The following is a 57,671-nucleotide window of genomic DNA, read 5'->3' as shown; positions in this document are numbered from 1 at the left end:
GGGATCAATTGCGCTTACCTATCAAGTGGATTCACAAGAGAATTGTGACATCCTAGTTGTTAGCGGTGAACGCAGAGGGGAAAGTACGAATCGATCACGTTATAACATGCTGGAGCTGCATAAAACACATGCCCCATCTCGTAAAAAACGAATCGTACATCACTTTCGTAATGTACTTGAATTTTCTGAACGCGATGTTTGGGAAGTACTAAAACGAAATCGTGTCGTGCCTCACCCTTGTTACACAATTGGTTGGGGAAGGGCAAGTTGTTGTGTGTGTATATTCTCGTCACCAGCTCACTTCAAAGGATTAAAAGAAATTTTACCCTCTTATTATGAGAATATACGAAATGCAGAGATTGAGTTGAACTTTACGCTTGATAATAATAAAAATATTGATGACTACATTGCGAATGCAACCAGCTGCCTTTACAGAGGTAATGACGTTGCTATCAATCAAGTCGTAACAGGGACATTTACTCCTGAAGATATTCTTTTATGTGATGGCGAAGAATGGGTCTATCCAGCAGGTGCGTTTAACCATGCAGGAACATCAGGACCATGTTAAGGGGGATAAGAGTATGAATCATTTTGTTATGCGATTAAATGGGTACTACTGGAATGATAATGTAGGTTGGGTATCTTGTATGGATCAAGCTAGCCTGTACAACATGAAACCATCTATCTCTTATCAGGATACGCAATGGGTACAAACTCTATATATTTCTGGAAATGGCAATCAGTATACTATTCCGGATTTAGTTGACAGGATATTAGCATCGGAAATTTATATGGAATATCTCATGTATTTTTCTCAACATATTGTTAAGGATGTTTTACTACAATATCTTTTGAATTTACTACAATGGCAAGAACCAAATACCATATTAGATGAAGCACATCGAGATATGGAAGAACGGTCAGCTATACTGAGAAATCTTCATAACTATCAATACGCGAGAACGAATAAATTAGCCATAACGGTATAATTTGATTCGTTTTTTTTTATTTGAAAAATTATGAAGTTAATTAATATGTTAACTTTATAAAAATTTGAGAGATAGCCAGATTGAAGATGTAAGAGAAAATCTAGCTACACTTAGGGAAATGGAGTGAATTGAATGACAGGTCAATGCGATGCATGTTATTCGGAAAATAGGGAAATAAAAAAATATTTATGATAGTTTTGGTATTGATATTGCAGCAGTCTGTAAAGATGGTGAGTATTGTTATAACAAACAAATTGATTATAAAAAAGGAATCGAGTGATTCCTTTTTATTCACTGGAGGGAAATAAATGAAAACTTATATGGTAACTACTGAGAATTTTGAAGGTATGGTTAGGCTGTATTGCTTGGCTATTCAGAAGACCACTTACAACTCTGTATGTTTTGGCTCGTCTGATGTTCGCAGACATTATTACTGCTATGATCGTTTACATGAATTAATGGACATGATCGAGACTATTGGATATGAGGCAAGAACAATCATTCAATGTTACGCCGTTGAATATGGGTTTGGTGAAGAAGGTTATACTCCTATTACAAAGGGCCTAAATGCTACCCTAGATGATAATTTTGAACTTGATGTATCTATTCATAGTGAGCATTTAGATCGCTGGCATGGGATACAACAATATCTCGACAAAGAGAAGGAGAATAATCATGAAAATAGATTTGTCGAAGTTTGATGGAGTTATTCATTCCAGTGAAAATACGAGTGAAGAACTCACCGAAGCAGAAAGTAAACTATATGTAATCGATAAAGTACTATATGGTGCAGATATCATTGATATTGATTTTGATATTTTTACACTTGAAACTGCAAAAGCTGCATTGGATGAAGTATTCTATCATGAATCTGAGGGCGAATCCTATGAGATACATCTCGGTGAAGTCCATGTATACGGACTCCATAACGATTTCAATGAAGTATTTAGAAAAGCACATCTGCAGCAAGTATGTCTAGATGTGAAAAAATACAAAAGAAAATTTATTTAAGGGAGAATAACGATGAGCCGTAGTTTCTATATTGATAGTCAAACCAGTTCAAATTATATTCAAACATGTGATCGTATCGTATCTGCTAAATTTTTATACGATAAAGGACACGACATCAGCACATTAAGTGTTCATTCAGACTTTTTGATCGATGCGCTTCAGATAGTCTTTAATAAGGATTGTGAGATTACTCGAAAAGATGGAGAATTTAATCTAGATGATGCGAACTTGCATGATGTAGAACAGTTAAAAGAAGATATGTATGATATTCAAGATTATGAATATCTACTAGAGATGAAAATCACTTCAAGCAAATGGATTGAAAAAAGTGAAGAGGAAAAAATAGAACTATTATCGACTTTTAATTATAAAAATGATGGATATTTTGAACAACATTTCTTTGCTTACTTAAAAGAGGATACGATTTCAGTGATAGGATGTAATTTTGGAGACGCTACAGTCAATGAATTTTTAGAGGCTGTATACGAACATCGTGAATCATTTATAGATACTTAAAATTATAAACCCTTACTCAGCTGTTGTAAGGGTTTATTTGCATTTAATAATATGCTATAATGTTTTCATTACTTATACTTATTACTTATTATCCACCCTTAGCAACGCTGCATACAGGGTCCTGTGCTTTAAGAAACACTCTTTGAGTGACTAAAACTATTCCTATGGATAGAGAACCGTCTTTTCGACGTTCCATTTTAGTCATTGAAAGAGTGTTTTTTTTTGCGTTTTTTTTGCAGAAATATCCATGCACTCAACAATGATAGAAAGGGGATTAAGATGTTAGTAGATTGGTCAAAGTTTGATCAAGCAGTGTTTAATACAATCGATGAAGAAAGCTTAGATTCACTAGAATTAACGTCATATTTAAGTACATTCATTTTTTATGAACGTTCATTTGATGAAATCGATTTTTCAAGCTTTTCTTTGAATGAAGCAGAAAATGCGTATTGGGCGACTTATTATTACTCTTGTGATGATGGGCAACAATATGACATTTTTGAATCATCTGAAGGAACTGAAGTTAGCATGTATAACATCGGTAATCCAATGGTTGAGTTCTTAAAGAAAAATGAACTTCAAAATGAGATTGTAAACCTAAAGAGGCACAAAAGAAAATTTATTTAAGGGAGTTATATTATGCGACATATTACTATCTTTAGCAGTGAACTCGATAATTTTTGGGTTCACGCTGATCGTTTGGTAATGGCAAAACTAATGTATGACAGAGGGTATGATATCACTACATTAGATCCCACTACAGAAGGATTTTTAACTGACAGTGTTCAATTGTTGTTTCAAGAGCGCGCTATAGTGACGGAATATTCCGATACACTTAGCGATGATTTGACACATAAGTTAGGTGTTGATGTAGAGTATTTTGAAACGATAATGAAAATTAAACCTTTAAGTCCGACTTGGTTAACAATGAATGAAGAACAGAAAATCGTTTCGATTAGTGATCTTCTTTATGTTTCATGTGATAACACAGAGAAAGAATATGTGTCATTCATTATTGGAGATGAGATTCTTATTGCTACTTCGCCATTCCCGGGTCCTGTATTCATTTTGTTTGATAGAATAATGGATTTCGAAAATGCGTTTCTAAAGGGAGAGATAAAAAATGACTGATTTGTTTAGTGGTAGAGTCATTCATATGCCAGAAGATGATTTCAAATTCTCAATGGTATCTGAAGTGAAGGATGGAGAAGTTATTCGTGAAAAGAAGGTAAGAGCCGACGATCTAATCGAAGGTATGCTTTCAATGGTAGAGTTTGGACATCTGCTCCAGATGATTCTAAAAGATAAAACTTTAGTCGAAGAGGTTATTGATGTTGTATTAGAGTATAGCGCTGAAGAAGCCATACCACGTTTACTAAAAAATTCGAGTAGAGTTTTGAAAAATGGAAATGAAAAAGAAATGATTAGCTTATTAAAGGCTTTAGTTTCGAACATCCATCTAAGTGACATTAACCGCGAGTTATTTCATTCCTTATTAGGAGTTACGTTATCTAATATACGTGATATGAAAGATACGAATGAAACAAGAGGGTTATTCCTAACCTTACTCGATAACATGAAGGTTTTCGATAGCGAGGATAAGGAATTACAACGCAAAATTATTGGTATGGTGATGGAATTGCCAGATGAAAAACCGAAGAAGGTAATGATGGAGATGTTAAGCAATTACCAGCCTGAAGTCACTATTTCTTCTACACCAATTTTGCCAAAAGGTACAGTATTGTATCAGGAAACGAATCACAGTGGTTATCATATTGTGATGGAAGTCGAGAAATCTTTAAGAGATGTTCAATTTATGGATACGCCGTTCACTAACGTAGGTCATCCCAAATTGCTATTCTTTTTCTCGGTGAAAAATAAAAGAATAACAACCGTAAAGTTAGTGGCTGTTAAAGATGTAAATATTAAGGGCAAAACTAAACTATACAGATTTCCATTTACGAATGTTTATAGTGGAAGTCAAAAGTGCTGTTGGCCTGAATTGAATAGTTTTCAAATATCGGATGTGTCGCAATTAAACAATCTGCCACATTTGTTTTTTAATAGTCCTGCAAATAATCATTTATTTGGCGGGAAAAATCTACGAGAAGTTTTCACGTTATTAAAAGGACAAGAGTTTGATGATTCTACTCTTAAACCTCTTAATATTACGTTTGAAAGCTTTTTTAATTTTCATATTCAAGCACCGAAAACAAAAAAAAATAAAGCGAATGCTTAAAGGAGACTATTAAAATGTCTAAAATTTATGAAGAGTTCTACGGAAATAACGAAGAAGATAATATTAATGACTTAGTTTGTGCGACGGGTTCTACGTTGAAGGAGTCAGAGGTACAATCACAAGATGAATCAAATCATGTTGAAACGTCATTAGTAGAGGACAACAAGCGTGAGGAAAGCCAAGAAACATCAAAAGTGGAGGATAACTCTACAACGTTAAAAAAAGCGGATGAACTTGGCATTGATGTAAGTGGTAGTGGACAATTGAGTTTATTTAATTTTGATGAGCCAGCTCCAGTTAAAGCAGCAGCTACAGCAGAAGTAAATAAACCAAAAAAAACGACAACAAATAAGAGTGTCGTAGAAACATCAGGCAACGCTCCGGTAAAGAGAGATTCTAAAGTGGCTGCTAAACCGAAGATTGATAAGATCACGATCGGTGCGGGTACAGACTGGCATATTCGATATGCAGGTGCTTCCTACATGGTTAATTTATTATTTGAAGAAGAACTTCTTGCTGGACAAACTGTGGTTACATTAGAGGAACTTCGAGAGAAGATGATTACTGCAGAAGGTTGCATCGAGCTATCTCCAAAGCGAACGCATTGGAGTGTTGATGAGACTAATCAACTCTTGGTATTGATATGTAAAGGTGAAGATAAAGGAGGTATGGTGTAATGCCAGGCTTCTTTTGGAAATTAAAAGATTTCATGAATGCGCCCAAAAAGCAGCCTAACAATTTAGTTGCTAGTTCCGATGGCAAGATTTATGAAATTCGCGACAGTGAATTAGGAAGAATTGTGATGCACCATGAGGAAATCTCTCATTTTGATCAAGTAAATGAAGGCTTCGCTTTTAGACTTCCTAAAATTCCCGCTTCAATTCTTCGTCAAGTGATGAGTTTCTTTCAAGCATATTGCACAGAAAGCGATCCTCACGAAGTATATTTGCGGATTTATTATGACAATGAAGAAAAACGTTATTTTCTACATTGTCCAAAACAATACATTACGAGAGTATCTGTAACAGTAGAAGATGATGAATTTATCGATGAAATGCGATATCTCCATGTCATGGATATTCACTCACATAATACGATGAGTGCATACTTTTCACCAAAAGATAATCGTGATGAATTAGCTTATCGTCTGTACGCTGTCATTGGTAGGCTAAATACCATTCCTCAAATAAAACTTAGGGTAGGAGCTAGAGGCAAACACCTTATGCTTGATCCTTTGGGCATATTTGAAAGTGTGGATTTAACACTGGAAATCGAATATCCCTCTGAATGGGATGAATCAGTAATCAAAATATCTTAATAAGACAAGCTGTTTAGGGGATATATACACCCTTAAACAGCTTGTACTACAAGGAGGTCATTGTAATGAGTGAACTATTATTTCAATTTCTATTTATAATAGTATATATGATAGTATCGGTTATATTAATTGTGATGCCAATAAGTTTACTGTATTGGGTTGTAATGTCTATGCTATTAACTGCAATCTATAAAAAGAAAAACATTCACTTGAACAAACATTTTTATTTTTCTAAAATTAAAAAGAAAGAAAACACGTATGAGTTACATCATTTGTCTGCATATGGGTTTTATAATTGTAGTCCAAGAAAATTTTTGAGATACAGTAAGGATGCCATTCATAAGTTTTATGAGATTCATCCGAATGCTACTTTAATCGCTCAAAGTATAACATTGAATTTGAGTGAGAAAATGGCGTCTAATGAAATCATTAACATTCAATGGTATAAAAAAATTATAGCCCTGATCGGAGGATACCTATTAGTTATAACTAATATATATCACTTCAAAAAAGGCAGTCACCTGAAAAAAATTAAAGAGATGCACCAACATTCGTATCGTAAATATACGTTTGTAAATCCTAATATAAAGAAATAACGTATTAGGATCATAAAACACAGTTTGCGTAGCTTAGGCTGCCGCAAGCTGTGTTTTATCTTTTTATAAATGAGTAGCTAGTTTTAGTTGAATTTGTTATAATACTAAGTATTATATTTTAATTTCTGCTCCAGCCTCAGACCACGCGGACTAACGAGGCCCTAAGTCTTAAAATCGCTTTTCTAAAAAGTGTCATTTCATGCCAATTTGGTGTGTTTAATGAATTTTTTAGAAAGGCGATTTTTTTTGTGCCTTTTATTAAATTATTGGAGGTATTAAGATGCAACAATTAAATTTACAAGAGCAGGATAAGGTGGTTTTTCAGCTAAGGTTATTCGGTTGCGGAGGTAATGGTGGATATTTTTTCAGAAATCTTACACAAATGATTCATGGTTATTCAAGAACTTCATCTTCTATGGCATACGACGTTTTAATTATTGACGGAGATAAAGTAGAGGCTAAGAACTTAAACAACCAATTGTATACTTCTGAAGATATTAACGATTACAAGGTTGTTTCGATGATCGAGAGATATGCGGAACATTATGAGTTGTCAGATGTAAAGTGTTTAACCAAGTATGTCACTTCAATGGATATGATGCATGATGTATTTAATCATGAGCATACCGAACAAGTTATACCCGTACTGGTAGGCATGGTTGATAATAACCGCACTAGACAATTGTTTCATCAATATTTTCACGATGAATCGGTAAAAAATTTGATATGGATTGACTTAGGTATTGAAGATACTGAAATCATAGCCAATCCTACAGAAGAAGAACGATATCGAATGATGCAGACGGGCTTTTCTGGTCAATGTGTCATTGGACTGAAATGGAAAGGTGAAGTGATCTTAAAGCCTGTAACGGATGTATATGAGAATATACTTCAAGATGATCATACATCGTTTCCAGGTCAAAGTTGTGGTGATTTACTGCCAAGTAACCCTCAACGTATGATGACGAATCAGACGGCAGCGCATGTAGCCTCGTCAATAATGAACACATTGTTACATAGTAAGGCTATCATCGTATCTGAAGTTAATTTTAACGCTCAATACGCTCATAGTAAGCCCAATTATGTGACAAAGGATATGGTTATGAAATTCGAATCGTTACAGGCTGCTGTTAAAGGAGATGAGATCCATGAAAGCTAATACTGTTTATGCTAACTTGCCTGATAGATGTTATGTCACACATCCCAAAGGACAAGCAGTAATAGTTATGAATGGGTTTCGTGGCTATGTAAGTATACGCCAACACGACCCTAAACAAAGCACAGCGATTGTTGAAGCGAAAAACAAAGAACTTGGTGTGAGCGAATCTGATGTAAAAATCATGCATAAGCTCGCAATAGAGGGTTGGGAATAAAAAATGAAGGAAGGGAGCGCCCTTTGCTTTTGCACAAGAAGCCAAGTGGCGTTGTCACTTTCTTTCCTTAAAATAAACGAGTGGAGCTGGTAAAAATGGAAGCAACGGAAAATGTAAGAACGATGGAATTTATGGGTGTAGACTTCTGGGACAGACCCGTATATAAGTGCATCGAAAAAGGTTACTTGTGGAAGGACGTATCGTTAGGCAAGAGCGATACACCTGAACTGTATAGCTCTTCCAACAACGAGTTCGATGGCGAGCCTAGTTCGCCTATCAATAGCAACTTGGTTGTGGGCTACAAGACGAAGTACGAAGAAAATCCAAATAGGTTCAACTACATGATGCTGAACAGGCTGCAAAGCGACTGTGAGTACTATCTTGGGTATGGGAATCGGAATACATCCCGTCTGTGCGGAGGGAGCGTAAAGGAGCATATTGAGAAGATGAAGGAGCTTCACAATTCGTTCCCTGAAGGGCAAAAACCGGAATGGCTGACGTACGAAGGTATCCTTGAATACGAAAAACAAATGAGCGAATAGGCTGGACTTAACAAAGAACTTGGTGTGAGCGAAGCAGATGTGAAAATCTTGCATAAACTCGCAATCGAGGGCCCTTTGCTTTTTAGCACAAGAAGCAAAGTGGCCATGTCACTTTCTTTCTTGTTGGGCTAATACCTATGGAAGTTACTTATCAATTTAAAGATACGACACATCGTATAACAATCACTAATGTAGTGAAGATGATGAATAACTTTTCTCGAAACATGTGGAGTTTTCTCAAAGCGAAAGCTTGGGGATTTCATGGCGTGGTTCGCGATTACAGCTCCGTATTCTCAATGGGATCGGATTACATGGTTATTCATCACTTCAATAAGGAAACACCTGTTGAAGCCTTAATGGGATTTCATACTGACCTGTTGTTTAATGATTTATTATCTAACCATCCAGCAGCCAGCTACTTCCGTTACATGGAAAAAGCAGGATACTCTTGCATCATTCCGTATCAATCCTGTTTGGAAACGATGACGAATGTATTGACAGCTGCCAGAGGTATAGGTGAACTTAACTACCATTTAATGAGTCCGAAACATAAGCTTCAGTTATGGTTTTCAGACGGTATTCATTATTATAACGTGGAATTCTTTTTTAATTATGCAATTCCCCCGTATGGCGTTCGTGAATTACTTGAATGGCCCGATCTTACGGAACATGGAGAATTTGCAGGAGATATTTTTTCAATGTTTGGTATGGCTATTGATCCGGTATCGGAATCACTACCAGTAACTAATGTACCTGCAGGTGAAGAATTTGAACTTGCAGAACATGTGGACCCCATTAAACTAGCTGAGACACTTTCGGTAGTTGACCATGCTATGCAGAAGTTTGATCATATAGGTCTGGCTTATAGTGGCGGTAAGGATTCGAGTACAATCTTACAATTATTTTTGAATTACAAGATTCAATACCCTAATTGTAAGACTAAAATTACGATCATTAGTGCGGATACTTTAATAGAAAACCCGCTTCTTATGGCGCATGTATATAAGGTAAAAGAGAGAGTAGAGTCTTTGAATTTAGGGATCGATTTTCATGTTGTGACCCCTAACTTAGACGATACTTTTTTTGTTTGCGTTTTTGGCAAAAGCTATCAGCTGCCGAGTGTATTAAATCGTTGGTGTGTGTCTCGATTAAAGACCAATCCAGCAGATTTAATCTTAAAGAATGCAGAGATGTTCCCTTCTAATCAATCTACGCTCCTGGTACTAGGTACAAGATCGTCTGAAAGTTCCAATCGTGCAAGAAGTGTTGAAAAGCACTTTGGTGATGAGTTTTATGGAGATCATCCGATGGAACACATTACGACTTGTTCACCTATTAAACATTGGACAGCTAAAGATGTCATTACGTATCTTGTTCGCGTTGAACCACCATGGAAAGATTACGGTAATTTTAACTTAATCAATCTCTATGGCAGCGCAATGAGTGGTCAATCTTACTCCGAATGTCCAATTGGTGCGGCTATGATTGATGTAAATGAGGGTATCTCTGCTTGTACAAGTGGGGGAGGTACTGCAAGAATGGGTTGTGCTTTTTGCTCTGTTATAAAGCATGATACAAGCCTTATTAATATGTCTAGGGATTATGAGGAATTAGTTCCTTATGTCGCCATGAGAAAGGTGTTCAAAGCCTCTCAGGACATTCGATACGGCTCATTAACAGGCTTCAAGAGAGTGAAACGTTTGAATCGTATTAATGATCATTCGTTTGCTGGAACACTAGAAAGCGGCTTGGGCGACCTTACGATAGACATACGCATCTTACTCCTAGAAGAAATGAAACGCTTGGATTTATCGATCTCCAAGAATGAAGTGTTTCGTATCTATGAAGAAGTAAGGAAGCGGGAATTTAGTGAGGGATTATCCTTATCACCACGATTCGTAGAACTACTCTTTTCCTTTTTATCTGTGCATCCTGGTAATTTCGATACGATGTACTCGCCAATATTTGATCCTTACGGTTGTGGCGTAGATAAATTTACGGAAGAAGATGTAAAAGCTATTGAACGTGTACAAGCCCGCCAATTTCGGAATTCGACTGTAGTAGGCGATCAGTTGGAATTGATCCTCTCATAAACAAATGGAAATAATGAAGGGAAAGATAACTATGTTACTAAATAATGATTGGTACAAAGAACTCGTTAAAGAGAGCAAGAAAAAGAAGTAAGCCAAATACACAGGTTGAACATTGTGACAACTATTCAAGAATCAAAAAAAATATCCTTTGAAGGAGCTAACTATAATGAACGTATTAAATAATGTAATTCTAAGTCTTGTACTATGGCTGGGAGCTATTATCTCAGGGAGTGTATATCTAGTAAATGGTCAAAACGAGGTTAAATTACTTGCTATCGTATTGATCATTGCAGCTGCAATCGTAGCAGTATTTCATTTGCTATATAAGACAGTAATGAAAAATAAAATATTGACAGGGTTGTTAATCGGTTATGCCTTGTTATTGGTTTTCGCTGAGATGTATCTATACATTCATAGTGCATTTGCGCTAATACTTTTGTCATTTCAATTTTTTAACCTTTCCGAAAAACCGTTTTTCCATAGTAGATGGAGAATTGCAAGGTTAATGTTGGAGGGTTTGGGGGTTGTTGTAGCTGTATCAGGAATTATATTACTACTAATTGCTATTCTCCCTGAAATGATTAATGACATTCCCTTTATTCAATTCGTAAACGCGATTATGGAATTAGTAGCGAACAACATTGGCGTGTTAATCGTGTCCTATTTGCTGTTGTTTACAGGAATGAAAATAAAAGATACACATTCATTAATAGTTTGGATACTAATACTTGTTATTAGTACGGTAGTAGATTTATTAAACATTGGAGATGTAAATTTTCAATTAGCATATGTTCTTTTATTGATAGCCTATAATGTTTTTATTGCTATTAGGAACTTGTCTAAGAAATTATCTCTTATAAAGACTGCATACTTATTATTTTTTATTGGATGTATGTATGGTTTGTTTAGTTTTATCACTCCAATACACAACTATTTTATGCCCGTTGATAGAGTATATAATTTAATACCTTTGGATATTGCATTTGGATTCTTTATTTTTAGTATTGATCTACAATATAGGAAAAATGCGTTGAAGCTTGAGGGGAATAATAAGTTTTCAAAAAAGAATTTTTTTTACAATACTGTTTCTATAGGAACATTCTTTTTATTTGTAATATTCTTAGCGAGGTTCGTTTTTTCAGGCGAACTAATAGAAGATCTAGCAGTTAATCAAGAATTAAGAGCATCTACTAATTTACTCGATATAATTGAGAATAAAGCTACATTCTGGATTTCATCAATTGCTATTTTTAATTTATTCAAGAATGCTAGGAAAGAAGCTAAAGCTAAAGCTAAAGAAGTGGAATATTATATTTAATTCTTTTCAAACTAATCAAGTGGGAGTGAGTTTATGTCATCTATATCTACTACTATAAAGTTTCTTCGAAAATCAAATAATTGGGTTCAAGAATATGTGGCTAATGAGCTGGGAACATCAAAACATGTTATTTCTGGTTGGGAGCGAGGTATTGCGAATCCTAGTTTGGACCAATTATTAGAACTAGCAACGAAATTATTCAATGTTTCAACAGATTACTTATTGGGAAATGTTGAGTGTAGTAGAAGTAATAAAGATACACCTACTGCTAGTCTACCTTCAGTAGACTTGATAAAGTTACTTAATTCCGGTACTGCAATAACATTCAAAAAGAATACTCTTACTACTGAGGATATAAGAACGATAACTGTCATTTCTAACACATTATTCGATAGAATTTATCCGAATAGTTGAATATTTCATTTGGATAAGAACAAAAACACAGCAGTTCGGTATATAACCGGCTGCTGTGTACTGTATAACTAGAATCAATCGATGTTCTTATCAATTTTAGTTTTCTTAGCATTAATTTTTTTATTCTTTTTCTTTAACTGAACAAGCAGTAGGGGATCTAGTTTCATAAATCCGTAAGCTTGCTTTTCTTCTTTAGATAACTGATGATATTCTTTCACCGTCCAGTACACTCCAATCCATTTCTAGTTGTCCTTTAGCGTTGGTGATCAAATAAGTAGTAATATCAATAATATCTTCAACATGAGGCTGCTTTTGCATGTTCAGCTTCTCTAATCGTTCATTTCTTTCTTCTAGAAATACCTTATTAGATTGTTCAATTCTTTCAATAGCTTGCATAGTAACGGAATTCATTTTACCAAATGGAGGATTAGAAACAATAATTTCAAAATTGAAGTTTCTAGACTGTGCTTTAACAATTTCAATTCTGTCAGACTTACTAAGCTCACTCCAATTAGCAGCCTGAACTTTTTCCTCTACTTGAATGGCCGTATTCTTACTTAAATCTAATGGCGTTACATAAATATCAGTATAAGTTGAATCCTCTTCAAAGATGGATGTAGGGACTCTATATTCTCCTATAAGACTATCTCCATGATATATACGTGTATCGGTATCGAACTCGAAATAGCGGAACATTCTTTGTTCTTCTTTATGAAAATGTATATTCGTAATCGCCTTTGGAACATAAAGCAACCAAGGTTGATACAGAAAGGCTTGTACACAACTAGCCTTAACCATAGTGATGTTATATTCTCCACCGATCAAGTTCAAACTCTTAGACTCCAGAAGTAACGCTGACGCTCCGAGCGTCGGTTCCCATGTGGAATCAGTAGTTATCATATTACCTGTTAGCATACGTTGCATCAATGAACTTAGTGAAGAAGGGGTTGGATAGTACGCTAAGACACCTGACTGTCCAGCATAATTAATCAAAAACATAGAGAAGTAGTCATTCGGATATAAGAGCAACAAGGATACATCAAATGTGTCATACCAATGCCGCCACGCTTCCTCTGATACATTTGGTTTACTAAAGTAGCTGATCCCAAGCGCATACCCTAACCATTCTAAGAAATCTGAACCTCTATAGCCAAGAGGATAAGTTTTACTCATACATTTATCAAGCATTTTGTTGACTACAGCTTGTCCGTTGTGATCTTTAATCATTTCACATTCAGGAATAATGTCAATGGCTTCATCATACTCATTACGGCTATTAACACCCAGCCATGCGTGCCAACGACCACGAATGTTTGTTTCTAATTCCAAAGCTTTACCTCTTAGCCAACCAAAGCGATAAGAATCCTCAACGCTGGCAGCATACTCCGTATAGAGTGACGAGTTCCTTACTTGATCGACCAGTATATTTCGGATCAACTTTTCAGTTGGTTCTAATGATTCCATGAATTCATCTATAGGAGCTGATACAGCCCGCTTCAATACTTTCTTTTTAGGTTTAGTCATTAATGTTTCCATGACGATCACGCCCCTTTTGTAGTGTTACATTAAGTTTAATATGATTAAGGGAAAGCATCGAATTTACAAAGGGTTCATTTTATTAATCTAATGCGTACAATTCTATTGATTTATTTGCAAAGGTAGCTTAAAATTAACTTATTCCTATTTTTTCTCATTGCTAGCTTCCTTCCACGCGGATCAGGAATGCATCTTTTATTTTTTTTAATACTTATATAGGGATACGTTTCATCAATTTGTATTTAACAGCCATAAACGGCGATTATTCACTTTAATTTTATTAAAGTAAATATCCCCTGTTTATGGCTTTTTTTGTTGCCTAAAAAAAGGAGGATCGACAATGAACGGGTAACAATACCACATTCAAAAAACAATATTGGGAGGTGAAAGGACTAACTCAATTGGGTTTAGTCCTATTATTATGTTCAAAATGAATTCAGAGGTATTAAAATTAGTGGTTTCGAGTCTTGTTAAATGCGCACGTCGTTTCAATGTGAAAGAACCGAGAGTTTTTATTTCTACGAAAGACGATCAAGTTTCTTTCTATTATTCCGACAAAGCTTTAAGCGTTGAGAGAATGGCACCAGCAGACATTTCATCAGAATTGAACGCTGTAACTGATCTCTTCAATTTGGAGAAGAAAGTACAAGCGTTACCGAAAGAAGAAATCAGAGCTGAGATTGTTGATAATGCGTTGCTGCTTCGTTGGGGTGGACGTAATTCAAAAATCAAAGTGGATTTATTTCCGGAAACAATGGTTATGCTAGAGCCTCCTACGCCAGATGAAGTGATTGATTGGAAGCCAGGCACGTTACATGGATTCACGAATATGATCGCTCCGTTCTGTTCGTCAGATAACAGCTTTGCTACATCGATGCCAGCATTATACGGTATAGAGTTAAGTAAATCAGACAATGACGTTTATCTTCGTGCTACTGATAGTCACAAATACATCAGAAGACGTGCAAACATGGAATGGTTTGACCATACTACTGTTCTTAGTAGTACGTGCTTACAATCCATTTCTGATGTTCTTCCGAATGATGTTAATGTGAAAGTTGGTCTTTCTAAGAGTGGTCTAGTCTCATTTCACTCTGGAAACGTAACATGTGTTACAACTCCACTAGAAGGGGTACTGCCAGCTAATACGATCAAAAATTTTGATCTTGCTATTCGTGAAAGACAATTAATGACCCTCAGTTTAGATAGAATGGAGGTCATTGAAATTGCGAAACGCGTACAAAGGCTTACCGGTACTAAGGCACATATCATTTTTGAATTCAAGGATGATAAAATCTTTATTACTTCAAATGATAAAAGCTTGATACAAGATATTGGAGGTACGTATGACGGTCCAGTGAGAGCCATTGCTATTAATGCAGGTTATCTTGAAACGATCGCTACAACTTTCAAAGTAAATAAAGGAACAGGGGAATTAAATCTAAGATTTAATGATTATAAATCTCCTATCTTCGTTAATTACGATGGAGAAGATAGAACGGATATTATGTTCTTGCCTATCGTTGTTTCTGAAGTTCAAGATATCGCTAGTAAAACTGCAGTTGCAGTAACTAACTAATACTCTAAATACAGAAAGAGGTGACTGCCTTTACGTTAGATTCAATAACGTAAAGGCTTTTTTAATGAAAATTAACTATTCTAATGATGCGATTAACTTAAATCCTTCTACTTTGAATGATGCAATGAATATCGGTGAGTTGTTTGAATTGTTTCAAATGACAGATCAAGAGCTAAGATGGCATGAGCTAGTAACTGGTGAACATGACTTATTAGCCGACAATCCTACATTCAAACATTTGAAAAATTGGGGATTAACTAACAATGAAGAACTTAAAGAGATGCAACATGTACTTAAAGGTAAACGGAAACGATACCTTCAGGATATGGAGACAATTCAAGAAGTTCGAGATAGTGAAGTATACAAACAGAAGTTGCTTGAAGTCGAAGCAAAGTTTGGTGGCATACTTAATGACGGTACATCATTTTATGATTATCAAAAACAAGATATTGCTATGATTTCACTGAAAAAGAGGTCCCTATTGGCTTTAGAGATGGGCCTCGGTAAGACGCGAACTAGTATTGCTGGTGTAACGCTTGATCCAACCAACAAGAAAATCATTATTATAACGATGTCTCGTAATCTTAATGATTGGATGGGGGAGCTAGAGAACTTAGGCTTCGGAAATGACTATATCCTACTTAATCACCCCAATGATCTTCATAGTGACAAGCGTATTCAACTTGTTTCTTATGAACGTTGGTCTAATGAAGCGGGTCGTACGATTTATCGAAACAAAGAAAGGCATAATTGTAGAGAGTGTAAGTCAGGATATCGTTCAGAGTTTTTCCGAAGAAAAGGACTATGCCATTGTTGTAAGGCTACGTCACTTGAAATTAAGGAACGCTGGTCCGATAAAGACAAGCCCGCTTTTTGTCCTTCATGTTCTAGCGACTGGACGAAAGGTGCTAATACTTGTAGATGCGGATATTCACTTATTGAATCGTCAAGGCATTCGCTTAGTGACTTCTACCATAATGGCTATGATGCGTGCATCATAGATGAAGCTCACTTAATCAAGAATGGTGAATCTGCTCGTTCTCAGGCAGTTCGGAAAGTTCGTACACCTATTAAGGTCGCATTATCCGGTACTCCTGCTGAAAATGGCACAGAAGATTTATACTTTATTCTTGGTTGGTTAACGGGGTTTTCTTCAAGATATGAAGATCCGATTCTTGCGAAACAAGGTGTAGCAGAACCGTTTGCGGGATTTGGTAAAGCAGGCTTAAAACGATTCACCGAATATTATGGTGGGGGATCAAAGAGAGCTGTTTTAGATATCGACTCCATCAAAGAGCGTGTATCAAACCATACGAAGCTATGGGGGGTACTAGACACATTGATGATTCGCCGTAAAAAAACTGATGAAGACGTTAAACGTGATGCTTACGTTCCGGAACCAATCATGCATCGTTATCACATCCAAATGCAGGAAGCAGAGACTAATTTGTATAACAGCATCCTTGAAGATTTTTCTGAATGGTATCGTTTAGAATTATTAAGGAAGGAAGAATCTGTATATAGAGGTGAGAGTTATCGTATTAATACAATTCTCATTTGCTCTTGGCTTAGAAAGCTTCAACAAGCTGCATCATGTCCTTGGATATTTGAGAACTACGATGCAAACTTGGGTGTGAGAACGGCTAAGATGGAATTCTTGGAGAATAAGGTCATTGAAAATATCAGAAAAGGTCAAAAGTGTCTAGTCTTTTCAGGCATGAAAGAAACCGTTGAAACCTTAGCATTATCTCTAGACAATGTGATCTTTGGTAAAGAGGCTGCATACATTCATGGTGGCGTGAAGAAAGAAGATCGTTGGAAACTAATCAAAAGATTCCAAGATCCAAGCGACCCACTAATGATTTTGGTTTTATCTCATAAAACTGGAGCCGAATCTTACACGTTAACACAAGCTAAATCAGTGTATTTATTCGATTTAGACTTTAACGGTAAACGTATGGAGCAATGTTATTCAAGAGCAGTACGTTTAACACAAAATGATGTCGTTGATGTGTGGTGGTTAATGAACATGGATACAATTGATTGTAATATTCATGGTCTAAACTTGTCTAAAGTATCGGGTGTAGATAAAGCGATCGATCGTGTTGAATTAGATATGAAAAAAATTGCAGAAGAATTTGAAGGGGATACTCTATTAAATGCTACTGCTATTAATTATGAAGCTTTTGCACTTGATATGCTAAAAGCTGGTACTAAACGAAAGGACTATGAAAATGTATCATAGTCCAGAAATGGGGTTCCATGATGAAAGTCTTTTATGATGCAATTGATCGTGTAGTTAAAATTGATTGGAATGAAGAATTAGGTAAGAAAACGGTCCGACATTCTTTTTCAGGAGAGCCATCTGTGCTACAGTTACATCCAACTGAAGATAATACCGTCATTAGAGCATATTTTGATGGAAAGATGCCAAGTTGGATGAATAACTATCAAAGATCCCGTCAAAAAGTTTATAAGAATGGTGCTGCTAACATTGGCGATGGAAATTTAGGCTGGTGGATTTCATGTTGGAATAAGAAAGAGAATTTTCACACTAAGTTTATGTGCCCTACGATTAGCGGTGCGATTTATATGCTTGCTGAAGAGTTACCCGATGAGTTGAAACATTACAAAGACGATTTATTATCAAATATTGATATCATTACGTTGAACCTTCAGTTCGATGCTAATTATTTCAAACTGTTTGGTTTGCATTATCGGCCGGAGGAAATTATAGGTGTAGCGGGAGCATTAGTCATTGATAATAATGTCTTGCTGCCTCAACTTGATGATGAATCTAATCAGGAATATGCTGATAGAATAGAATCTGACGGTAATATGAAAAAACTTATTACTGAATTGATTCTACCGAATGAGAATGAAGAATCTGATGACAGTGAAGAAGATGAGGATAATGATTCTATACTTTCTGATGACGATGAGGAAGAACATACGCCTATAGTCTACGAAGATGAAGAGGAAGAACTTCTAACGGTTGTCTACGAAGCTGAAGAGGAAGAACTTCTAGCGGTTGTCTATGAAGATGAAGCTGAGGAAGAACTTCTAGCGGTTGTCTATGAAGCTGAAGATGAAGAAGAACTCCAACCAGTTGTCTATGAGGAAAAAGATCATGATTCTAGCGTAGTTAATAGTATCGATGAAACTAACGATATAGAAGAAACTACAGAAACAGAGGCTACAGTGCTAGAGGTAATAAGTTGTGACACGAGTATCGAGGTTGTTACTTCACAATCCCACAAAGTGGTTGTTGGTCAGCTATCATTCTTTTAAGTATAATCAATCCTCCTAATCACTAGGGGGATTGATTATTATACCTAACAAATGGTATAATACTGGTATTATATTAATTATTTTTTTCAGCTCATGTCATGCGACTCAGAGCCTCATTGTTTTTAAATTAAGCGTCACTATTTTTATTAATCGCCACTGGTGCTATTTGTTATTTTAGCATACTGATGGTTTTTTTTATGCCTAAAATCCAACACCCATTTTGGGGAGAGATCGTCCAACGGACTTCTTTTCTTAAAATGGGTGTTTTTTTATATATAAATATATTAAACATCTAATTGGAGGAATTGAAATGAAAAACAACGTATTCTCAATATCTAATGTGAACAAGAAAATCCATGGCTACCAAGGTTCTTATGTACCTATCCGTGAAGGATTAAATGAATTGGAACAGTTTTTCTTTAATCAAGAGCTAGACCTTTGTGACAAAGCCCTTACAAAGCACGTAAGAAGTAAGGCGATTCGTAAGGCGAAAAAGAAAAACTTTGTTTGGACAGTACAAGACTTGCTTAGAGATTTTAGTATTGCATTTGGATTTGGTGTTCTAATGGTTACTATTATCGGCTTACTAAGTATTTGGATGGTGTAAAATATGAGTGCAATATTTATTTTTTTAATGATCATTTTAGGGATACTGATTGTAAGTGTGTTAGTCGGAGTATGTGTAGGTCTTAGTACTACTAACCCGAATAATGAAATTCCTAAATATGTGACCTACGACGAGATGGAAGAATACGAACCAGTGTATTTAGTATCGTCTGAACATGAAGTAGTTGAATATGAATTCGATACTTCAGAAGAGGGATATAATGAGGATACTACTTTAACTATACTTGATGAGATATTTGCATCTGTAGAAGTTGAAGAGAAGAAAGAAGTGACTACTGCTAGTGAAATTACTAGTGAAATGGAAGGTAACTTGAACTTATTAATGGCTGAATTAAACCCTCAGCCATTAATTACAGAAGTTGCAACTGCTACTGATGAAGATATTGTCCCTCAATGGATCAATGAACAAGATCAGATGGATTATACGGCAGCTTTTAACAATAAAGAAGAAATAATTACAATCAGCCAATTAAATGCACCAGTAGAAACAAACGAATCTCTAAATGGTGAAGAATACAATTTATATTTTAATAGTTTGTTGACTTATGATCCACTAGAAATGGATATAGTTTTGGCTTATGAAGAACCTACGATTCAACATAAGGAACAACCAATTGAATCAACAACATCGTTACCACAAGAAGATATTGAATATCTAACTGAGTTATATGGAGGATTAGTTGACTTTGTAACTACGACTCCAGACATAGGTAGAACGAACGATGTTGATATCATGATCGGGCAAATCCTCAAAGAATCCGATCAATTTTATATTGGTTATCGCCAATCTAAAATATTAGTTGGAAAAACCGCTAAATTTTTTGTAGGTGAAACAGTTATTGTCTCAGGCTCATTCGCAGCCAATGATAGTTTCATTTTAGATCAAATAAAACTTGCGAGGGAAGCTGCAGATAACATTAATGTTGCAGTATAAAATAGTGGAATTTGGGGTAAATCCCATTTTCCCTAATGCTTGTTTACAATATAGTAAATAAGTATTAGGGAGAATAGGATAAAAGAACTAATTTTCCATAACTTGCTGAAATATGTCGTCATTTATAGTAATATCGTAGTGTATCACTTCCAATTTGTTGATATTTTTTCTAAAAATCAACAAATTATGAATGATACAACATGATAGAGTTAAAGGGGACTTTTGTACCATGGCGAAAATGCCTTCACTTTTAATCGAAAGTATGAACTTAAAGTTGCGTGAGCTTTCGCGAGAATTATCAAACACATATGCAGGGACAATTGATATAAAGATCAAAGCTGGTTCTTGTTGTAAGGCAAAGTTGGAACCTAATCACGAATGTGGCGAAGGTAGTCTAAACAAGATTGGTTTAAATATAGAAGCTAAGAAATATTTGCTACAACTCATAGAGACTAGAGTAAGAGAACACAACTATTTTCCGTATGGCCATATTTTTGTGTCTTATAAGTATGAAGATGGTCATTTGACTCATGCTCAAATTGAATTTGCTATAGAAAGTGTTATGAAATAAGCATCTCCCAAATAAATAAGCGACACGACCATTACAAAATAACAGGAGGAATTTACTTGAACGCCGAACTTAGTCAACTTGATATCAAACAACAGATATATGATAAGGTGAAAGTGCATATTGAACAGAATTACAAAAATAAGTTATTGCGCTTTAATAACAACACTCTCATCGTTCACACACGTTATGGCAAAGCTCAAAAGTGCGTCGATCTACAAAAATATGATTTATTTACTGGAAACTCTATTAATTCTGATCATGGTGGTATGACTGAAGAACAATTGGAGTATGTTTATTTAATGTTACAAGCTAAAATAATGCGGATTGAAGATCCCATTGATGTGAATTCTATTATCATACGTTTTGTATCGAGCAATGGCAAACTTGTAGTGGTGGCAGTTCAAATGACTAAGCGCCATATCTATGAATTACCTGCTGGTTTCTAGTGTTAAGTATTGACATAACACTAGATATTTAGGATAATACATATAACAAGTTTATATTGAACGTTACTTAGAGGAAGCACCGCTAAGTTAGAGTTTTATACTCTAATTTATCGGGGCTTCCTCTTTTTTTGTTCATTTAGACTTACATAAACAAGGAGGATATAACATGAAGAGAAAGAAAGTGTTCGGCGTTATGGGGTTATCTTTTGGATCGTTAATGGCTTTTGCCGGTACAGCATCAGCGGATACGAAAGCATCTGAAATCTATACAGATACATCCGGCATTGATCAAATAGATCAGATTGGGGATAGCGCACTTGAAATTGTCGGTGGTGTGGGTATGACAGCATTTACACTAGCATTCATGATCATAGGGTTATGTATTGGTTTGATGTCTTTAAGTCCACAGACCACTTCTAAAATGTGGAAGGCGTTCTTTGTTTGTTTAGTGGCTGCCGTATTATTCTTCTCAGCATATCTATTCCCAGATCAAATTCAAGGAATGATTACACCAATAGAAAAAGCATAAAATTAAATCAAATGAGTGGAAGCTACATTTACTTCCACTCATTTTTGTATTAAGGAGTAAAAATAATGAACGAAATAATCGTACCTATCGACATAACACAAGAAGAAAAAGCTATATTAGCAATATTTTCATTGCGTCAGTTTTTTGTATCCGTACCTATTTTATTTATGAGTTTAATTATAGTTTTATGGGGGGATGTTCCTTTCGCAACGGGAATAGTAGATTTTGTTATTCGAAGTATTTTCGCCGTATTAATTTCATTGTTTGCTGCAGCGTTAGCATTTTTACCATTACCACAGTATGACCAATATTTAGATGCATTTATTATGACTCAAATAAAGTATTATCGATCCCAAAAGGAATATTTAAATTAGAGGTGATAGTTTCATGAAGATTTATATGTTTGTTTTATTAGGTTTAATGGGTATTACGTTGATCTTCACGTTGTACGCAAAGAAAAAACGTGATGCAAATCAACCGTTATTTAAGAAAGTCCCTAAAGACGATTCATCGCTTCAGAGTTCAAATGTAAACAAATCCGAAATACCAAGTAAAGGTAGCCTGACCATTAAAGAGTTACTAGGAATTGAACATATCGAAAAAGGAATATTCCATAAAGTAAATAATGAATATGCTGTTGTTATTGAAGCTAGCTTCGTTAACTATGACTTACTAAGCGATGGTTCAAAACAAGGTATATTACTAGGGTATCAATCCTTCTGGAGAGTAGTGAAATTTCCAATTCAAATTTTAGGGCAATCTGTTTCACAAGACATGCGAAAAGAAGAGCTACGTTTCAAGAAAAACCTTACAGAAACGAATAAGGAAGTACAAGTTTATAACGACTCTATCATTTCTACGATTAAAAAACGTTCCGAACACGAATTTCGTGTTACAAAGAAAGTTTATTACTTAATCGCATTTAATCCAGTGTTGAGTAAAATTAGTGGATCTCTTTCACCAGAAAAAAAGAAAGGATTAATCCAGATGAATTTACAGCAACGTGCGTGGACAGTTATAGGTATGCTACGCCAATCGGGTGTCGAAGCAGGAGTTTTGGATAGCCTACGTGCAATGGAAGTCGTTAAACGCTCGTTAAATAGAGATCGCATGCTATATAATCCCATAGAAGATGTTGTCATTCATGAAAAACTAGCAACTCACATAACTTGGGATTTTACAACTGTACCAGGATTTGAAGATATTGTGCAGGATGTTGAGGAGGTGCGTGAAGTTGTTCAAGAAATTATTTCAGAGCAAGAAGAAACAGAGCCAGTTAGATAATGATTTAGTTTCAAGTGTCTCAACAAATGAAGGTCGCGAATTAGATTATCCTTCTCTAATTGATAACATGATTAACGAAGGTATTACGTTCCACAAAGATCATTTTGTCATTCAAACAGGTGCGGGTTCGGTTAGATATGGTAGAAGCTTGTTTGTAAAACCATCTGGATATCCACGTACAGTACGTATAGGTTGGTTGGAAGAGTTATTTAGTGGAGATGACATGGATGTATCGGTCCACGTTGATCCATTAGAACGAAATGTTGCAATAAAAAAACTTCAAGATAAAATAGATGAATTCGCTGTTGTTATGTATGCAGCTGCAAGTCGTCAAGATCAGGCCAAATATGATGATTCACAACAAAAATCTGATGATACGAAATTACTTCAAAGAGAAATCAAGGAAAATCTCAATGGTTTGTATTACGTATCCGTACAATTAGCTGTATATGCTAACTCATATGACGAACTTAATGCAAAGTGTGTAGAGATCGAAAGTAAGGTTGGTGGTGAATCCATCGAATTAAATAACGCTTATGGTAGACAAAAAGAAGGGTTCAAGTCTTGTTTGCCACTCGCTAAGAACTATTTACCAAAATCTGATCGTAACTTAGATACGAGAAGTCTAACGGCTATCTTTCCGCATAACTCCAGTCGTCTGAATCATACTGGTGGTTTTCCTATAGGAAGGTACGGTAATGACTTTGTTTACTACAATAACTATGATGCGACACTAAATAACTATTCATTAGGTATTTTCGGTGAATCGGGTTCTGGTAAGTCCGTATTAGTTAAACAAATCATTGCCAGGGGATTCATGGATGGCATTAAGAAGAATGTAATTATTGATGTTGAGCCTGAATATGTTGAATTGACTTTGGCATTGGGGGGAGTCGTTATTCCTGTTTACCCAACAGGAAATGATGAAGAAGCTGAAAATATAACAACGATAAATCCCTTGGATATTTACCCCGAGAAAGAAATTTTTAATAAAGGTACAAAAGATGAGTATGTAGTTACTACAGTGAAGATAAACGATAAAGTTAAAGAAGGTATTGAGTTCTTCAAAATTATGAAGCAAGCCATCGTTGGACAAGATGCTCAGCTTACAGCAATAGAATTAAGCGCATGTAACGATAGTTTGTCTCAAGCATATCGTGGCCGAAGTATTACGGCAGATCCGGAAAGCTTATATACACAAGTAACGAGCTTGGATGAGTCAGGTAATTTGAAAATGACTAGCCAATACATGGACATGCCTACGATTTCTGAAATCTATAAAGCTTTAGAGAAAAGACCAGATGTTGACAGTTTGACTGAATTAATTGCAATTGTAAAACTGTTCACTAAGGGCGGTGCCTTTGGTATGTTCGATGGTCAGACGAAGATTAAAAGTAAAAAAGGTGCAGGATCAGCAGCGACATTGGAAGATGCACCGATTGTTACTTTTGACATTTCAAGACTAGCTCCACAAGGAATTGAACGACCACTAGCTATGCATGTTATCACTACGTGGGTGTGGAATCGATTTATTGTATCTAATCCTAAAGACAAAAAGAGAGTTTTAATCGATGAAGCTTGGCAACAAATTCCTTACAAATCAATGATGGAATGGTTGAAAACACTAGCTTTACGTGGTCGGAAATGGAATACTTCATTGACATTAGTTTCTCAACGATATGAAATGTTTGATCGTGATGATACTGCTCGAGATGTCGTTTCACAGTTTGGTTCTGTATGCTTCTTAAAACAAGCCGACCAAGATATCACTCCGATCGTCAATACCTTCCGACTATCACCACAAGTAGGCGAAATGATTCGTACATTTAGTCAGGGTGAAGTACTTATGAAAGCAAACAAGCAAATCGTACACTTTATGTCAGAACCTACACCGGAAGAGTGGGTATACTTGAACACGAACCAAAATATTAAAATAGATACTCGTAAGGATGGTGTTGCGTAAGTGACACGCCATACTAAGAAATTAAGTAGATTTCTACTGGTATTTCTATTTATATCTATTATATTTTTAAATTTCAGCACGTATGTAGATGCAGCTGTGCCGGATACAGGTAATGAGTATAAATCATCATTTGCCGATGATGAATTCCAAACGAAAATGGATAAAGCCATAGATGATGCAAGCTTTTTTGAAAGAATATTTTTTACGATAGCAAATGGTTTTTTCAAACTAAGTGGAGTTGCACCGTTAACAGAATTGATTTTCGGTAATCCCTACGCATATTGGGGAATGGATGATAAGAGTGGGCTTAAATATGGAATCTTTACACAGCGAGAAATCGATATTTTAATAACACCATTAACGACTGCATTAGTAGGTGCGTATATTACATTTGCTACGCTAGCGATCATGTTATCAAGTTTGAAAATGGGTACAAGACCCCATAGCCCGCAAGCGACAAGTGATTTTTGGAAAGACCTTCAGATGTGGATATTATCAGTTCTTTTTGTAACTGCATTTTGGCCTATGTTTACGATCCTTGCGGATTTCAACACAGCTATTGTTGGAACAGTAAAAAGTGTATTAGCAGCAACGCAAGGTATAAGTGTAGATGGATTATCCATATTAGCAGATGTTACCGATGGATTCCAAATTGGAGACTTAGTGTTAATGATTGGTGAATGGGTGCTAGGTGTAATCCTAAACTTCATTTATCTTTCAAGAAAACTAGTTATTATTCTATTAGTACTTTGCGTACCTTTAGTTGCGTACTCTTTATTATTTGCTAAAACAAGATCGTTTTTTGGCGTATGGTTCAAAGAATTATGCGGTAATATTTTCATGCAATCTATTCATTCTATGGTGTTATATACGCTAGCTGTTTTAGCTTCTTTAGGAACAAACGCAATTATTAAACTGTTATTAATGTGCTTATTCATTCCAGTAAGCGGAATGTTGTCAAAATGGTTAAACCTTGGTGATTCTAGCAGTAGAACAGGGAGCGCACTTGGCATGGCGGGGTTATCAAGTGTTGCTGGTGCTATGATGCTAGCTAGAGGTGCAGGAGGCATGATGAAAGGCAGAGGCGGTAAGGGCGCCACATCATCTGATCCCACTGGAAGTGTTACAGGTGGTATCAATGGTGGTAGTGATTACGGTAACACATCGATATCTAGTGCAGCCGCTAAAAATTCAACTGGATTCGGAAAAGTAACACAAGGGCTTAAAACAGGAGCTACTATAGCAGGAGCTACGGTTGGGGCATTAGGTGGTATGGTTGCTGGTCCAGGCGGTGCAGCGCTCGGTGGTGTAGTAGGTGCTAAATTAGGCGGTGGCGCTGTGCAAGGTGCTGCTAATTTGGGTGGTAGTATGATGAACACCGGAAAATCGATAGGTCAGTTAGCTTCTTTCGCTAAATCTGGTGATTGGAACAAAAACTTAAATGAGCGTCGCAGATTAATGGGGAATGTTGGGGAATCTATGGGTTCTGCTTTTGGAGAAAAGGGAGGGTCTGCAGGAAGGGCGGTAGGTAATTTCGCTTCGGGTGCTACTAGAAGAAGAATACAAACCGAGCAATTCCAAGGACGTACACCAGCTGAGATTGCTGCGAGAAACCCTGATGCTTCCGTTTATCTAAAAGGAGACGCAGATAAATCAGCCTTCTATATGAAAAACAAAGATGGTCAAGAAGAAATTATCTCAAATTATGGACAAGGCTTTGAAGGTGCGAATAATCCAGTAATTATACCCTACTCTACACCTAAATCTGGATCTTCTGTTCAACAAAGTGCAAATGGTACTTATACAGCTTCACAAATAGGACGAACAGCAGGTGGCATTAACATGGCATCACAAGCAGGACAATCCGCTAAAAGTATTAATATGGCACCACAAGCAGGACAATCTGCAAATAGCATTAACATGGCACCACAAGCGGGACAATCTGCAAATAGCATTAACATGGCACCACAAGCAGGACAATCCGCTAAAAGTATTAATATGGCACCACAAGCAGGACAATCTGCAAATAGCATTAACATGGCACCACAAGCAGGACAATCTGCAAATAGCATTAACATGGTATCACAAGTTGGACAATCTGCAAATAGCATTAACACTGCACCACAAGCAGGACAATCTGCAAATAGCATTAACATGGCACCACAAGCAGGACAATCCGCTAAAAGTATTAATATGGCACCACAAGCAGGACAATCTGCAAATAGCATTAACATGGCACCACAAGCAGGACAATCTGCAAATAGCATTAACATGGTATCACAAGCAGGACAATCTGCAAATAGCATTAACATGGCACCACAAGCGGGACAATCTGCAAATAGCATTAACATGGCACCACAAGCAGGACAATCCGCTAAAAGTATTAATATGGCACCACAAGCGGGACAATCCGCTAAAAGTATTAACATGGCATCACAAGCGGGACAATCTGCAAATAGCATTAACATGGCACCACAAGCAGGACAATCTGCTCAGATGGATATTGGTATGAAAGGCTCTACAGCTTCATTCTTACGCACGGGTGATGCATACACACAAGATACCAACGGAAATAAGTATCAATATAGTGGTGTAGATGCATCTAAAATTAATCCCGATCAATATTTCAATCATAGCGCTGAAGGTCAAAAAACGGGCACAGGAGCTGGTCGCAAGTATGATCAGTTTACAGGAACACGTACAGTTACCGAGCATCGTAAGGAGCAAGCTTACAACAAGAAATTAGAAGGTATAGCTGGTGCTTATAAACAAGAACAGGCAGGAAGAAATCGTAATATCAATTAACACATTTATTATCCTCAACAAAGGGCTTAACAGCCCTTTTTTAAAAAGGTAGGTGACTTAGTATATCATCACATGATTTAGGTTCCGATATGGGGCAAGAAGCACTTTCAAAAGGTGGAAATGTCGCCAAAAAAGCAGGAAAAAAAATCGCAAAAGAAGCGATGAAAAAAGCAGTCAAAGCTATTAAAAAGTTAATGATGGAGTTTATCAAACTTATTATTAAAACATTGGTAAATGCTTTTATTGCTTTTTTTGGTTGGGAAATTGTCGTTATAATTATAGCTATTATTGCTTTCGCGGGAATACTATCAGCAATTCCTTTTGGGGATTGGACATTAAAATCTCTAGGACAGCGTAGTGAAATAGAAGTTTTGGCAGATCAAGAATACCAAAAGAGATTTGTAGAGTTATCTGAAGCTAGTACAGTTGATATTGATAATGAAATTGCAAGTGATACATGGAAAGCCACATTAAAGAGTATTGTACAGCCTAGTTGGGCAATTCCCGCTTCTTTATCACGTTATCAGATGATACGTACAAAAGAGAAGATTGAACTACCTGATCCAAAAGAAATGTTTGAAGGTCTAGAACCTACCTTCACGTATACAACGATAAAAGACGATACGGCTTACACGAAGACTATTAGCGCTTGCTATACTATGGTTGCGGTTAAAGATTCCGAAGGAAATGAAATGAAAGATTCCGAAGGAAACACCATTAAAGAAAGAGATTATAGCGATTCAACAGAATCCATTTCCGATAGTACTATGGCTGAAAAAAAAATCTTAGCCAGTGCGACTATCCCTTTTGGTACTACTGAAATTCAATCTGTTCAGAAATATTATCCTGGAGGTTACTATGAGGATATGGACGAATGGGAAGAGGGTAGTTCATCGAATAATGGTAGTTGTGATAGACAAACTTATTACAAATGGGTAAAGACAGAAGTTGATGATCGCGGTGTTCCACACACCGAATTTGATTCTGAGATGTTTAAGTCGTTCATCGTATCCAAAGGGGTTAAAGAAAATCATATGGACGAGTTTTTTGAATATGTACTAGCTGCAGAACCGGATTTCCCTTTAGAGCTATATCAAGGTTTGTACAATGGTGGTTCTCTAGCATATGGTGATGCAGACTACATATTTAGTGGAAATGTTATAGATGGTTGGGTATGGCCGATAGGTATTGATTATCGAGGCGTGAACAGTCCAATGGGTCCTAGATGGGGTAAAATGCACAATGGTATTGATCTAGGTGGTAGAGCATGGCCTGAAGCCGCTATATTAGCTGCTCGTGATGGAATCGTAATTTTTGAAGGTTGGAGCGATTCCTACGGGAATTGGGCAATTATATCACACGATAACGATCTACAAACCAGATACGCCCATATGACGAAAATAATGGTGAAATCAGGAACACAGGTTACAGCAGGTCAACAAATTGGAACTCAGGGTAATACAGGGGCTTCCAAAGGTGCACATTTACATTTTGAAGTTATTAAGCCAGATCCAAAAAATCCATTGGGTAGAAGTAGTAATGCACTAAAGGTATATGATCCGATGTTCTTCTTAGGACCATTGCAATAAATGTATGAAAGGAAGTTATTATGGAGAACTTCGCAAATAATTTGTCCATCATGTTTGAGAAGATTATAGGTTTTTTACAAGGCACTGGTATGTATTTAATGGGATTGCTTGCAATGATAGGATTAATGTTGTTTTTACTGTCAGGCAATAGCCCAATCGTTAAACGCACTGGAATAGTCATGGCTGTTCTATTTGGTTTTGGGATATTCATTGTTGCTTATGTACCTGTAATGTTCTATTACTACATGTCAGATGAACGTAAAAAGTATCTAGCAAGTGAAATCTATAATGATAGTTCATCTACGATCATTGGACTATTTGATACGATATTTGAGCTAGCTTTACCGCTTGCTGTAACGTGCGTCATCATTGGTTTAATGATTAGAGGGTTAGGTGCTACGAATCCCATGAAGAAGAGAAAAGGGTTAGGTCTAGTTATGATCGCACCGCTTATCTTGTTACTTGTATATGTTATGCCACATCTCATAGAGTTGGTATAAAAAAAAAGCTCGGTCATTTTTTTACGACTGAGCTTTTTTTATATACCAACTAACCGTTAAGTATTGAAATAGGTTGAATTAAAGTCCTTTGCACTCTAATCTTACATCTTAAAATAAGTATCATATACCTTAATTAATTATCGTTCCTTATTCAGGAGTCCAGTCTAAAACTTTTTATTCAAATGTTGACGCTTTTCAACCTCTAAAGGCCCGAGAATCAACTCCTCCGTTCTAACACTTTATTTTCTCCTTACACCTTGTTGACAAAATATGGAGAGATACTTTACAATATAAACAAAAGTAAGGAAAAGGTAAGGTGAATTATGAACAGACAACAAAAACCCATCAAAGCTACCATATCCTCTAAAAATCAAATCACTATTCCAGCTGCGGTTCGAAGAGATTTGAAGTTAAAAGAAGGGGATATGATTTCATTTATAGAAGAAGCGGGAAGGTATTTCATCGAGAAATCCGATGAGAAAATTATTTGTCCGATATGTGATGGAAAAACAGATCCAGAGTTATCTTGTTTCTATTGTGAAGAAGTAGGATACATAGCTAAGCATCGTATATACAATTACATACCTAATTTAGTTTCAAAAAGTAGGTCCTATCAGATACAAGTGTCTTTCTTAAATTTTGATATCTCAACAAGTAGCTACTTTACATTTCCTGTTATTCAATTAATGAGTAAGATATATCCTTTGCATGTAATAGAAAAAGCACAAGATGCCCTACAGTATGAGTTGATTGTAGAACATTCGCCCAGGAGTGTTAGTGATCCTAATAAATATATGTTGGCATCACAAGTCTTCGTAGATGAAGCCGTATCCCTTATGAAAACTGATTATGGTCGTAATATGACATTAGACTTTTTTAGTAATCACAACATATTTAATGATTAACATAGAAGGGAGGTAGAGTAACGTGGATTATGAAGAAAGAAATGCTTTATACAGAGCAATTTATGAGAAACTGATTCTACCTTTTCCTGCTGGAACCGTTGTTAAGAAGAATGAATCAATTAAATCAGCGTATATCCCCGTACAAGCTTACATGAATCGAGTGATGACTGAAGCGGGTAACTACGCCTCCTGGACTCTAACAAGTCCACAAGCTATTATTTATGAATCTGAGGGTTATATCGAGATGCGAGGTATTCTGAAGATTGTAGATGCTCAAAATGAGGGCGTAGGGTACGCATCCTTTGAACGGAATCAACAAAAACGAATCGATAACTTTGGTGAAGTTGTTAAGAAAGCCGCAAGTGCTGCATATGTAGATGCTTGTAACAAGTATCAAATTGGTTGGATTGATTTGCCACGAAATTTCACAACCAATCCAGGTTCTGGAGTGCCACAACGTAAGAATGTTGATGGCGCTGAAGAAGTAGGGCGTAAATGTATCGTCCCAAATTGCCCTAATATGGTCAATGAAGAATATCTTAAACTGGTGAACTGGAAGAACCAACAATGCCCGGAACATGTTCCTGAGTACCAAAAAAATAAATACTTGGCTAAGCTTAACTAGGAAGGAAGTGAATAAATTGCCAGCAAAGAAAGCAAATAAAAGAGCAGTTATTGCATCGTGTTCGTTATGTTATAACTTTGACTCTTTGGGCGGAACATGTTCGATCAGTCAAATAAAAAAAGAAGTATATGACATCGATAGTCCATTAGAATGTCAAAGAATCGGGGATTACGTCCGAAATTTTCATGTCATACCCGTTATTTATAACTACTATCTTCCAGACGATCCGTTGCCAGTTAGCTTCGAGCCCGACGTTTCTAAAGTAGCTAAGGATGAAGCGGGAAATCCGTTAGTAGTAAAGACTAATCGAGGCTTAGAGCGTGCTGTACCAGCTTATGACGGGGTTGAGATGAAAGTAGATACTTTTCTACAAAGTGTTGCAAAAGAGTTCACATGGCAAGGTCAACGAGAGATAATTGCGAAGTTAGGTGTATCCATCGCAAGAGAAATTACTGATAGAGCTCGTATAGAGCTTATTGTTCTAAAACACGAAGAATCTTCAATTGGAATACCCAGAGATATAGAGAAATATATGACCGATCAAGAAGTTAGAAAGTCATTTAATATATAAAATTCGATCAAACAAAATATAAGGAGTGAATGATAATGAATAATATAATGACATTTGAATTAACTGATGTGAGTGGATGTGATTTAACATTGGAGGAAATGAAAATTAACGCTGCACGTACTGAAATGATTAATTGCATTTCAATAGTATACGCTAACTTGGTAAAAGAAAATGAACCTCGCCTTGAAAAGTTGGAAAACATAACGTTGAGTTTTAATGGTAATATTTTAGAAATTCAAGGAGCTGTAGATACGATACATGTTGCTGGTGACAGTTATGAAGGGGTATATTTAGGTCATAAATTTAGAGTGAAAAGCCACTTTCCATACTCTTTTTTTAGACATTTGAATCTAATATAAAAAGTTGTTTAATTCAAACAAGAAGTTCCCCTTATAATGATAAATAGAACATCATCTTAAAGGAGAACTTAATATGAAAGTTAAGGAAATAGAAAGTGAAAGCACATTAGAAAACGGTAGAGAATTTGTAGTAGTCGGTATTATGGTAGATGAACAAGGCAAACCATTTTCACAATTCGAAGAATCTTTAATATTTTTAGGTGAAATAAATGCACCACTTAATTTTGTGAAGCTTTTTCAAGAAGCAAAGTAAAGTCGGTTAGTGTTTGATTAATTAACCATAGAGATTCAACATGATCTTCTTGTTCGTCATAAAACTCGCTGGACACAATATCGGGAATAATTAACTTCATTGGCACCAATATATCGATGACTTCATCATTAAAATAAAGATGAACCGGGTGAGATAGTTCTTGCTCATTTAAGGATTGAGCTTTGAATATTATTACTTTCGTCAGTTGATGATTCCTAGTAGCTATTCTTGCTAATTGTTCAGAAGTTGCTTTCATTACATCGTAATCTCTAGTATCAAATTCGCCATAAGCATATTCTGGTGAAATATAACTGTAAGCCAGCGTAGGATCGCCTAGCTGAAGCTGCGCGATGAATGACATTAGTTGGAATTGAGATGAATAATTAGATGAAGAATGGTCATCTGCAAAATCAGTTTCTTCTAGATAATGAATATAGTCAACATTTTTCAACCATATAGGGGCTCTATAAGTACCTTCTGTTTCATGTTTAATATCCCAATCTAGGACTACATCACTTTTAGTAAATACCTCTCTAAAACCATTCGTATTACCTGGTGTATCATTGCTTTTACTGCCTGTGTTTAACAAGAAAACACCTACAATCGCATAACCAATAAGTCCGATAATAATGATCTTTTTCAATGACATAAATATCCTCCTACATAAAAAAGCACCTAACTTCTCCTTGGAGAAGCTAGGTGCTGCCTATGCTTAGTTTAATTTGAATTTAGAAATATTATAACATGTTTTGCTACATTGAAGTAACTTTTCAGATGAAAATATTAACAATATGTGTTAGAATTTAGTATATTATATCAATCAATTTGCATATGTGAAGCACACATGGCCATATGGCTTCGTGTGCTCTTTGTTTATATATGGAGAGGGGATCATAGCGTGTTATCAACACTAATAAAGAAGATTGAACAATGCAGAAATGAATTAAATGCTTTATATGACACAGAAGGTACGATTAATCAAAACGTAATTAAAAAGTCGCAAGAGCTCGATCTACTTATTAATAAGCACTACGCAATGAATCATACCTCGATTATTGCTAGTCAAGTATCTTTTGAACATCTTGAAAAGCATACCAAATACTTTGTATCTTAAACCTCTTGTGTTGCATATCAATTTTTTCAATAATACCTTCAATTATATAATTTTCTCGTAACATATATATTTCTAACGAAAGAGTGAGACCTTGAAATAACGACTCATGAAATAAATAAGATAGTCGCTCTAATTCACTATCATCTAATTCTCTTTTTTGTTTGTTGTCTAGATTTTTTTGCTGTTCGACAATAGCTTGTCGATGTTCAGGAATAATCATACGCGAATGTTCCCATAATCCATTTCCTGTTAATTTAGATTTCATATATATAACACTCCTTCCTTAATAGTATATATAGAACATATGTTCCACACAAGGTGATCAATTAGTTGATTATCCATATGGATACTTATTAACCAAGAAATTATAAAAAAGGGTATGATTTATTGGGAATCTCAAAAAAAAGTAGAAGTTTGATTCAGTAAACATTTAGGAAGCGAGAAATTGGCGTAAATATGGGTAAAAGTAGTATAATTGAAGTGCGTTAAATTGTTATTTAATGCACTTCATGTTTACAGAGGTTTTATTATTTTTACTCGACCTAGTAGACACAATAATCAATCTGAACGAATGAGTATTTTTACAATATTTACAATTTATCATCGTTGTTTATTTTTATGGTTTTTATTGATAGGAGAGTGTATAAAAATGGATAATCTAGATTATGAAGAAGAGTTGGATGCATTTAGAGTTTATCTAAAACATAGTGGACTCACACAAGCTACAAGAAAAGCATATACGTATGAAATAAATAGGTTCATTATATATCTCGATGGAATTCACCTTCACAAAGTAAACAAAAAAATTATTACAAGTTATTTAGCAGATATGAATGAAAGATCATCTGAAATAGCTGGAAATAGAGCTTTGGCAGCTATATCTAAATTTTATGAGGCTTTAATTGATTTCGAAATTTTAGAAACCAATCCTGCAAAAAATATTAAGAAGTCTAAAACGGAGAAAAATAAAAAGCCAATTTTTCTTCAGGAAGAATATTTGAAAAAAGGCATGGGTACTGCAAGTGGAGAATTTGCGGATCGTAACATGGCCATGTTTGGATTAATGGCGTTTTGTGGGTTACGAGTAGGGGAAGTACATCGGTTAAATATTACGGATTACGACCGTATAAACCGAAAAATTCATGTGTTTGGAAAGGGGCGGAAACACAATGAAATACCGCTTCCGGAGGACATTATCCCTTTACTAGATACGGTGTTAGAGAAACGAATTGCACCTAAACATCAGTCTGAAAATGCGGTCTTTATCTCTCGTTTGGGCAGGAGAATATCAATACGCGGCATTCAAAAAAACATAGGAGAAATGCTATATAGATTGAAGGAAAATAATGAAGAATTGAAGAACCAGAAGTTATCTGCTCATAAATTACGTCACTCGTTTGCGACGTTGCTGCTAACTAAAAAAGTTGATATTAGGATTGTAAAAGAGTTGATGGGACATTCTTCTATTGAAACAACAGCGATCTATACCCACGTTTTAGATACTCAAAAAGTAGACGCTATGGCAGAAATAAATATATATTAGATGTATAATACTGTTAAATAAATAAATTAGAAAGTGATTAAAATGAAAGTATGGCTTTTGACAGCTAATGATAATGATAAAGGGGGAAATACAGTGAAATTCTTCAATAAATTAATTTGGATGTTTAGAAAATCCAACGAAAACGCATGGAAACGTCAATCGCCACTGATTGAATTGACGGAGTATATGACTTTACAAAAATGTAAGGAATATATAAGAACTACTGCTGAAAGCATCCAGACAGATGTTGAGGATTTAAATTTTGTTGAAGGTACTATGACATTAACCTATTTCAAAGAAGGGAAAAAATATCAATATTCACTCATACCTGTAATTTTAGAATTAAACACAGGTAACGATTTCTTTGTGGTAAGAGCAGAGTATATATATTCACCGTAACCCTAATCCAATGATTATACTAACATAGGATACAGATAATCCAAATTACGATAGTAGCAATAGTAACTTTTTCATATTTTATGCGGTAATAGACAAAGAATCTGCTAATGTAGAAAAATCGCTAAAAAGTGATCTGAAAAATGTGATGATGATAATAGCTACTATAAATTAGTCCTAATGTTTATCATTCAATTGTTTTTTGTAGCCTATTTCGCAAAGAAAATACTTAAAATGACAATTAAGTAATGAACACCGTTTGAATAATAAATTGCATGGGGGCTTAAAATGGGAAAGTTTATGAAGATGTTAAATAATTTAGTATATGTGATTATATTATTAGGACCAGCAATGTATTTTGGTTACTTAGGCAAGCCAACAGAGATGGGGATATCAGTTATTGCTAGTGCATTAACTTTATCATTCTTAAATATCGATAAATTTGAGTTTTTTAAGGGTGCTGGATTTGAGGCCCAACTCAAAAAAGTTGAGAAAGTAACGGAGGAAGCATATGCGACAATTGAAACATTAAAAAAAGTCGCTGCACCTATCATTGCTGAAACATTGCACTCTATTAACTATGCAATGAGATTTGGAGCTGGTGTATCAGAGATTCAAAGAAAATTGGATACAAAATTAGAGCTAGATCGTATTTCCACTTCATTAGAACTAAATTATGAACCGTTGAAGAAGGAGCAAGAAGATTTCTATAGGTTACATACATACGATTTATTACGTTGGGCAATTGATTATATTCGTTTATTAAATGTAGATAAAGACGTATTTCAGCGTTTAAATACTTTAGGGGAAAGAAAAATCGATGGTGAATATCCTTCAAGAGAAGAAATTGAAAATATATTAGAGTCTGAACATTCAAAGTTAGATGGGGAAGCAAAAGAGCGGATAGAGGATTATTTACACTTCGCAAAGCATGGACAATTACGAAGAAAACTTTCGTAAACGAAATATTAGGGAGGGAATTAAAATGGGTATTCATTGGGATAGAATGTTCCAGTAAGACTGTTATTAATCTTAGCTTTAATGTGATTCATAATCTTTTCACTCCTTCGAATAAATTGCTTAATTTCATTAAAACACATCTGATTCAATTGATCGAATTTCAAGACGGGTATACGAATATGATAGAATTCATCAATTTATATAGTTGATGCACACTAGAAAATTAAACTTGCACGAAATGTGCCGATTCTTGCACGATAATAAAATTTTATGTGAGTTATGATAAATATATAGCAACAAACACAACTCAAAAGGAACTTGATAATTATGAATTTAGTCAGCAATAATGAACTGTTACAGAAGGTGGGAACGAAGAGGCAGCCAGCATGGGTAAACAATGATAATGTAGTCACAGAAAGCTTTGAGAACGATTATGGTGAGTGTTGGATACTAGGGAAGGGTAATGGCGCTATATACCTTGCAGGGAGTGATATGGACTGGCATACGTTCATAGTTGATATAAGTAAGCTAGCTGAACTAGTGAACTAGAGTGGATATAGGACACACTGTATGCATGGATGTCTGTAGAAAATAAGAATTAGACTAGGGTAATTAAAGTAGTGGTTCGCCTGCTGCTCAGTCTTCTACTTTTATTTCCTGAAGTTTGGCGTCTCCAGCATCTACAAGGATTGATGGTAAATTAAAAGAGTCGTCCCAAGAAAGGACGACTCAATAAATATTAAAACCGATTCGATAGCAGATCGGTTTCATCGTCAACCAATACGGCATCATCAGCTTCGTTGACTGCTTTCGCGCCTTTAGAAAGCATACGATCGTAAAAGGAAGGGACCATATCAACAATGAATAACTCGTAGCCATTAGCGTTAGCTACAGTTCGGATCACATGGAGCAATCCAAAGCCGTAACCTTTATTACGCTCTGTGCTGGGAATAAAAATATTAGACAGATACATTTGTTTCAAATCGTGAGATAAAATCAACTGGAGGACAAGAGTAACTGTACGTAATTCCTCTGTTTGTTGAACTTGTACTTTAAGTGTTTCATCAGAATTCGGAGATCCAAAATGGGTTACATCATGTGAATACATCTTTGAAAAAACAGGGGATAGAAAAGTAGATACGGATTGTTGAAGAACTTCAATTATTGGCATATGAAAACCTCGCATTCCGATTATATATATTAATCATAACTTGCTATGGAAAAATCCGCAAATGAAAGTACAAGGCACCAGAGTATAAGCAAGACTCGAACTAATACGTTATATTCTCACTCTGAATGAAAGAATCTGTATATCCTAGAACAACGTATATAACAAAATAAGAATCCCATCACTATAGAGGTTGGGATTCTTAAAGTGCTGCTTTGTTCGCTATTACTTAAACACTATAATCTAATTCATTTGAGGAAGATCATTCCGTTATCGAGCGATACATTTCACTTGTAACCAACTCGATATTCGTACTACCACTTAGATAATGCAATTTACTCTTAGATTGAGATAGCTCTGTTAATGTCTTGTTGTATGCTGCATGATTGCAGAAGGACCAATAGATAAAGACATGATCATATTTCGAGAAGCTTTGTGATTTCCCTAATTGCTCTATATTAAAGATGTCGATGGTCGGAATAAGCTCTTTTAATTTATTGGTCATATTCGTATGACCACCTACCAGGAGGATATCTTTATCATTTAAAGCTTGAAGGACCTGTTCATAGCTAGTAACCACTGCAACTTGTCCCGCTTCGTTATGTAAGTACATATACTCTCGTAAGGCATGAACCTCACGTAACAGTTCCTCTTGAGGTTGCACATGCTCCAAATCTTTTTCCAATCGCTTTTGTTGCAACTCAGACTCTTTAAGTTGTGCTTCCAATTGTTTGATGCGGGCTTGTAAGTTATCATTATCAGTTTGTAGCTCACTTACCTTTTGATTCAATTCATTATCCGCATCATGCTGATTTTCATTTTCATATACCAGGGCAAGTTGTTCAAAGGAATCTTCTAAGTATCCAGTGAAAGCATTTTTAATTTTTTTATACTCGTTAAGAATTGTGATCAATGCTAACTGGACAACGATATACTCCGTAAATTTAATATTGATTTCAGTTCCTGCTTTTAAAATTTCGAGTTCTTGGTACTGATGAACGATGATATCGATTTGTTCCGGAGTGATATAGGCTTGATGGAAAAGATTCCTCGGATTCATATCAAAATGAGTACTACGTGTTATTAAGTTAACAAAGAACTTGAAATAGGTATGATCGAACTGTACGCCTTTGACTTTTAGCATTTTTAGCATAACGTCTCGAATGATTGTAGGCTTTGTAATATCTATATTATGAATCTTTTTAATATTAGAATAAGAATCGTGGTTTGGCTTAATATAGAGGACCTGAAAAGCTTCTTGTTCTTCTTCTAAATCAATTTCGTATTCTGACAGTGTATTGTAGGTAAGTTCAAATAACGTATCAGACTCATCACCTTCCGTATAAAGAATGAGTCTTTGCTGTAAACAGAACAAATAAGCAGCCATGAGTTCATTTTTGGCTTTCATCATAAAGGGGAGATATTCAGACTCCTTTAATTTAGCAATCCTTTTATCGAGATGATTGGAATACTGGTAGACGACACTTCTTGAATCGGCTATATGTTTCACTTGATTATAAATCGAGCGATTATTTTTTTTGATTAAGTCGTAAACAAGCTTTTCAATAGTAGAATCTTTGGTCAAAGCGTAACTTACGACACATTCTAATATCTTAATGGGAATAATTTGTTCGGGATTCAAGCTCTCTATATAAATACAAGCTTCAAATTCATTCTTATAGTAGTCCATATATTGACGTGTATTATCATGAAAGTATTGGATCACTGTTGAAGCAGCTTCATCATTCGAAATTAGTAAATGAACATAGATTAACTGAAGATATCTATGTAGTGGATGATGTTTCATGAATGCTCCAAATGCATCATTATAAATGTCATCTTTTTTATCTAACATTTCAAGTAATGGCATAGCAGGTAGATCCCATGGTGTAGACTCTTGACTATTTTTTTCACTTTTCAAATTATCAAATTTTGAAAAGTCCATACCTAATTGCTCCAGTAAGGATTCAATGTCATGAAGCGCATGTTCTAAATTACTCATTTAGTTTCCTCCGTTCAAAACTAGTACTCATGCTTATAGTATTGCTTATTTATTAGTACATCACAAGTATTGTTATCCCTTGATTAAGGGCATTATAAAATGTTAATTGGTCCTTGATTATCAGAGTTAAGTAATATCAATCTTAGACATATTGATTATGACCGAGGGATAATTACTATCTTAGGTAAAACGAATAACGCTATCTGTATTTAACTCCAAAAATCATTAGGCTGCTTGAAGCGTATTTACCGAAGCGGGGGAAGATTTATATACAAAGAACAAAATTAATAGAATATAGAAGCCCGCACTTAGGGAAGTCAAATATACCCTGTTAGTAGACTGAATAATCATAACTACTGAACAGGGTATATTTTAATTTTGTGTTGCTATTCACCAAATCCGATTAGTTTAGATTGTCGCAGCATTCCTGAATCGGTAAATTCTAATGCTGTGACTCTACATGGAAAATGGACTCCAAGCCAAGCAATGTCCGATTTTTTCATACCTGGCGTTAACTTCTCAAATGGGCAAGGGCCTGAATGGTCCTTCATCACTTTTTGCAACAGTTGTTTAGATGCTTGATCTAATCCAGATACGTGTCCAATGTAGCGATCTTGATATCGTAGTACAAGACTAGAGACATATCCATTCTTCAGCTTTATACCCACCACATCAGCTGTAATACGTACTTCTTTACGCTTCTTATACCAGTTAGTATGCTTCTTGCCCTCTACATAAGGACTATCTACACGCTTTGATATTAACCCTTCCCATTCACGTTCATGTAGCCAATCCCATAGTGCTAGACCATCATCGAATAAGTCAGTAACAAATAGTCTAGGCTGCTTCTCGGGTATTTTATATGATAGCCGTTCGTATCGATCAATAAAAGGCAATGAGCGGATATCGTCCCCATTGTCATACAACATATCGAATGCTACAAAGATCAATGACTCATCATACTTTTGTTTTCTTACACCTAATCGAACTCTCTGAAAGTTTGGTCTAGTTCCGTCAAAATAAGCGATCTCACCATCAAGTACACAAGCACCGATTCGTAAAGGTTTAAGTAATTCCACAATTTCAGGGAATGTGTCATTACGAGGTTCTACTCGTTTTGAGAATATCTCAACCCCACCTTGACCGTCTAATCTAACTAAGGTTCGAACACCATCCCATTTGATTTGATAGCGCCATTCTGATCCGATTGGAATCTCACTTGAATTTCTTGGTGCCATTGGAACAGAGGGAAGAGTCATTTCGATCATGATACATTTTCCTTTTTAGTTCTTCTTTTACGCTTAGGAGCGGGAGTAGGTGGTTGCGGTTTGGTTGCTTCAATACTCGCTTGTAAAGCTGCCATTAAATCAATCACATTGGAACGAGCTGCAGTTGGAGCATTAATGATATCGATACTTTCACCAGCAATCTTTTGTTCGATGAGTTCAGTTAAAGCAACTCTATATTCGTCGGTATATTTATTAGCGTCAAACTTTTCACTTAGTTGATCTACAAGAGTGATCGCCATCTGCAATTCTTTATCGTTAACCTCAGTAGCTTGTGGCACATTAGGCACTTGGCTAATTGATCTTATTTCATCTGGAAAGTGCATGGTTTCTAAACATAAACAATTGTCCACGACACGTATAGCAGCTAAGTTACTTTTACTTCGAATGGAGATTTTAGCAATACCGATCTTTCCAGTTTGTTTTATCGCTTCCATTAGTAAGCTATATGCACCAGAGCCAGCCATATCAGGCGAAAGGTAATAAGGCTTTTCGAAGTATATAGGATCTATATCCGTTAAGTCTACAAAATCGAGTATTTTAATGACGCGAGCAGAATCCGGTCTTATCGTTTCTAATTCATCTTCATTCACAATGACATACTTATCCTTGTCATATTCAAAGCCTTTCACAATATCTTCAGATGTTACATCCTTAGAACAATGAGGACACTTTTTTTCGTAGGCTATAGGCATCCCACAGTCCTTATGTAGTTGTCGAAAGTGTATATCTTTATCTTCAGTTGCTGAGTGCATTTTTACAGGTACATGTACTAAACCAAAGCTAATAGCACCTTTCCATACTGTATGCATTTAACCACTCCTTTTTTTATTTAATATGCCCATTCAAAATAAAAAATATTTCCATTGAATAAAGAACGTTTGTTCGCATATAATAAGAACAAACGTTCTATTAAGGAGTGATACCATGCAAGAGCTGATCGGGAAAGAAGGACAACTTATCTATGTCGATAGCAAACGTAATGTATCTATTCGTAATGTTAAAATATTAGTGGCTGGGGAAGCCCGTTTTATGGCGTACTGTTATAAAGCCAAAGAGGTAAGATCTTTTTTGAAATCGGGTATTGTGGATATAGAATTAATGAGTTTTAAGCATAAGGTTACTGAAGGAGTTAAATTCTGTGAGTAAGCCAAAAGTAATATATTTGAGTGATGCTGAGTCATTTTACTGTTCTGTAGAGAAATCAGAGAATCCTGAATATCAGAATAAACCTCTCGTAGTGGCGGGATCAATTGAAAGGCGCTCTGGGATCGTGCTAGCTGCTTGTCCAATAGCGAAGTCATTTGGTATCACCACTGAACAAAGGATCGGAGAAGCGGTCGCTAGATGCCCTGAACTCGTCATTGTTAGACCAAGAATGCAACGCTATATCGATGTTTCTATGACCATTAATCGTATCTATCAATCATACACCGACTTAGTGGAAGTGTTTTCCATTGATGAGTCATTTTTGGATATTACTGGATCACTACACTTATTCGGCACACCACAGGAGGTAGCCAAACGAATACAATCACGAGTAAAAGCAGAAACAGGCGTGTATGTTCGTTTGGGGATTTCCTCTAATAAAGTGTTAGCAAAAATGGCGAATAATTATGCAAAAAAAGAAGAATCGGGTATTTATACGTTAATGCAGGATCAGCTAAAGGACACGTTATGGACTTTACCCATAGATAAAATGTACATGGTAGGTAGCAAAATGACACAACATTTCAAGATGATGGGTTTACACACGATCGGCAATTTAGCCAACACGCCACTTGAAAAATTCAAGTTAATGATGAGAAGTAAAATGGGTAAGCAGTCGGATGTGAATGCTCAGATGTATTGGAATATTTCGAATGGCATCGACTACAGTTTAGTTACACCCGAAACACATAGCGGTGCACCTAAAACAATTGGTAGCGGGACCACTTTGCCGAAAGATTACAAAGATATCGCAGAAGTATCTGTAATTATCCTCGAGCTTAGTGAGATCGTATGCCATCGAGCACGTATGCAAGGTTACATGGCGTATGTTGTTTCAGTTGACTGTATGGGAGCTGATTATGGTTTTCCAAGCGGTTTTAGTCGACGTGAAAAGATGATTGATCCTACGAATATTACGAATCAGGTATATCACGCTGCAGTTAAATTGTTTTTGAAACATTGGGATGGTCAACCGGTTCGAAAGATAGGTGTAAGTCTTTCACAGTTAAGCTCAGATGAGGAATATCAGATTTCCATATTTGATACGCAACGAGAAAAATTGATGGCACTAGAAAAAGTGACCGATGCGATTAAACAGAAGTATGGGGAGGCAACTATTTTGAGAGCAGCGTCTATTGCACCTGCAGGGCAAGCACTACACCATGCTCAGAAGATAGGCGGTCATTATAAATAAAACATAAACTTATAATAGGAGTGATTCAGATTGGCTAAAGCAAAAGATCCAAAACGCCCAACGAGGGATGAATTTGAATTAGAAGAGTTAGGAGAATGTCTAGTTGAAGCGTTTAATGAAAAAAATGAGATCGTTTTAGAGATATGGAACTGGAGCGAGAGCGTGCAAGATTTTAACGATAAGATGGACTCGCGCACGAAGTTAGTTCATATCGTGAAAGATGAAAGGAGCTATGTAGATGCGGAGCGGGCATCTGTACGCTTATTTTAGCGTTTTAAGGATTGATAAGGTATTTGCTTCATTATACGAATAGAACGGTACTGGCGAACTCAGATCGTCGCATATGAGCATGGCAGATGGAAGATATTAATAAACTCAGGAAGGAATCTCCATTCTCTTTGTGGAATTAATATTCATCAAACCAAAGCGAAGGAGACAATTTTATGCCTGAAACTAAATTAACTGATATCCCGTTAACTTCTTTAGAACAAGCTTTGCTATATGTGTACGGAAAAAAAAGTACAACAGAAACAGCCGAAGTTTTTGGGATTGCGTATACTAGAGTAAAACAATTAATTCTTCAAGCTATCAATAAAATACTCACAAGCAATAAAAATCCAATGATTAATAATGTTAGCGAAATTGATATAACGTGGGATGAAATTATTCCATACATCAAGGATTTGTCTGAAGACGACATGGAAATGGACTTGGAAAACCTCCCAACTAAGTATCATCCAAACCGGCGACTAAATCGTAAAAAAGAAAAAAACATGCAGAAAAAAGGAACTCTAATTTCATTACGTCGACGATATGTTGCAGTAAAGTATGTTACTATTTCAAAAAAGAGAAAGTTCAAAAAAACAGCTGTTGTCAGTACATTTAATTTTAGAAATCTCCCTGATATTTTGAGAAGGTTGGAAACTATACGTGCTGAACTAAAGAAGATCTATCAAAAACATAATTATATACTAGACGGGAATCTATTAGGAGATATCGGTGAAGCAATTGCGAAATTTTATTATCATTTAGACGATTCTGGTCCCAAGGGTACAAAACACATAGACGGATATATTTATGAGAAAAATAATGGCATGACAAATAAAAAAAGTGTTCAAGTTAAATTTATTAACAGCTCTAGTAACTCTGTTAGTGTAGCTGGACCTTCTGATTATTTATTGGTTTTTCAAATAACAACTAATCACAAAATTAGGGAAGTTTATAATGGGACTAATTTTTACTCTAAACAGGGAAAAATCCAAATTAAAAGAATTAGTACACTCACTAACACTACATCATTACCTCGACGTGATGATACTTTTGATTTGTTCGTTTGATATTCATGTAATATTCATCCCACTTTAGTTGCTTGCTTTTGTCCGGGATGTAACACGGATAAAGGCTATAATAAATTGATTTAAAAACGGAATTTTCGAAATTACCTGCTACTAATCAAAAATGATAAAACGGCTCTTTTAATTTATTTACATAGGGTATATAAAGGCTTGAAATTAGATTTAGGAATTTTAGGGGGAGAGCTTATCCATGTTCAATACAAAGGAAGAACGGGTACTTATAGAACATCTAAATAAAATTTATGGTATGGATTATAGAATACAACCGTTTGATTTTACCAAATCAACTGATTTAATTGAAGCTACAACGATGGCAACAGCTGAATTCTTTGACATAGCACACTATTGGAGTACGTTGTCGGAAATCGATGAAAATTTTGATGAGACTCTGGAGACATTTTTCCCAGCTGCGTGGATGAAACTATGTATAAGTGATAGTACTGGAAAACCAATCCTCAATAGAGCAATTAAACAGATTGGTTCTGTTACAGAGACTTTCTATGCGCTAAAGGAAGAATCTGAACGTAAATGTGCTGATACCTGGCGGATTATATTAATAACGGCCAATCCAGAAGTGATGAAACACTTTTTTGGAGATTCAATAACTTTGGTAGATAAATCAGTTTGGAGTAAAGTTTTGGAAGATGAACTATTTGAGCTATTTAGTCAATGTGAATATAAGCATAACGTTGATGAAGCTGCAAATGAATTTGTTAAGGCATTAAAGCTTCGAATTACAATCACTGAAGTTGTTGCCTAAATGACTGAACGTATGATTAATAAAATTATTGGTCAACGGGTTCGCGAATACCGTATAGCTAGACAATTATTAAGCTTGCGATTATATAATCGCAAGCTTTTCAGTATCAAAAAACATAACTATTATGTTTTTTTCGAAAGTTGTAATAGTTGATATATTTCGACTATTGTGCAGCGACAGAAAAGTGGTAACATGATTTCGATGAATTTGATTGAGTTTTTGATTCGCATGTTACCAACTTCCTGTCGCAAAGTTAGGACACAACTCTGGTAACATGTTTGTTGCTCGACAAGAATTTGGTAACATAACAGCGGTAAAATTAAAAAACAGTCCCTAATGGCAAGGAGTTTGTAGAGCCGAGAGGGATGTTACCAAAATGCTGTCGCAGATGATACCAAATTGATGTCGTCAGATGTGCAGCGACAGAAAAGTGGTAACATGATTTCGATGAATTTGATTGAGTTTTTGATTCGCATGTTACCAACTTCCTGTCGCAAAGTTAGGACACAACTCTGGTAACATGTTTGTTGCTCGACAAGAATTTGGTAACATAACAGCGGTAAAATTAAAAAACAGTCCCTAATGGCAAGGAGTTTGTAGAGCCGAGAGGGATGTTACCAAAATGCTGTCGCAGATGATACCAAATTGATGTCGTCAGACATCAGACAAACAGGGTCGTTAACGCTTTAATGTATTAACGCTCTACTGCACAAAATCCGTATTTTGTACATATGTCTATAAATCAATGAAAACCCATATGTATCAATGGTTTTCATTTAGTGTCATACACCATATAACATCTATTTGTTCTACATAAATTATAAGTTAGCTAGCCCTTCTTATCTAAATAAAAAAGCCGCCATTATTTCTGGCGGCAATAACATTCTTACTAACTTCCTGAGCAGCCGACTTTAAGTCATAGGGATGCTTTGTGGTCCAAACAAAAATTCATCTTTAACATTAATTGCTATTTCGTACCACTTTTCTCGTTCAAGTACTACTACTTGAACATTTTCACCAACTGTATTATTCGATTGTGCAGTTTCACGTATTACATGAATGAATGTATTCCCTATACTTTCGGGGTTATTTGGATCGTTAATTTCAGAATTCTCTAATTGACCAATTGCTTCATCCATTCCACTTCCAAAACCAACATGAGATTCTATAACAACCTCATCAAAATCTGTACGACTGTCATAATGGAACATTACGCAAGTCCCATTCGCCTCAAATCCAAATAAAATAAAAGACATTCCTACTGAATATTCTGGCGCATATTTTGAAAATTGTTGTTGAGCGAATTTAAAATATTCTAGCGCACAACCTTTTACTTCTTCAAATGAAACTTTAGATTTTGCTTTGATAATGCATTGTATAGCCATAACGCAGGAGTCACTTAATCTACCAAGACCAGATACAGCTATACCTATACCTTTATGGAGTAGTTGAATTTTAAAAATCTTATCACCCGATATCCCAACGTTATTCTTTTTATCATCTAAGTTCACCCTTAACATATCTGATGCAACAACTATCCCTTGATTATATTTTTGTGCTAAGATCAATGTCATTAAATTCCGCCTCCTCTATAAATATTTTGGCTTTAATAAATTTCACTTAACGTCTTATTTACAAACTTCATGTTTTTATTAAATATTGGCTTATAAATAAACCATTAACATTGGTCTTTCAATTTAATCATATATTTCTGGCGGCAACAACATTCTTGCAAGCTAATTATGAACTTGTTGTGAATAAGAACTTCCACAATAAATCCTGATACCCAATACATTCCTACGTAGAACATGTATTCTGCGCAGTCTTTGTTACAAATGACATAGATCGTATATCTTATTGTTCAGAAATCTTATTTTGTTCTTTAATGTGAAATAAACCAAAACTATATATGATTATAGTTTTGGTTTATTTCAATCATCAAAATGCTTTTTTCTAATAATTAATTTAATTACAACAGTAATTCTCGTGGCGCATTTTTTTCAGTGTTCGAAATCCATTCCGCTAGTTTAACTAACATGGCTTGTACTTCATCATAGGTTAATCCTTCATCCTTAGCTAAATTCCAAATAGAAATCATATAAGAATCAACGTTTCTTGGAAAAGAAATACTATCATTTTCCATGGCACTGTAGAAAGTACGCATACCGTATTCGTTAATGCTATCTTCACCTTGATAAGTATTCATTGTGATTCCCCAACCATTTGAGGTTCTAGTAACTCTATAGACATCTTCATTTCCCCATCGACTAGAATAAATGTTCATTACAAATTGACTTCCAAGGGTAATATCAATTGGATCATCATTGGCTGAAGTATCATCTAAATATTTTAATAGATCTTCAACGGGGTGAATATGGTAATAAAATCTTGGATCATCAGTTGGTATATTTCTATTTTCAGTCATATAAGCATGATGCGTGGGTTCAGGATCAAGTTGATGATGGAGTTCATATGCAACTTGACTCATAGTTTGAAATGCATTTTTCCTTTCTTCTTCTGTAATGTTCTCGAAGTTTTTTGCAATTGCTAGATTTTCTGCAATTACCATTTTCATTTCTTCTTGTTCAGGTGTTAAGTTAACTTTCATTTATTATCCCTGCTCTCTTTTAGAATTCTCTGTCTATCAATATATACCAATAATAAATAATTGATCAGCTAAAGTCAAACTGTAATCGAAAATATACAGAAAAGTTTTAATCCACATTAAAGTTAGATCGGCCTCCATACAACTCAATATTCAAACAGTGTTGACTACAGAAATAACAACAATTCATTTCACTATAAACATATCCCACAGAATTCCTACTACAATAATTGGAAGAAACAACCAAATCGGATGTGGCAAGGGAATATTATCTAAATCATTCAAATTCAACTTCGATATGAATATGATTTTCTCTATAAAACTAGCTTGTCTAAATGGAATGGTTTTTTCAAAGTCATGTAAGTAAGTAACGCCAATTTCTTTATTTTCAGTACCGATAACTCTAACTGCTAATCCTTTATCTGTTGTCTTTGGTTCAGTATCAATGTATACAGTTTTCCCACTCAAGTCCTTACAAAAACTATCTTGTTTCAGTACACCGATTTTCCCCTTATATCTCATCTAATACACTCCTCGTATACAACTTAATATTCAGACAAAGTTCATAACTTAGTTTTGCAGATAATAGCGGTACGGATCAATATTTATATTTAATTCATTGCACACTTTCAAAATAGTTTTTTTCTGACTTCCCTCGCCACGAACAAAATTCATTATCTCCATAGGTTCTAATTCTGTTCGTGCAGCAAGCACTTCATAAGTTATATTTTCATGAATCATTACAGCATCTACAACATCACGTAAATTGGATACTTTCCTTGGGAAGTTATCAAGTAACTCTCGTATTGACCTCATTCCAGAGAGAATATCTTCATCAAAATTTAAGATTCAATTTATCACTTTCCGTTTTATTAGTAACAGATACATAAACTGTTTCTCCTGTTTCTGTCTTAATCCAAAACTCATCGTTTTCGGCAGTCCATTCCATGACTTCTCCTAAAACTTGTTCTCCAGTTGTAGGCGATTTGAGACTAACCTTTTTTCCTATTGAATTATTTCTAAATGTATTTGCATGGTATGAAATAATTCTAAAAATAAACACCAATGTTAAAATGATTCCTATAATATACCAACCAAAATTTAGTGTAGGAAAATAGCTTTTTAAGATAGCAATTACTATGAGCAAAAACCATATTTTCCGATTATATTTAAGTAAGCCAAAAAAAAATCTAAGTTCTTCTTTCAAGATCATTCCCTCTCTCTAATACACTAGTAGGTTATTCATTAAATTACATTAAATATTTAATATCACTTTTACAATATATTGCTAGATTTGCATTATCTCCTTCTATTGATGTAATCGTGACGTATACCGCAAATATTGATGAACCACAGCTTCACTTTTGATCGAAGGATCAAGCTGCAGCCTCTTACTCGTTTTTTGCTCTATCACTTGTAATAAATGAGCAAAGGTAGCATCGGTAAACCATTGCTTGGGAATAGCAATCTTATGACGCATCATCACTTTATTTTTAGAATATACCCACAATACATAAAAGCTTTGATCAGAGTATAGCTCAGGAATGACCTCAGCTCCTAGCGACTTCGCCTTTTTATTAATTAACACAGGTAGCTTCATCATCTTTATGTCATTACTTAATGTTTGAATCGCAATACCGTCGATTTCATCTAGCTTAATGCGATGCGATCCGCTGCCATCTGGCTTGAAAAAATGGCAAACTAGATGCTCACGAGCCAAGCTAATATAAGGAATTTGCTGCTGGGTCGGAGCAGCAAATTCATATTTTTCCACTAATTCCTGATAGATTCCCGTATAGTGACGCTGATAGCAAATAAGAAATAAAGGAAAGCAGAGGAATATCCCAACAACCCAAATCCAGTGCATATGAATGATAGAACCGATTCCACTACCTATTAAAATAATAAGTGGCGTTACATACCAACGATGATTAACCTCTTCAAAATTTCTATATGACATGGCAACATCGCTATATGTTCTCGCCATATGCCAATCTGTTGTAGAGCAGTAAAAGGTTTCTGTTTGGGTCGTCATTTATTTTCTCCTATCATTTAAGTATCAATGTAACTATTGCAGCAATTACAAATTCAACTTTATAATCCTGTCGCTTTCTTCCCCACTCATGGACTCACCCTATTCATTGAAGATCATTATATGTTTTCACTAACTAATATAGATATTTCTTCCCTTTTCCTCAAAAGGACCAATTACTTTTTGTTTTTCCATTTGCTCTATGATCATTACTATGCAATTATAACTAGTTTTTATCTTTTGATTAAGTAGTTTGCGCTGCAAGAAGGGAACTGAAACGAATTGATGCTCTTTTACAATTTCAATACATTGTTTATAGAGATTAAGATCAACTTCAATTGACATAACCTAACTCTCCTTATGAACTGTTTTAATCATTATGTTGTATATTTATTTATTAACTCTATGCTTTGCACCATATCCCTTCTTTTTGCGAACTGTATTAATGCATCAATAGAATCTACATTTTGATTCATACGAAAATGATCTATTTTCCACTCTAAATTATCTAAATAATTAAAGTTCTTATTGTTTGTGGAAATGTCCTTAAACCTTAATTGGTCAAACATATTTAATAATGTTCCAAAATAATCTCGTAGCAACTCATGTTCAATATCATGTATATTGTGATGCTCAATTGAACTTTCGGCTTTTTCACTCAACTTTTCTAGCCCAAGTATTTTTTCTTGTAAGTCCTTAATTGTCATGTTACTAAAATCAGTCGATTGCATTTTATTTCCTCCAATTCTTATGAACGATTTTATTAATTTTAATACATGGGTTTACTTGTCAACATAAATCTAATAAATATAATTAAAGACCATAACGTGATCCCAGATTACTAAAACTATTATAGCGTCAATAACTGCTGTATCATTGGCTATAGATTTAACTTTTACTGCACCCTTCAAGTATATTAATCCTTGAACTAGTAGTATTGTTATGAACAGTATCTTGAAAAAACCTATCAATTCTTTAACACACCTTTCTATTTATCGAATTGTATTATCCATCCCATAAGATAGGCGTTTTATACTGTATTAACAAATGACGTGTGAACTAAGTTTTAATACAGTAGCGAATTTTAGTCCACACAGTCAGGTATTCATTCTGCACTTGTATTTTTCGCCTTTTGTTTAAGATCGGTTAACTTTTGTCTATATAAGACCTGATCCCAAATACTATTTTCAAGTTCTTTTTCGAGATATATAATATACCTGCCCATTTCATCTAGTGCTTCGAGTTGTTTATGTAGTTGTTTGTTTTCTTTTAATAATGCCACTTGTTTCAAGGATATTTGTTGCATAGTGTTGCTCTCTTTTTCTAAACGAATATTTTCTCTATCTACTAAAATATCCTTAAAAACCTCATTGTCCATATTGCTTATTAAAGTATCAGCTAATAGCGAAACCGCTTTAGATAAATAATCTGAGTAGCTGGTATATCCATTGAGCCATTTATTACGAATGCCTGGTTGAATGATTTCACAAATTTCCATCGCTTTAATAAAATTATATTCGGTAAGCGGTTCTTTTTCCTCTGTGATTTCCAATCCATTTAACTGGGGATCTTTACGTTTCGAATGGCGTGGAAATTCTCGCTCGATTATCAGAATTTCGCCATCTCGAAGCTGTAAATATCCAACTTTGATCAATGACTCATAATGACGATAGACATGAGCAGCATGTTCCTCATCCTCATCTCGACATACACAAGTCCAGCAATGATTAGCTAACCCTCCATGTTTCCAGACTGACCAGGTTTTCATTCCAACCCCTACCTTTATAATGAATTAATTTATTCATTTTGTTACTTAACCAAACAATGATTAAATTACGATGGTTAATTCCGATTGGCTGTAGAAGGTAATATAGATAGTATTGTTATATAGAGAAATAGGGCTGTTAATTGAATTATTAGAAAATTTATTCCATTAATTAAGTGTAATTTCATTAAAAAATGAATGTCTTTGGATTTATGTAGTTCACTTAACTTCAGCCCTATTTGAGTATGGATTGATTTAATCTTACCGAATTCGTCTAAATTATTATCCATCTAGCTATACTCTCCTTTTCATTACTGCAGCTATTTACGAACTCGAACCAATGAACCCTCTCCAATATAAAAACACTCAGCCCTTCCCGAATGGATTTGAATAGGATCTCCTTGGCTACAACCCCACTCATATCTACCAGGTATCCAACCATCACCAAACTTCACTTCTATGTAGCTGCCAGTATGTATTGGTTTACCCGAGACAAAGTGTCGTAATCCGCTTCCTGATCCCTCGTGACCCAATGTAATATAACCTTCTAACATATTTTCTTTTTTGGGTTCTTTTGTCATGGGGTCTTTTTCGCCTACCCATTTTTTAACTTCCAAACGACTTCCGTATATTGGTTCTACCCAATCTGCATCATAGTAGGTTCTGCCAGTATAAGATCCAAATTGTTCAGTAGTGAACAGCATTCTAATTTCAGATAGTAATGGTACTCGAACTATTTCTTCTCCGACCTCAGGAAAACGTCTTTCAATGAGATCCGACCAAACATAAGATAGAAAATCATCGTTACTCTTTAACTCAAACTTGGGAAGCAACGTTATATAATTAATTCGTTTTTTCCCTAATGAATTTTTATCTTCCTCCTGGCGCATTGATCCTGGATATGGATATAAGATGTACAAACCTAGATGATATAAATGAACATCAATATCACCGGAAATCAACTTGTCTACTAAAGATTTCAGAAATTTAATACGTTCTGATTTATTATCTGTGTTGAGGTAAAGGCGATTAACGGTTCTTAAATTTATAAAATATGTAGATGGGTACTGATACGTTAGATCATTATTTGCCCATCTACGAATAATCACAGGATAAACTGCCCCTGCTTTTCCCTGCATGCCTCGTTCCATTACAGAATCCATGTAATCAAAAATTTGTTGACTATTCTTATCAAAAGTTATAATTTTTTCACTCAATTAACTCACGCTCCCTCTTTTTATGTACGACTTTTTTCATTATGTTGTTTAAATCAATACTAAGGTTATGCATCCGGAATATTCAAAAAATGTTTTTCAATAATATCAAATCTTTTATGTTTTTGAAGAAAATGAACGATCTCATTATAAGACATTGGTGTGATATTGTTTTTTATTCCATTTAAGTAATCCCAACGAAATAACGCATCAAAACCTATAGATTCTGTTTTATTTCTTGTTATAAAATATCTATCATTTGTTGTTTTTTAAATTGTGAACCAACCTGGTGATAGATCAGCTACATATTCTGATTTATTAACGTCATATCTTAGCCCACCTACTATTGCTTCATTTGCTCTTGGGGTAAATTTACTTGTAATTTTTTTTTCGTTCACTTTAATGTACTCCTTTCCAATGAATGGAATTATTCATTTTGATGTATGATCTTCCTGGTCAACCGTTAACTGTTTATGTTTATCTATTTGATCTAAAATCACTTGAATATTTTTAAGATCATGTTCATTGGCCGCTTTTTCCCATTCTGTTAAACATTCTTGACATAAGTTTACTAATATTTCATCTGTTATTGGGATTGTATATGTTGCTTGTTTTTGTATACTCATAGTTAAACATTCATCACAATTTAACACTTAAAAGCTCCTTTCTCATACACCAGGCTATTCAATATATTTCATAGTTCATTTGAGATATTAGTTATTAGCCAATATATTGGTGTCCTTCTTCTTTTTTGCTCATCTTCATATGTTCTTTCTAATTTTTGCATATCGTCATTAATCCATATTTGATTGTATTTGTTATATGTTTGTAATTGTCCATCTTGGAGACGATAAAAGAAAAAACCACCTACTACATTTTCATGAGCAATTACTCTTCCTTCAAGCAGCTTTTCTTTTGCAATTAAATAATCATGTACCACATTGCTGTTATCGTCATGTAAAACAGCAAAAGGATACTTACTAAAAAAAATCCAACGTCTAGGAATTTTATAAGTTCCATCACTGTTCATTTTATGTCCCCCTTTCTATGAACTAATTTATTCAATAAGTTACCTCACAGATTCAATAATACTTTTTGCGTAATCTACAGGAGTAACAGATAACATTCCATTTGTGAAAATATAGGTGTTCGCTCGATCCCCATAGTAAACTTTATGTTGTAGGGAACTTCTTAAAATAACGAGAATGTCACATATTTTATAAGTCTCAAATTCTTTTGATTGTCTTAATACTTCTAACAACGCTATATAGAAATGAGAGTAATCATGAAATCCTTCTACAGTAATAGGTAAATCAGATTCAACTAATTTAAATGTTTCAGTAATATCTTTATCTTTAATACTTTGTTTTACAGATTCCAATGAACCTTGAAGTGTCAAACCTCTGTTTAACCTTAGAATAATTAAATCGAGAATACTGAATGTTGTGATATAACTTATTTCTATTTTCACTTCACGTTTTTTGAACATATATTCACACTTCCTATTCTATCTAGATTTTTTTCAATACAACCAGGTATTCAATATGTGTCCTAGGATTACATCTGTGTAAGGTTGTATAAATAACCAATACAAAAAACTACTAATGATGGAATGCTCATTTTTATTACAGTATCTATTCCTTCATTAGATGCTTCACTGAAACTATCAGGACCTAAAACCGCATTTCCTATCAGTGTGAAGACGTACATAGCTATTAGAATAACTATGTAACCAATAATGTATAAAGTGTGAAGTTCCATATTAAGCCCCCTCCATTATGAACGGATTTATTCAATATGTTTCTTTATAAATTCACCCAAACTACCGCACCTTTTGGATGATTGTATGGTATAGGATTCTCATAACGTCTTGGGCTATCTATCACCCACACATAAGGATATTTATACCTTGAAATGTCAAACGCTCCATTTCGGATTCTATGCTTTTCTACATTTTGATCAAATAACTCTTGTGTTAGCGGAAATGTATCTATTAAATCTACAATGCCATGTACCGATTTAGTACCACTAAAAATGATACCTGTTTCCCCACGGTGCTTTATATTGCCATTGCGTATTTCCCAAGACTTAAAACCGTCAAGGATGTCATTTCCCCAACTAGGTAACACTATAAGTCCTTTCAATTCGTCACTCCCTATTCATTATTTTGCAAGTTTTTAAGTTTTTTCTTCTCCTACTGTGCTAGTCGGTCGTTAATTCCGACTGGCCATAGTAGGAATTGAATACACCAGGCTATTCATTATGTAGCATTAAGCAATCTCACAACGATTGAAACTAAATTTACTAATATCACAATAAAAGAAAGAAAATAATTAATTGTTTTGTAATTCTTGGTCTTCTCTGTCTTTCTAGCAATCATAAATATGATTATTCCAATTACTAGACCAGTTATATTAAGCCACATAGTTACACACCTTTCTATTTGTAAATGCTAATCTAAAAGTGTACCACTTACATAGCGTTCGCTAATGTAATAGTTGACCACCCTGAACCAAGTCCCTGTTATGCTGAATATAGTTCAGCAGCCAGGGGGAAAGGGTATGTATAGTATGGTAGATAAAGAGTATGTTAGAAAACGACATCATGTGGATGGTTGGTCCATTCGCGAACTCAGCAAGCAATTAAAAATTTCAAGACAAACTATTCGTAAAATGCTCGAGGATGCAACATTGCCGAAATATAATCGTAGGCAAGATCGAAACTGTCCCGTTATGGATCCCTATCGCGTGTTCATTGAGAACATATTGCTTGAGGATAAAAACGCTCCGGTCAAACAACGGCATACAGCAGCACGAATATTTGAACGTCTTGTCGATGAGTATCAATTTAAAGGTGGCGAATCAACTGTCCGTCACTACGTGCGAAAATTGAAAGTACCTGAGCAAGAGTGTTTTCTTAAGCTTGAGGCTAACCCTGGTGAGCAAATGCAGATCGACTTCGGTCATGCCGAGGTAAATATAGACGGTCAGCGTGTGAAAGCTTGTCTGTTCTGTATGCGCTTCAAGTACAGCCTTGTCCCATTCGTTGTCGCTTTTCCCACCGAACGTCTTGAGGCGTTCTTAGAAGGTCATGTCCGTGGATTTACCTACTTCGGTGGCATACCCAGCCAAGGGTTGTACGACAATGCCACGACACAAGTTATTAAAGTCCTCTCTGGTCCCGAGCGCGAAGAACATCAATGGTTTTCCAGCTTACGAGCCCATTACTTATTCGACAGCCATTTTTGCCAGCCCGCACATGGCAATGAGAAAGGTACCGTCGAATCCCTCGTGAAATATGTGCGAAGCCGTGCCCTTGTTCCTGTCCCCTCTTTTGCTTCATGGGAGGAGTGTAACGACCATCTCCTACGTTGGTGTGAAAAGGAAAAAGAAAAGCATGCTACGCGCTGGCAAGAAGAGTCATCAGCTCTTCGTCCACTGCCGAATACTTCGTTCTCATCCGCCCGCCCACTGGCGGTTAAAGTAAATACTTACGCACTGGCTACCGTAGATCGTAATCAATATTCTGTACCTTGCCAGTATACGGGCCGTATGATCATGGCCAAGGCGTATGTGGATCGTATCGATCTCATCGTCGGCTGCGACATCATCGCCACACATGTTAGGTGCTACAAACGTGAACAAGTATTCATGGAAATCGAGCACTACCTCACTGTCCTTGAGCGAAAACCGCATGCCGTCACGCATGCTTCTGTGGTTCGTCGGCTTCCTGTTGTATTTGGCAGACTGCGAGAGCGGATGACATCGGTTCATCCTCAAGGGTATAAAGACTTCTTAGCGGTATTGCTTCTTCTTCGAGAATATTCCTTAACCGACGTGGCGACAGTACTCGAAACCATGGAGGTAGCGGATGTTACCGCAGCTACCCTACGACAACGCTTATCTCCAGTGGAGATCACGGATACGACAGATGTGATGACCACACCAGCGCATGCCGCGCAATATGATCAACTGCTTCAGGGGGTAGTCTAAATATGACAAACGCACTTATTCAAGCACGTGTAGATATCGCATGCGGGGAGCTTCGCATGCCAGGACTACTTAAGCAATATCCGAGTCTCCTACGGGAAGCTCTCGAGCAAAATGCCGACCATCTTCAATTTCTAGCCTCATGTCTCGAACACGAGGTACTAAAGAAACAGGAGCAAAAGCAGCAGTATCTTTTACGGCAAGCAAAGTTTCCCAAGCCGAAAACACTACAGGAATTCCAATTCGCCCACATTCCGAAGCTACCAAAGCTAAAGATCGAACAGCTCGCTCAAGGTGCTTTT

The 57,671-nt window shown here is 35.5% G+C and carries 72 protein-coding genes (1 of these 72 running past the window's edge); 48 read left to right on the top strand and 24 right to left on the bottom strand.

The features are described from left to right. The 17 genes from AC1TPB_RS18320 to AC1TPB_RS18240 all read left to right on the top strand — a co-directional run. On the top strand, positions 1–568 hold the 3' end of the coding sequence (locus AC1TPB_RS18320; protein WP_482077845.1) for an adenine nucleotide alpha hydrolase family protein. 707 nt of this gene lie to the left of the window's left edge; only the last 568 of its 1,275 coding nucleotides appear in the window; its start codon lies off the left edge, out of view; it ends in the stop codon at positions 566–568. A 13-nt stretch (positions 569–581) separates the two neighbouring features. Continuing rightward, positions 582–989, top strand: a complete 408-nt coding sequence (locus AC1TPB_RS18315) for a hypothetical protein (protein ID WP_482077844.1) — start codon at positions 582–584, stop codon at positions 987–989. Between the two features lie 308 nt (positions 990–1,297). After that, complete coding sequence (locus AC1TPB_RS18310; RefSeq protein ID WP_482077843.1) at positions 1,298–1,690, top strand: hypothetical protein; 393 nt, start codon at positions 1,298–1,300, stop codon at positions 1,688–1,690. Further along, complete coding sequence (locus AC1TPB_RS18305; RefSeq protein ID WP_482077842.1) at positions 1,665–2,000, top strand: hypothetical protein; 336 nt, start codon at positions 1,665–1,667, stop codon at positions 1,998–2,000. Before AC1TPB_RS18310 ends, AC1TPB_RS18305 begins: the two co-directional genes overlap by 26 nt. Before the next feature lie 12 nt (positions 2,001–2,012). After that, positions 2,013–2,516: a hypothetical protein gene (locus AC1TPB_RS18300; RefSeq protein WP_482077841.1), complete on the top strand. Its 504-nt coding sequence runs from the start codon at positions 2,013–2,015 to the stop codon at positions 2,514–2,516. A gap of 279 nt (positions 2,517–2,795) precedes the next feature. After that, entirely contained in the window at positions 2,796–3,143 is a 348-nt protein-coding gene (locus tag AC1TPB_RS18295; protein WP_482077840.1) for a hypothetical protein, read from the top strand. A gap of 12 nt (positions 3,144–3,155) precedes the next feature. Then, positions 3,156–3,647, top strand: coding sequence for a hypothetical protein (locus AC1TPB_RS18290; protein WP_482077839.1), 492 nt, complete (start codon positions 3,156–3,158; stop codon positions 3,645–3,647). Next, positions 3,640–4,755 (top strand): hypothetical protein, encoded by a 1,116-nt coding sequence (locus AC1TPB_RS18285; RefSeq protein ID WP_482077838.1) that lies wholly within the window; start codon positions 3,640–3,642, stop codon positions 4,753–4,755. The genes AC1TPB_RS18290 and AC1TPB_RS18285 overlap by 8 nt, the downstream gene beginning before the upstream one ends. Positions 4,756–4,769: 14 nt before the next feature. Continuing rightward, complete coding sequence (locus tag AC1TPB_RS18280) at positions 4,770–5,432, top strand: hypothetical protein (RefSeq protein ID WP_482077837.1); 663 nt, start codon at positions 4,770–4,772, stop codon at positions 5,430–5,432. Next, entirely contained in the window at positions 5,432–6,073 is a 642-nt protein-coding gene (locus AC1TPB_RS18275) for a hypothetical protein (protein ID WP_482077836.1), read from the top strand. Before AC1TPB_RS18280 ends, AC1TPB_RS18275 begins: the two co-directional genes overlap by 1 nt. A gap of 65 nt (positions 6,074–6,138) precedes the next feature. Then, on the top strand, positions 6,139–6,669 hold the full coding sequence (locus AC1TPB_RS18270; protein WP_482077835.1) for a hypothetical protein: 531 nt from the start codon (positions 6,139–6,141) through the stop codon (positions 6,667–6,669). 280 nt (positions 6,670–6,949) lie between these two features. Continuing rightward, positions 6,950–7,828 (top strand): ThiF family adenylyltransferase, encoded by an 879-nt coding sequence (locus AC1TPB_RS18265; protein WP_482077834.1) that lies wholly within the window; start codon positions 6,950–6,952, stop codon positions 7,826–7,828. Further along, positions 7,818–8,042: a hypothetical protein gene (locus tag AC1TPB_RS18260; RefSeq protein WP_482077833.1), complete on the top strand. Its 225-nt coding sequence runs from the start codon at positions 7,818–7,820 to the stop codon at positions 8,040–8,042. Before AC1TPB_RS18265 ends, AC1TPB_RS18260 begins: the two co-directional genes overlap by 11 nt. 95 nt (positions 8,043–8,137) lie before the next feature. Further along, complete coding sequence (locus AC1TPB_RS18255) at positions 8,138–8,584, top strand: LPD11 domain-containing protein (protein ID WP_482077832.1); 447 nt, start codon at positions 8,138–8,140, stop codon at positions 8,582–8,584. A gap of 137 nt (positions 8,585–8,721) precedes the next feature. Next, positions 8,722–10,677: a phosphoadenosine phosphosulfate reductase domain-containing protein gene (locus AC1TPB_RS18250; protein ID WP_482077831.1), complete on the top strand. Its 1,956-nt coding sequence runs from the start codon at positions 8,722–8,724 to the stop codon at positions 10,675–10,677. Positions 10,678–10,843: 166 nt separating this feature from the next. Then, positions 10,844–11,995 carry a hypothetical protein gene (locus tag AC1TPB_RS18245; RefSeq protein ID WP_482077830.1) on the top strand — a complete coding sequence of 384 codons (1,152 nt, stop codon included), beginning with the start codon at positions 10,844–10,846 and terminating at the stop codon, positions 11,993–11,995. 33 nt (positions 11,996–12,028) lie between these two features. Further along, the gene (locus AC1TPB_RS18240; RefSeq protein ID WP_482077829.1) at positions 12,029–12,409 is read left to right on the top strand and encodes a helix-turn-helix domain-containing protein; all 381 of its coding nucleotides are present in this window, start codon (positions 12,029–12,031) and stop codon (positions 12,407–12,409) included. A 74-nt stretch (positions 12,410–12,483) separates the two neighbouring features. On the opposite strand, the gene AC1TPB_RS18235 is transcribed toward AC1TPB_RS18240, so the two are convergent. After that, on the bottom strand, positions 12,484–12,627 hold the full coding sequence (locus AC1TPB_RS18235) for a hypothetical protein (protein WP_482077828.1): 144 nt from the start codon (positions 12,625–12,627) through the stop codon (positions 12,484–12,486). Further along, positions 12,602–13,945: a hypothetical protein gene (locus tag AC1TPB_RS18230; RefSeq protein ID WP_482077827.1), complete on the bottom strand. Its 1,344-nt coding sequence runs from the start codon at positions 13,943–13,945 to the stop codon at positions 12,602–12,604. The genes AC1TPB_RS18235 and AC1TPB_RS18230 overlap by 26 nt, the downstream gene beginning before the upstream one ends. 493 nt (positions 13,946–14,438) lie before the next feature. Between AC1TPB_RS18230 and AC1TPB_RS18225 the strand changes: the two genes are divergently transcribed. The 19 genes from AC1TPB_RS18225 to AC1TPB_RS18135 all read left to right on the top strand — a co-directional run bounded on the left by AC1TPB_RS18225 (position 14,439) and on the right by AC1TPB_RS18135 (position 32,776). Then, a complete protein-coding gene (locus tag AC1TPB_RS18225) occupies positions 14,439–15,524 on the top strand; it encodes a hypothetical protein (RefSeq protein ID WP_482077826.1) in 1,086 nt (361 codons plus the stop codon). Positions 15,525–15,588: 64 nt separating this feature from the next. Beyond that, the gene (locus AC1TPB_RS18220) at positions 15,589–17,769 is read left to right on the top strand and encodes an SNF2-related protein (protein ID WP_482077825.1); all 2,181 of its coding nucleotides are present in this window, start codon (positions 15,589–15,591) and stop codon (positions 17,767–17,769) included. A gap of 17 nt (positions 17,770–17,786) precedes the next feature. Continuing rightward, positions 17,787–18,815, top strand: a complete 1,029-nt coding sequence (locus AC1TPB_RS18215; RefSeq protein ID WP_482077824.1) for a hypothetical protein — start codon at positions 17,787–17,789, stop codon at positions 18,813–18,815. 310 nt (positions 18,816–19,125) lie between these two features. Next, positions 19,126–19,422: a hypothetical protein gene (locus tag AC1TPB_RS18210; protein WP_482077823.1), complete on the top strand. Its 297-nt coding sequence runs from the start codon at positions 19,126–19,128 to the stop codon at positions 19,420–19,422. Positions 19,423–19,425: 3 nt separating this feature from the next. Next, positions 19,426–20,376 carry a hypothetical protein gene (locus AC1TPB_RS18205; RefSeq protein WP_482077822.1) on the top strand — a complete coding sequence of 317 codons (951 nt, stop codon included), beginning with the start codon at positions 19,426–19,428 and terminating at the stop codon, positions 20,374–20,376. A gap of 229 nt (positions 20,377–20,605) precedes the next feature. Further along, on the top strand, positions 20,606–20,947 hold the full coding sequence (locus AC1TPB_RS18200) for a hypothetical protein (RefSeq protein WP_482077821.1): 342 nt from the start codon (positions 20,606–20,608) through the stop codon (positions 20,945–20,947). A 56-nt stretch (positions 20,948–21,003) separates the two neighbouring features. Next, positions 21,004–21,393: a hypothetical protein gene (locus AC1TPB_RS18195; RefSeq protein WP_482077820.1), complete on the top strand. Its 390-nt coding sequence runs from the start codon at positions 21,004–21,006 to the stop codon at positions 21,391–21,393. A gap of 166 nt (positions 21,394–21,559) precedes the next feature. Continuing rightward, a complete protein-coding gene (locus AC1TPB_RS18190; protein WP_482077819.1) occupies positions 21,560–21,922 on the top strand; it encodes a hypothetical protein in 363 nt (120 codons plus the stop codon). Between the two features lie 65 nt (positions 21,923–21,987). After that, complete coding sequence (locus tag AC1TPB_RS18185) at positions 21,988–22,296, top strand: PrgI family mobile element protein (protein ID WP_482077818.1); 309 nt, start codon at positions 21,988–21,990, stop codon at positions 22,294–22,296. Between the two features lie 13 nt (positions 22,297–22,309). Then, entirely contained in the window at positions 22,310–23,206 is an 897-nt protein-coding gene (locus AC1TPB_RS18180; RefSeq protein WP_482077817.1) for a hypothetical protein, read from the top strand. Next, positions 23,151–25,169, top strand: a complete 2,019-nt coding sequence (locus tag AC1TPB_RS18175) for a VirB4 family type IV secretion system protein (RefSeq protein ID WP_482077816.1) — start codon at positions 23,151–23,153, stop codon at positions 25,167–25,169. Before AC1TPB_RS18180 ends, AC1TPB_RS18175 begins: the two co-directional genes overlap by 56 nt. Further along, on the top strand, positions 25,170–27,974 hold the full coding sequence (locus AC1TPB_RS18170) for a hypothetical protein (RefSeq protein WP_482077815.1): 2,805 nt from the start codon (positions 25,170–25,172) through the stop codon (positions 27,972–27,974). Between the two features lie 89 nt (positions 27,975–28,063). Further along, entirely contained in the window at positions 28,064–29,563 is a 1,500-nt protein-coding gene (locus tag AC1TPB_RS18165) for a M23 family metallopeptidase (RefSeq protein WP_482077814.1), read from the top strand. Between the two features lie 20 nt (positions 29,564–29,583). After that, positions 29,584–30,063 carry a hypothetical protein gene (locus AC1TPB_RS18160; protein ID WP_482077813.1) on the top strand — a complete coding sequence of 160 codons (480 nt, stop codon included), beginning with the start codon at positions 29,584–29,586 and terminating at the stop codon, positions 30,061–30,063. Between the two features lie 323 nt (positions 30,064–30,386). Next, positions 30,387–30,968, top strand: a complete 582-nt coding sequence (locus tag AC1TPB_RS18155) for an AbrB/MazE/SpoVT family DNA-binding domain-containing protein (RefSeq protein WP_482077812.1) — start codon at positions 30,387–30,389, stop codon at positions 30,966–30,968. A gap of 22 nt (positions 30,969–30,990) precedes the next feature. Continuing rightward, a complete protein-coding gene (locus tag AC1TPB_RS18150) occupies positions 30,991–31,593 on the top strand; it encodes a hypothetical protein (RefSeq protein WP_482077811.1) in 603 nt (200 codons plus the stop codon). Positions 31,594–31,609: 16 nt separating this feature from the next. After that, entirely contained in the window at positions 31,610–32,164 is a 555-nt protein-coding gene (locus tag AC1TPB_RS18145) for a hypothetical protein (protein ID WP_482077810.1), read from the top strand. Between the two features lie 35 nt (positions 32,165–32,199). Continuing rightward, positions 32,200–32,523, top strand: a complete 324-nt coding sequence (locus AC1TPB_RS18140) for a hypothetical protein (RefSeq protein ID WP_482077809.1) — start codon at positions 32,200–32,202, stop codon at positions 32,521–32,523. A gap of 73 nt (positions 32,524–32,596) precedes the next feature. Continuing rightward, complete coding sequence (locus AC1TPB_RS18135; protein ID WP_482077808.1) at positions 32,597–32,776, top strand: hypothetical protein; 180 nt, start codon at positions 32,597–32,599, stop codon at positions 32,774–32,776. On the opposite strand, the gene AC1TPB_RS18130 is transcribed toward AC1TPB_RS18135, so the two are convergent. Further along, positions 32,742–33,425, bottom strand: a complete 684-nt coding sequence (locus tag AC1TPB_RS18130; protein WP_482077807.1) for a hypothetical protein — start codon at positions 33,423–33,425, stop codon at positions 32,742–32,744. The genes AC1TPB_RS18135 and AC1TPB_RS18130 overlap by 35 nt on opposite strands. A 195-nt stretch (positions 33,426–33,620) precedes the next feature. Between AC1TPB_RS18130 and AC1TPB_RS18125 the strand changes: the two genes are divergently transcribed. Continuing rightward, a complete protein-coding gene (locus AC1TPB_RS18125) occupies positions 33,621–33,890 on the top strand; it encodes a Spo0E family sporulation regulatory protein-aspartic acid phosphatase (protein ID WP_482077806.1) in 270 nt (89 codons plus the stop codon). Here the strand turns inward: AC1TPB_RS18125 and AC1TPB_RS18120 are convergent. Further along, on the bottom strand, positions 33,835–34,155 hold the full coding sequence (locus AC1TPB_RS18120) for a YolD-like family protein (protein ID WP_482077805.1): 321 nt from the start codon (positions 34,153–34,155) through the stop codon (positions 33,835–33,837). The two genes, AC1TPB_RS18125 and AC1TPB_RS18120, sit on opposite strands and share 56 nt — an antisense overlap. 384 nt (positions 34,156–34,539) lie before the next feature. Between AC1TPB_RS18120 and AC1TPB_RS18115 the strand changes: the two genes are divergently transcribed. The 4 genes from AC1TPB_RS18115 to AC1TPB_RS18100 all read left to right on the top strand — a co-directional run bounded on the left by AC1TPB_RS18115 (position 34,540) and on the right by AC1TPB_RS18100 (position 37,338). Next, the gene (locus AC1TPB_RS18115) at positions 34,540–35,433 is read left to right on the top strand and encodes a tyrosine-type recombinase/integrase (protein WP_482077804.1); all 894 of its coding nucleotides are present in this window, start codon (positions 34,540–34,542) and stop codon (positions 35,431–35,433) included. A 42-nt stretch (positions 35,434–35,475) separates the two neighbouring features. Further along, on the top strand, positions 35,476–35,832 hold the full coding sequence (locus AC1TPB_RS18110) for a hypothetical protein (RefSeq protein WP_482077803.1): 357 nt from the start codon (positions 35,476–35,478) through the stop codon (positions 35,830–35,832). A 285-nt stretch (positions 35,833–36,117) separates the two neighbouring features. Next, positions 36,118–36,789 (top strand): hypothetical protein, encoded by a 672-nt coding sequence (locus tag AC1TPB_RS18105; RefSeq protein WP_482077802.1) that lies wholly within the window; start codon positions 36,118–36,120, stop codon positions 36,787–36,789. 327 nt (positions 36,790–37,116) lie between these two features. Then, entirely contained in the window at positions 37,117–37,338 is a 222-nt protein-coding gene (locus AC1TPB_RS18100) for a hypothetical protein (RefSeq protein WP_482077801.1), read from the top strand. A 190-nt stretch (positions 37,339–37,528) separates the two neighbouring features. Here AC1TPB_RS18100 and AC1TPB_RS18095 read toward each other — a convergent pair whose 3' ends face one another. From AC1TPB_RS18095 to ku, 4 genes are all read right to left on the bottom strand, one after another. Then, positions 37,529–37,960: a hypothetical protein gene (locus tag AC1TPB_RS18095; protein ID WP_482077800.1), complete on the bottom strand. Its 432-nt coding sequence runs from the start codon at positions 37,958–37,960 to the stop codon at positions 37,529–37,531. A gap of 259 nt (positions 37,961–38,219) precedes the next feature. Next, positions 38,220–39,959 carry a hypothetical protein gene (locus AC1TPB_RS18090; protein WP_482077799.1) on the bottom strand — a complete coding sequence of 580 codons (1,740 nt, stop codon included), beginning with the start codon at positions 39,957–39,959 and terminating at the stop codon, positions 38,220–38,222. A 386-nt stretch (positions 39,960–40,345) separates the two neighbouring features. After that, a complete protein-coding gene (locus AC1TPB_RS18085; protein WP_482077798.1) occupies positions 40,346–41,197 on the bottom strand; it encodes an ATP-dependent DNA ligase in 852 nt (283 codons plus the stop codon). A gap of 26 nt (positions 41,198–41,223) precedes the next feature. Then, positions 41,224–42,057, bottom strand: coding sequence for a non-homologous end joining protein Ku (ku, locus tag AC1TPB_RS18080; RefSeq protein WP_482077797.1), 834 nt, complete (start codon positions 42,055–42,057; stop codon positions 41,224–41,226). 115 nt (positions 42,058–42,172) lie between these two features. Here ku and AC1TPB_RS18075 point away from each other — a divergent pair, with 115 nt between their 5' ends. The 5 genes from AC1TPB_RS18075 (at position 42,173) to AC1TPB_RS18055 (ending at position 45,764) form a co-directional block, all read left to right on the top strand. Continuing rightward, entirely contained in the window at positions 42,173–42,394 is a 222-nt protein-coding gene (locus tag AC1TPB_RS18075) for a hypothetical protein (RefSeq protein ID WP_482077796.1), read from the top strand. Next, a complete protein-coding gene (locus AC1TPB_RS18070) occupies positions 42,387–43,649 on the top strand; it encodes a DNA polymerase IV (protein WP_482077795.1) in 1,263 nt (420 codons plus the stop codon). Before AC1TPB_RS18075 ends, AC1TPB_RS18070 begins: the two co-directional genes overlap by 8 nt. Before the next feature lie 30 nt (positions 43,650–43,679). Beyond that, a complete protein-coding gene (locus AC1TPB_RS18065) occupies positions 43,680–43,919 on the top strand; it encodes a YolD-like family protein (protein ID WP_482077794.1) in 240 nt (79 codons plus the stop codon). Between the two features lie 173 nt (positions 43,920–44,092). Beyond that, positions 44,093–44,986, top strand: coding sequence for a DUF6998 domain-containing protein (locus AC1TPB_RS18060; RefSeq protein WP_482077793.1), 894 nt, complete (start codon positions 44,093–44,095; stop codon positions 44,984–44,986). Positions 44,987–45,194: 208 nt separating this feature from the next. Beyond that, a complete protein-coding gene (locus tag AC1TPB_RS18055) occupies positions 45,195–45,764 on the top strand; it encodes a hypothetical protein (RefSeq protein WP_482077792.1) in 570 nt (189 codons plus the stop codon). A gap of 911 nt (positions 45,765–46,675) precedes the next feature. Here the strand turns inward: AC1TPB_RS18055 and AC1TPB_RS18050 are convergent. The 16 genes from AC1TPB_RS18050 to AC1TPB_RS17975 all read right to left on the bottom strand — a co-directional run bounded on the left by AC1TPB_RS18050 (position 46,676) and on the right by AC1TPB_RS17975 (position 55,524). Beyond that, positions 46,676–47,338: an Ntn hydrolase family protein gene (locus AC1TPB_RS18050; RefSeq protein WP_482077791.1), complete on the bottom strand. Its 663-nt coding sequence runs from the start codon at positions 47,336–47,338 to the stop codon at positions 46,676–46,678. 395 nt (positions 47,339–47,733) lie between these two features. Further along, on the bottom strand, positions 47,734–48,372 hold the full coding sequence (locus tag AC1TPB_RS18045; RefSeq protein WP_482077790.1) for a hypothetical protein: 639 nt from the start codon (positions 48,370–48,372) through the stop codon (positions 47,734–47,736). Positions 48,373–48,555: 183 nt separating this feature from the next. Then, positions 48,556–48,891 carry a hypothetical protein gene (locus AC1TPB_RS18040; RefSeq protein WP_482077789.1) on the bottom strand — a complete coding sequence of 112 codons (336 nt, stop codon included), beginning with the start codon at positions 48,889–48,891 and terminating at the stop codon, positions 48,556–48,558. 48 nt (positions 48,892–48,939) lie between these two features. Beyond that, positions 48,940–49,185, bottom strand: coding sequence for a hypothetical protein (locus AC1TPB_RS18035; RefSeq protein WP_482077788.1), 246 nt, complete (start codon positions 49,183–49,185; stop codon positions 48,940–48,942). Positions 49,186–49,204: 19 nt separating this feature from the next. Further along, on the bottom strand, positions 49,205–49,576 hold the full coding sequence (locus AC1TPB_RS18030; protein WP_482077787.1) for a hypothetical protein: 372 nt from the start codon (positions 49,574–49,576) through the stop codon (positions 49,205–49,207). 102 nt (positions 49,577–49,678) lie between these two features. After that, a complete protein-coding gene (locus AC1TPB_RS18025) occupies positions 49,679–50,404 on the bottom strand; it encodes a hypothetical protein (protein WP_482077786.1) in 726 nt (241 codons plus the stop codon). A gap of 129 nt (positions 50,405–50,533) precedes the next feature. Further along, positions 50,534–50,746, bottom strand: a complete 213-nt coding sequence (locus AC1TPB_RS18020) for a DNA translocase FtsK (protein ID WP_482077785.1) — start codon at positions 50,744–50,746, stop codon at positions 50,534–50,536. Positions 50,747–50,778: 32 nt separating this feature from the next. Beyond that, positions 50,779–51,132, bottom strand: coding sequence for a hypothetical protein (locus tag AC1TPB_RS18015; protein ID WP_482077784.1), 354 nt, complete (start codon positions 51,130–51,132; stop codon positions 50,779–50,781). 374 nt (positions 51,133–51,506) lie between these two features. After that, entirely contained in the window at positions 51,507–52,169 is a 663-nt protein-coding gene (locus tag AC1TPB_RS18010; protein ID WP_482077783.1) for a hypothetical protein, read from the bottom strand. 317 nt (positions 52,170–52,486) lie between these two features. Beyond that, the gene (locus AC1TPB_RS18005) at positions 52,487–53,383 is read right to left on the bottom strand and encodes a hypothetical protein (protein WP_482077782.1); all 897 of its coding nucleotides are present in this window, start codon (positions 53,381–53,383) and stop codon (positions 52,487–52,489) included. A gap of 266 nt (positions 53,384–53,649) precedes the next feature. Next, positions 53,650–53,778: a hypothetical protein gene (locus AC1TPB_RS18000; protein WP_482077781.1), complete on the bottom strand. Its 129-nt coding sequence runs from the start codon at positions 53,776–53,778 to the stop codon at positions 53,650–53,652. A 33-nt stretch (positions 53,779–53,811) separates the two neighbouring features. Then, entirely contained in the window at positions 53,812–54,033 is a 222-nt protein-coding gene (locus AC1TPB_RS17995; RefSeq protein WP_482077780.1) for a hypothetical protein, read from the bottom strand. Positions 54,034–54,074: 41 nt separating this feature from the next. Next, entirely contained in the window at positions 54,075–54,410 is a 336-nt protein-coding gene (locus AC1TPB_RS17990; RefSeq protein WP_482077779.1) for a hypothetical protein, read from the bottom strand. Between the two features lie 39 nt (positions 54,411–54,449). Beyond that, positions 54,450–54,869, bottom strand: coding sequence for a hypothetical protein (locus AC1TPB_RS17985; protein WP_482077778.1), 420 nt, complete (start codon positions 54,867–54,869; stop codon positions 54,450–54,452). Positions 54,870–54,937: 68 nt separating this feature from the next. Then, positions 54,938–55,141: a hypothetical protein gene (locus tag AC1TPB_RS17980; RefSeq protein ID WP_482077777.1), complete on the bottom strand. Its 204-nt coding sequence runs from the start codon at positions 55,139–55,141 to the stop codon at positions 54,938–54,940. Between the two features lie 44 nt (positions 55,142–55,185). Next, on the bottom strand, positions 55,186–55,524 hold the full coding sequence (locus tag AC1TPB_RS17975; protein WP_482077776.1) for an ASCH domain-containing protein: 339 nt from the start codon (positions 55,522–55,524) through the stop codon (positions 55,186–55,188). 417 nt (positions 55,525–55,941) lie between these two features. Here AC1TPB_RS17975 and istA point away from each other — a divergent pair, with 417 nt between their 5' ends. Together istA and AC1TPB_RS17965 are read left to right on the top strand one after the other, a co-directional pair. After that, complete coding sequence (istA, locus tag AC1TPB_RS17970; protein ID WP_482077775.1) at positions 55,942–57,372, top strand: IS21 family transposase; 1,431 nt, start codon at positions 55,942–55,944, stop codon at positions 57,370–57,372. 2 nt (positions 57,373–57,374) lie between these two features. After that, a partial coding sequence (locus AC1TPB_RS17965) for an ATP-binding protein (RefSeq protein WP_482077774.1) occupies positions 57,375–57,671 on the top strand: 297 nt, incomplete at its 3' end.

This window comes from Paenibacillus sp. Y951, assembly GCF_056786395.1.
This window is presented reverse-complemented; position numbering and strand designations above follow the sequence as displayed.

Bases quoted from the DNA above. Each gene is read 5' to 3' on its own strand.
- AC1TPB_RS18315 (WP_482077844.1), top strand. From the start codon at position 582: ATGAATCATTTTGTTATGCGATTAAATGGGTACTACTGGAATGATAAT.
- AC1TPB_RS18310 (WP_482077843.1), top strand. From the start codon at position 1,298: ATGAAAACTTATATGGTAACTACTGAGAATTTTGAAGGTATGGTTAGG.
- AC1TPB_RS18305 (WP_482077842.1), top strand. From the start codon at position 1,665: ATGAAAATAGATTTGTCGAAGTTTGATGGAGTTATTCATTCCAGTGAA.
- AC1TPB_RS18300 (WP_482077841.1), top strand. From the start codon at position 2,013: ATGAGCCGTAGTTTCTATATTGATAGTCAAACCAGTTCAAATTATATT.
- AC1TPB_RS18295 (WP_482077840.1), top strand. From the start codon at position 2,796: ATGTTAGTAGATTGGTCAAAGTTTGATCAAGCAGTGTTTAATACAATC.
- AC1TPB_RS18290 (WP_482077839.1), top strand. From the start codon at position 3,156: ATGCGACATATTACTATCTTTAGCAGTGAACTCGATAATTTTTGGGTT.
- AC1TPB_RS18285 (WP_482077838.1), top strand. From the start codon at position 3,640: ATGACTGATTTGTTTAGTGGTAGAGTCATTCATATGCCAGAAGATGAT.
- AC1TPB_RS18280 (WP_482077837.1), top strand. From the start codon at position 4,770: ATGTCTAAAATTTATGAAGAGTTCTACGGAAATAACGAAGAAGATAAT.
- AC1TPB_RS18275 (WP_482077836.1), top strand. From the start codon at position 5,432: ATGCCAGGCTTCTTTTGGAAATTAAAAGATTTCATGAATGCGCCCAAA.
- AC1TPB_RS18270 (WP_482077835.1), top strand. From the start codon at position 6,139: ATGAGTGAACTATTATTTCAATTTCTATTTATAATAGTATATATGATA.
- AC1TPB_RS18265 (WP_482077834.1), top strand. From the start codon at position 6,950: ATGCAACAATTAAATTTACAAGAGCAGGATAAGGTGGTTTTTCAGCTA.
- AC1TPB_RS18260 (WP_482077833.1), top strand. From the start codon at position 7,818: ATGAAAGCTAATACTGTTTATGCTAACTTGCCTGATAGATGTTATGTC.
- AC1TPB_RS18255 (WP_482077832.1), top strand. From the start codon at position 8,138: ATGGAAGCAACGGAAAATGTAAGAACGATGGAATTTATGGGTGTAGAC.
- AC1TPB_RS18250 (WP_482077831.1), top strand. From the start codon at position 8,722: ATGGAAGTTACTTATCAATTTAAAGATACGACACATCGTATAACAATC.
- AC1TPB_RS18245 (WP_482077830.1), top strand. From the start codon at position 10,844: ATGAACGTATTAAATAATGTAATTCTAAGTCTTGTACTATGGCTGGGA.
- AC1TPB_RS18240 (WP_482077829.1), top strand. From the start codon at position 12,029: ATGTCATCTATATCTACTACTATAAAGTTTCTTCGAAAATCAAATAAT.
- AC1TPB_RS18230 (WP_482077827.1), bottom strand. From the start codon at position 13,945: ATGGAAACATTAATGACTAAACCTAAAAAGAAAGTATTGAAGCGGGCT.
- AC1TPB_RS18220 (WP_482077825.1), top strand. From the start codon at position 15,589: ATGAAAATTAACTATTCTAATGATGCGATTAACTTAAATCCTTCTACT.
- AC1TPB_RS18215 (WP_482077824.1), top strand. From the start codon at position 17,787: ATGATGAAAGTCTTTTATGATGCAATTGATCGTGTAGTTAAAATTGAT.
- AC1TPB_RS18210 (WP_482077823.1), top strand. From the start codon at position 19,126: ATGAAAAACAACGTATTCTCAATATCTAATGTGAACAAGAAAATCCAT.
- AC1TPB_RS18205 (WP_482077822.1), top strand. From the start codon at position 19,426: ATGAGTGCAATATTTATTTTTTTAATGATCATTTTAGGGATACTGATT.
- AC1TPB_RS18200 (WP_482077821.1), top strand. From the start codon at position 20,606: ATGGCGAAAATGCCTTCACTTTTAATCGAAAGTATGAACTTAAAGTTG.
- AC1TPB_RS18190 (WP_482077819.1), top strand. From the start codon at position 21,560: ATGAAGAGAAAGAAAGTGTTCGGCGTTATGGGGTTATCTTTTGGATCG.
- AC1TPB_RS18185 (WP_482077818.1), top strand. From the start codon at position 21,988: ATGAACGAAATAATCGTACCTATCGACATAACACAAGAAGAAAAAGCT.
- AC1TPB_RS18180 (WP_482077817.1), top strand. From the start codon at position 22,310: ATGAAGATTTATATGTTTGTTTTATTAGGTTTAATGGGTATTACGTTG.
- AC1TPB_RS18165 (WP_482077814.1), top strand. From the start codon at position 28,064: ATGGGGCAAGAAGCACTTTCAAAAGGTGGAAATGTCGCCAAAAAAGCA.
- AC1TPB_RS18160 (WP_482077813.1), top strand. From the start codon at position 29,584: ATGGAGAACTTCGCAAATAATTTGTCCATCATGTTTGAGAAGATTATA.
- AC1TPB_RS18155 (WP_482077812.1), top strand. From the start codon at position 30,387: ATGAACAGACAACAAAAACCCATCAAAGCTACCATATCCTCTAAAAAT.
- AC1TPB_RS18140 (WP_482077809.1), top strand. From the start codon at position 32,200: ATGAATAATATAATGACATTTGAATTAACTGATGTGAGTGGATGTGAT.
- AC1TPB_RS18135 (WP_482077808.1), top strand. From the start codon at position 32,597: ATGAAAGTTAAGGAAATAGAAAGTGAAAGCACATTAGAAAACGGTAGA.
- AC1TPB_RS18130 (WP_482077807.1), bottom strand. From the start codon at position 33,425: ATGTCATTGAAAAAGATCATTATTATCGGACTTATTGGTTATGCGATT.
- AC1TPB_RS18125 (WP_482077806.1), top strand. From the start codon at position 33,621: ATGGCCATATGGCTTCGTGTGCTCTTTGTTTATATATGGAGAGGGGAT.
- AC1TPB_RS18120 (WP_482077805.1), bottom strand. From the start codon at position 34,155: ATGAAATCTAAATTAACAGGAAATGGATTATGGGAACATTCGCGTATG.
- AC1TPB_RS18115 (WP_482077804.1), top strand. From the start codon at position 34,540: ATGGATAATCTAGATTATGAAGAAGAGTTGGATGCATTTAGAGTTTAT.
- AC1TPB_RS18110 (WP_482077803.1), top strand. From the start codon at position 35,476: ATGAAAGTATGGCTTTTGACAGCTAATGATAATGATAAAGGGGGAAAT.
- AC1TPB_RS18105 (WP_482077802.1), top strand. From the start codon at position 36,118: ATGGGAAAGTTTATGAAGATGTTAAATAATTTAGTATATGTGATTATA.
- AC1TPB_RS18100 (WP_482077801.1), top strand. From the start codon at position 37,117: ATGAATTTAGTCAGCAATAATGAACTGTTACAGAAGGTGGGAACGAAG.
- AC1TPB_RS18095 (WP_482077800.1), bottom strand. From the start codon at position 37,960: ATGCCAATAATTGAAGTTCTTCAACAATCCGTATCTACTTTTCTATCC.
- AC1TPB_RS18090 (WP_482077799.1), bottom strand. From the start codon at position 39,959: ATGAGTAATTTAGAACATGCGCTTCATGACATTGAATCCTTACTGGAG.
- AC1TPB_RS18085 (WP_482077798.1), bottom strand. From the start codon at position 41,197: ATGGCACCAAGAAATTCAAGTGAGATTCCAATCGGATCAGAATGGCGC.
- ku (WP_482077797.1), bottom strand. From the start codon at position 42,057: ATGCATACAGTATGGAAAGGTGCTATTAGCTTTGGTTTAGTACATGTA.
- AC1TPB_RS18075 (WP_482077796.1), top strand. From the start codon at position 42,173: ATGCAAGAGCTGATCGGGAAAGAAGGACAACTTATCTATGTCGATAGC.
- AC1TPB_RS18060 (WP_482077793.1), top strand. From the start codon at position 44,093: ATGCCTGAAACTAAATTAACTGATATCCCGTTAACTTCTTTAGAACAA.
- AC1TPB_RS18055 (WP_482077792.1), top strand. From the start codon at position 45,195: ATGTTCAATACAAAGGAAGAACGGGTACTTATAGAACATCTAAATAAA.
- AC1TPB_RS18050 (WP_482077791.1), bottom strand. From the start codon at position 47,338: ATGACATTGATCTTAGCACAAAAATATAATCAAGGGATAGTTGTTGCA.
- AC1TPB_RS18045 (WP_482077790.1), bottom strand. From the start codon at position 48,372: ATGAAAGTTAACTTAACACCTGAACAAGAAGAAATGAAAATGGTAATT.
- AC1TPB_RS18040 (WP_482077789.1), bottom strand. From the start codon at position 48,891: ATGAGATATAAGGGGAAAATCGGTGTACTGAAACAAGATAGTTTTTGT.
- AC1TPB_RS18035 (WP_482077788.1), bottom strand. From the start codon at position 49,185: ATGAGGTCAATACGAGAGTTACTTGATAACTTCCCAAGGAAAGTATCC.
- AC1TPB_RS18025 (WP_482077786.1), bottom strand. From the start codon at position 50,404: ATGACGACCCAAACAGAAACCTTTTACTGCTCTACAACAGATTGGCAT.
- AC1TPB_RS18020 (WP_482077785.1), bottom strand. From the start codon at position 50,746: ATGTCAATTGAAGTTGATCTTAATCTCTATAAACAATGTATTGAAATT.
- AC1TPB_RS18015 (WP_482077784.1), bottom strand. From the start codon at position 51,132: ATGCAATCGACTGATTTTAGTAACATGACAATTAAGGACTTACAAGAA.
- AC1TPB_RS18010 (WP_482077783.1), bottom strand. From the start codon at position 52,169: ATGAAAACCTGGTCAGTCTGGAAACATGGAGGGTTAGCTAATCATTGC.
- AC1TPB_RS17990 (WP_482077779.1), bottom strand. From the start codon at position 54,410: ATGAACAGTGATGGAACTTATAAAATTCCTAGACGTTGGATTTTTTTT.
- AC1TPB_RS17985 (WP_482077778.1), bottom strand. From the start codon at position 54,869: ATGTTCAAAAAACGTGAAGTGAAAATAGAAATAAGTTATATCACAACA.
- AC1TPB_RS17980 (WP_482077777.1), bottom strand. From the start codon at position 55,141: ATGGAACTTCACACTTTATACATTATTGGTTACATAGTTATTCTAATA.
- istA (WP_482077775.1), top strand. From the start codon at position 55,942: ATGTATAGTATGGTAGATAAAGAGTATGTTAGAAAACGACATCATGTG.